53 protein-coding genes (2 of these 53 only partly in view) are annotated in these 55,622 nt (G+C 62.5%); 21 read left to right on the forward strand and 32 right to left on the reverse strand.

The features are described 5' to 3' along the window. Both MRBLMS1_RS10225 and MRBLMS1_RS10230 read left to right on the forward strand, forming a co-directional pair. Window positions 1-932 carry the 3' portion of a DUF1501 domain-containing protein gene (locus MRBLMS1_RS10225; RefSeq protein ID WP_485879329.1) on the forward strand. 259 nt of this gene lie to the left of the window's left edge, so 932 of the gene's 1,191 nt are visible here — the last part of the coding sequence; its start codon lies off the left edge, out of view; the stop codon is at window positions 930-932. Window positions 933-1,174: 242 nt separating this feature from the next. Next, the gene (locus MRBLMS1_RS10230; RefSeq protein WP_485879331.1) at window positions 1,175-2,275 is read left to right on the forward strand and encodes an AI-2E family transporter; all 1,101 of its coding nucleotides are present in this window, start codon (window positions 1,175-1,177) and stop codon (window positions 2,273-2,275) included. A 215-nt stretch (window positions 2,276-2,490) separates the two neighbouring features. Here MRBLMS1_RS10230 and MRBLMS1_RS10235 read toward each other — a convergent pair whose 3' ends face one another. Beyond that, window positions 2,491-2,715 (reverse strand): hypothetical protein, encoded by a 225-nt coding sequence (locus tag MRBLMS1_RS10235; RefSeq protein ID WP_010396348.1) that lies wholly within the window; start codon window positions 2,713-2,715, stop codon window positions 2,491-2,493. 141 nt (window positions 2,716-2,856) lie between these two features. On the opposite strand from MRBLMS1_RS10235, the gene MRBLMS1_RS10240 reads away from it, so the two are divergent. Genes MRBLMS1_RS10240 through MRBLMS1_RS10250 form a run of 3 tightly spaced genes read left to right on the forward strand, consistent with a single transcriptional unit; the run spans window position 2,857 to window position 5,359 of the window. Next, window positions 2,857-3,615 carry a phosphatase PAP2 family protein gene (locus MRBLMS1_RS10240; protein ID WP_436483968.1) on the forward strand — a complete coding sequence of 253 codons (759 nt, stop codon included), beginning with the start codon at window positions 2,857-2,859 and terminating at the stop codon, window positions 3,613-3,615. 12 nt (window positions 3,616-3,627) lie between these two features. Then, complete coding sequence (locus MRBLMS1_RS10245) at window positions 3,628-4,536, forward strand: diacylglycerol/lipid kinase family protein (RefSeq protein ID WP_485880062.1); 909 nt, start codon at window positions 3,628-3,630, stop codon at window positions 4,534-4,536. 4 nt (window positions 4,537-4,540) lie between these two features. Then, a complete protein-coding gene (locus tag MRBLMS1_RS10250; RefSeq protein ID WP_139090903.1) occupies window positions 4,541-5,359 on the forward strand; it encodes a metallophosphoesterase family protein in 819 nt (272 codons plus the stop codon). Between the two features lie 30 nt (window positions 5,360-5,389). Here MRBLMS1_RS10250 and MRBLMS1_RS10255 read toward each other — a convergent pair whose 3' ends face one another. The 4 genes from MRBLMS1_RS10255 to MRBLMS1_RS10270 form a co-directional block, all read right to left on the reverse strand. Next, the gene (locus tag MRBLMS1_RS10255; RefSeq protein ID WP_485879334.1) at window positions 5,390-5,680 is read right to left on the reverse strand and encodes a type II toxin-antitoxin system RelE/ParE family toxin; all 291 of its coding nucleotides are present in this window, start codon (window positions 5,678-5,680) and stop codon (window positions 5,390-5,392) included. Then, on the reverse strand, window positions 5,673-5,918 hold the full coding sequence (locus tag MRBLMS1_RS10260) for a type II toxin-antitoxin system ParD family antitoxin (RefSeq protein WP_485879335.1): 246 nt from the start codon (window positions 5,916-5,918) through the stop codon (window positions 5,673-5,675). Before MRBLMS1_RS10260 ends, MRBLMS1_RS10255 begins: the two co-directional genes overlap by 8 nt. A gap of 96 nt (window positions 5,919-6,014) precedes the next feature. After that, entirely contained in the window at window positions 6,015-7,391 is a 1,377-nt protein-coding gene (gene cls / locus MRBLMS1_RS10265) for a cardiolipin synthase (RefSeq protein ID WP_411268325.1), read from the reverse strand. Window positions 7,392-7,402: 11 nt separating this feature from the next. Continuing rightward, complete coding sequence (locus MRBLMS1_RS10270) at window positions 7,403-9,514, reverse strand: site-specific recombinase (protein ID WP_128140029.1); 2,112 nt, start codon at window positions 9,512-9,514, stop codon at window positions 7,403-7,405. A 318-nt stretch (window positions 9,515-9,832) separates the two neighbouring features. On the opposite strand from MRBLMS1_RS10270, the gene MRBLMS1_RS10275 reads away from it, so the two are divergent. Continuing rightward, window positions 9,833-10,942 (forward strand): porin, encoded by a 1,110-nt coding sequence (locus MRBLMS1_RS10275; RefSeq protein WP_485879337.1) that lies wholly within the window; start codon window positions 9,833-9,835, stop codon window positions 10,940-10,942. Here MRBLMS1_RS10275 and MRBLMS1_RS10280 read toward each other — a convergent pair. The 3 genes from MRBLMS1_RS10280 to MRBLMS1_RS10290 all read right to left on the reverse strand — a co-directional run bounded on the left by MRBLMS1_RS10280 (window position 10,930) and on the right by MRBLMS1_RS10290 (window position 13,476). Then, window positions 10,930-11,508, reverse strand: a complete 579-nt coding sequence (locus MRBLMS1_RS10280; protein WP_485879338.1) for a DUF3617 domain-containing protein — start codon at window positions 11,506-11,508, stop codon at window positions 10,930-10,932. The two genes, MRBLMS1_RS10275 and MRBLMS1_RS10280, sit on opposite strands and share 13 nt — an antisense overlap. Before the next feature lie 67 nt (window positions 11,509-11,575). Further along, complete coding sequence (locus MRBLMS1_RS10285; RefSeq protein WP_485879339.1) at window positions 11,576-13,123, reverse strand: TerC family protein; 1,548 nt, start codon at window positions 13,121-13,123, stop codon at window positions 11,576-11,578. Window positions 13,124-13,206: 83 nt separating this feature from the next. Beyond that, complete coding sequence (locus MRBLMS1_RS10290) at window positions 13,207-13,476, reverse strand: hypothetical protein (RefSeq protein WP_128140025.1); 270 nt, start codon at window positions 13,474-13,476, stop codon at window positions 13,207-13,209. A gap of 285 nt (window positions 13,477-13,761) precedes the next feature. On the opposite strand from MRBLMS1_RS10290, the gene MRBLMS1_RS10295 reads away from it, so the two are divergent. Further along, window positions 13,762-16,608, forward strand: a complete 2,847-nt coding sequence (locus tag MRBLMS1_RS10295; RefSeq protein ID WP_485879341.1) for a M16 family metallopeptidase — start codon at window positions 13,762-13,764, stop codon at window positions 16,606-16,608. A 69-nt stretch (window positions 16,609-16,677) separates the two neighbouring features. Here MRBLMS1_RS10295 and MRBLMS1_RS10300 read toward each other — a convergent pair whose 3' ends face one another. From MRBLMS1_RS10300 to MRBLMS1_RS10315, 4 genes are all read right to left on the reverse strand, one after another. Continuing rightward, complete coding sequence (locus tag MRBLMS1_RS10300; protein WP_128140864.1) at window positions 16,678-17,313, reverse strand: YiaD family glycine zipper/OmpA-like lipoprotein; 636 nt, start codon at window positions 17,311-17,313, stop codon at window positions 16,678-16,680. Window positions 17,314-17,524: 211 nt separating this feature from the next. After that, complete coding sequence (locus MRBLMS1_RS10305; protein ID WP_010396376.1) at window positions 17,525-17,671, reverse strand: lmo0937 family membrane protein; 147 nt, start codon at window positions 17,669-17,671, stop codon at window positions 17,525-17,527. 197 nt (window positions 17,672-17,868) lie between these two features. After that, on the reverse strand, window positions 17,869-18,135 hold the full coding sequence (locus MRBLMS1_RS10310) for a hypothetical protein (protein ID WP_485879343.1): 267 nt from the start codon (window positions 18,133-18,135) through the stop codon (window positions 17,869-17,871). A gap of 165 nt (window positions 18,136-18,300) precedes the next feature. Continuing rightward, window positions 18,301-18,969 (reverse strand): outer membrane lipoprotein, encoded by a 669-nt coding sequence (locus MRBLMS1_RS10315; protein ID WP_485879345.1) that lies wholly within the window; start codon window positions 18,967-18,969, stop codon window positions 18,301-18,303. A gap of 175 nt (window positions 18,970-19,144) precedes the next feature. On the opposite strand from MRBLMS1_RS10315, the gene MRBLMS1_RS10320 reads away from it, so the two are divergent. Continuing rightward, the gene (locus MRBLMS1_RS10320) at window positions 19,145-19,921 is read left to right on the forward strand and encodes a Crp/Fnr family transcriptional regulator (protein WP_223278904.1); all 777 of its coding nucleotides are present in this window, start codon (window positions 19,145-19,147) and stop codon (window positions 19,919-19,921) included. A gap of 84 nt (window positions 19,922-20,005) precedes the next feature. On the opposite strand, the gene MRBLMS1_RS10325 is transcribed toward MRBLMS1_RS10320, so the two are convergent. Next, complete coding sequence (locus tag MRBLMS1_RS10325) at window positions 20,006-20,224, reverse strand: glycine zipper 2TM domain-containing protein (RefSeq protein ID WP_086138583.1); 219 nt, start codon at window positions 20,222-20,224, stop codon at window positions 20,006-20,008. Window positions 20,225-20,393: 169 nt separating this feature from the next. Next, on the reverse strand, window positions 20,394-22,430 hold the full coding sequence (locus MRBLMS1_RS10330) for an AsmA family protein (RefSeq protein WP_485879348.1): 2,037 nt from the start codon (window positions 22,428-22,430) through the stop codon (window positions 20,394-20,396). Between the two features lie 256 nt (window positions 22,431-22,686). Here MRBLMS1_RS10330 and MRBLMS1_RS10335 point away from each other — a divergent pair, with 256 nt between their 5' ends. The 7 genes from MRBLMS1_RS10335 (at window position 22,687) to MRBLMS1_RS10365 (ending at window position 27,055) form a co-directional block, all read left to right on the forward strand. After that, entirely contained in the window at window positions 22,687-23,091 is a 405-nt protein-coding gene (locus MRBLMS1_RS10335; RefSeq protein ID WP_051992010.1) for a DUF4398 domain-containing protein, read from the forward strand. Window positions 23,092-23,117: 26 nt separating this feature from the next. Beyond that, complete coding sequence (locus MRBLMS1_RS10340) at window positions 23,118-24,017, forward strand: OmpA family protein (RefSeq protein WP_034758945.1); 900 nt, start codon at window positions 23,118-23,120, stop codon at window positions 24,015-24,017. A gap of 84 nt (window positions 24,018-24,101) precedes the next feature. Next, on the forward strand, window positions 24,102-24,638 hold the full coding sequence (locus MRBLMS1_RS10345; protein ID WP_070304102.1) for a ferritin-like domain-containing protein: 537 nt from the start codon (window positions 24,102-24,104) through the stop codon (window positions 24,636-24,638). A gap of 58 nt (window positions 24,639-24,696) precedes the next feature. Next, entirely contained in the window at window positions 24,697-24,999 is a 303-nt protein-coding gene (locus tag MRBLMS1_RS10350) for an ElaB/YgaM/YqjD family protein (protein WP_034758939.1), read from the forward strand. 18 nt (window positions 25,000-25,017) lie between these two features. Continuing rightward, the gene (locus MRBLMS1_RS10355) at window positions 25,018-25,404 is read left to right on the forward strand and encodes a phage holin family protein (protein ID WP_070224915.1); all 387 of its coding nucleotides are present in this window, start codon (window positions 25,018-25,020) and stop codon (window positions 25,402-25,404) included. Window positions 25,405-25,425: 21 nt separating this feature from the next. Continuing rightward, window positions 25,426-25,764, forward strand: coding sequence for a hypothetical protein (locus MRBLMS1_RS10360; protein ID WP_034758933.1), 339 nt, complete (start codon window positions 25,426-25,428; stop codon window positions 25,762-25,764). Between the two features lie 136 nt (window positions 25,765-25,900). Then, window positions 25,901-27,055: a patatin-like phospholipase family protein gene (locus MRBLMS1_RS10365; protein WP_139090914.1), complete on the forward strand. Its 1,155-nt coding sequence runs from the start codon at window positions 25,901-25,903 to the stop codon at window positions 27,053-27,055. A gap of 95 nt (window positions 27,056-27,150) precedes the next feature. Here MRBLMS1_RS10365 and MRBLMS1_RS10370 read toward each other — a convergent pair whose 3' ends face one another. From MRBLMS1_RS10370 to MRBLMS1_RS10380, 3 genes are read right to left on the reverse strand one after another with little or no spacing between them, the layout of a single operon-like run. After that, complete coding sequence (locus MRBLMS1_RS10370; protein ID WP_485879352.1) at window positions 27,151-27,453, reverse strand: hypothetical protein; 303 nt, start codon at window positions 27,451-27,453, stop codon at window positions 27,151-27,153. A gap of 44 nt (window positions 27,454-27,497) precedes the next feature. After that, complete coding sequence (locus MRBLMS1_RS10375; protein ID WP_010396415.1) at window positions 27,498-27,650, reverse strand: DUF3309 family protein; 153 nt, start codon at window positions 27,648-27,650, stop codon at window positions 27,498-27,500. A gap of 59 nt (window positions 27,651-27,709) precedes the next feature. After that, window positions 27,710-28,156, reverse strand: a complete 447-nt coding sequence (locus tag MRBLMS1_RS10380; protein ID WP_128140018.1) for an outer membrane lipoprotein — start codon at window positions 28,154-28,156, stop codon at window positions 27,710-27,712. Between the two features lie 269 nt (window positions 28,157-28,425). On the opposite strand from MRBLMS1_RS10380, the gene MRBLMS1_RS10385 reads away from it, so the two are divergent. The 3 genes from MRBLMS1_RS10385 to MRBLMS1_RS10395 all read left to right on the forward strand — a co-directional run bounded on the left by MRBLMS1_RS10385 (window position 28,426) and on the right by MRBLMS1_RS10395 (window position 30,646). Further along, on the forward strand, window positions 28,426-28,980 hold the full coding sequence (locus MRBLMS1_RS10385) for a hypothetical protein (RefSeq protein WP_034758917.1): 555 nt from the start codon (window positions 28,426-28,428) through the stop codon (window positions 28,978-28,980). 82 nt (window positions 28,981-29,062) lie between these two features. Further along, window positions 29,063-29,374 carry a BON domain-containing protein gene (locus MRBLMS1_RS10390; protein ID WP_128140016.1) on the forward strand — a complete coding sequence of 104 codons (312 nt, stop codon included), beginning with the start codon at window positions 29,063-29,065 and terminating at the stop codon, window positions 29,372-29,374. Window positions 29,375-29,446: 72 nt separating this feature from the next. Next, window positions 29,447-30,646 carry an AI-2E family transporter gene (locus MRBLMS1_RS10395; RefSeq protein ID WP_485879355.1) on the forward strand — a complete coding sequence of 400 codons (1,200 nt, stop codon included), beginning with the start codon at window positions 29,447-29,449 and terminating at the stop codon, window positions 30,644-30,646. 58 nt (window positions 30,647-30,704) lie between these two features. On the opposite strand, the gene MRBLMS1_RS10400 is transcribed toward MRBLMS1_RS10395, so the two are convergent. Next, entirely contained in the window at window positions 30,705-31,652 is a 948-nt protein-coding gene (locus MRBLMS1_RS10400; protein ID WP_034758909.1) for a YihY/virulence factor BrkB family protein, read from the reverse strand. A gap of 71 nt (window positions 31,653-31,723) precedes the next feature. Further along, entirely contained in the window at window positions 31,724-32,749 is a 1,026-nt protein-coding gene (locus MRBLMS1_RS10405; protein WP_128140015.1) for an OmpA family protein, read from the reverse strand. A gap of 472 nt (window positions 32,750-33,221) precedes the next feature. Here MRBLMS1_RS10405 and MRBLMS1_RS10410 point away from each other — a divergent pair, with 472 nt between their 5' ends. Beyond that, a complete protein-coding gene (locus MRBLMS1_RS10410; protein ID WP_485879356.1) occupies window positions 33,222-38,966 on the forward strand; it encodes an alpha-2-macroglobulin family protein in 5,745 nt (1,914 codons plus the stop codon). 17 nt (window positions 38,967-38,983) lie between these two features. Further along, entirely contained in the window at window positions 38,984-41,068 is a 2,085-nt protein-coding gene (gene pbpC, locus MRBLMS1_RS10415) for a penicillin-binding protein 1C (RefSeq protein ID WP_485880064.1), read from the forward strand. 30 nt (window positions 41,069-41,098) lie between these two features. Here the strand turns inward: pbpC and MRBLMS1_RS10420 are convergent, their stop codons facing one another. After that, entirely contained in the window at window positions 41,099-42,574 is a 1,476-nt protein-coding gene (locus MRBLMS1_RS10420; protein WP_128140014.1) for an MFS transporter, read from the reverse strand. Window positions 42,575-42,696: 122 nt separating this feature from the next. Here MRBLMS1_RS10420 and MRBLMS1_RS10425 point away from each other — a divergent pair, with 122 nt between their 5' ends. Further along, window positions 42,697-43,368: a TetR/AcrR family transcriptional regulator gene (locus MRBLMS1_RS10425; RefSeq protein WP_485879357.1), complete on the forward strand. Its 672-nt coding sequence runs from the start codon at window positions 42,697-42,699 to the stop codon at window positions 43,366-43,368. Here the strand turns inward: MRBLMS1_RS10425 and MRBLMS1_RS10430 are convergent. The 12 genes from MRBLMS1_RS10430 to MRBLMS1_RS10485 form a co-directional block, all read right to left on the reverse strand. Continuing rightward, entirely contained in the window at window positions 43,319-44,608 is a 1,290-nt protein-coding gene (locus MRBLMS1_RS10430) for an LLM class flavin-dependent oxidoreductase (RefSeq protein WP_485879358.1), read from the reverse strand. The two genes, MRBLMS1_RS10425 and MRBLMS1_RS10430, sit on opposite strands and share 50 nt — an antisense overlap. Continuing rightward, window positions 44,605-45,411: an ABC transporter ATP-binding protein gene (locus MRBLMS1_RS10435; protein ID WP_485879359.1), complete on the reverse strand. Its 807-nt coding sequence runs from the start codon at window positions 45,409-45,411 to the stop codon at window positions 44,605-44,607. The genes MRBLMS1_RS10430 and MRBLMS1_RS10435 overlap by 4 nt, the downstream gene beginning before the upstream one ends. Continuing rightward, window positions 45,408-46,478, reverse strand: coding sequence for a FecCD family ABC transporter permease (locus MRBLMS1_RS10440; RefSeq protein WP_485879360.1), 1,071 nt, complete (start codon window positions 46,476-46,478; stop codon window positions 45,408-45,410). Before MRBLMS1_RS10440 ends, MRBLMS1_RS10435 begins: the two co-directional genes overlap by 4 nt. Beyond that, complete coding sequence (locus MRBLMS1_RS10445) at window positions 46,475-47,632, reverse strand: ABC transporter substrate-binding protein (protein WP_485879361.1); 1,158 nt, start codon at window positions 47,630-47,632, stop codon at window positions 46,475-46,477. Before MRBLMS1_RS10445 ends, MRBLMS1_RS10440 begins: the two co-directional genes overlap by 4 nt. Before the next feature lie 5 nt (window positions 47,633-47,637). Then, window positions 47,638-49,896: a TonB-dependent siderophore receptor gene (locus MRBLMS1_RS10450; protein WP_485879362.1), complete on the reverse strand. Its 2,259-nt coding sequence runs from the start codon at window positions 49,894-49,896 to the stop codon at window positions 47,638-47,640. A 243-nt stretch (window positions 49,897-50,139) separates the two neighbouring features. Beyond that, complete coding sequence (locus tag MRBLMS1_RS10455) at window positions 50,140-51,762, reverse strand: type VI lipase adapter Tla3 domain-containing protein (protein ID WP_485879363.1); 1,623 nt, start codon at window positions 51,760-51,762, stop codon at window positions 50,140-50,142. Window positions 51,763-51,869: 107 nt separating this feature from the next. Next, entirely contained in the window at window positions 51,870-52,694 is an 825-nt protein-coding gene (locus MRBLMS1_RS10460) for an effector protein Tle3 domain-containing protein (RefSeq protein ID WP_485879364.1), read from the reverse strand. Between the two features lie 91 nt (window positions 52,695-52,785). Then, a complete protein-coding gene (locus tag MRBLMS1_RS10465) occupies window positions 52,786-53,466 on the reverse strand; it encodes a hypothetical protein (RefSeq protein ID WP_485879365.1) in 681 nt (226 codons plus the stop codon). 69 nt (window positions 53,467-53,535) lie between these two features. Further along, on the reverse strand, window positions 53,536-53,943 hold the full coding sequence (locus MRBLMS1_RS10470) for a hypothetical protein (protein WP_485879366.1): 408 nt from the start codon (window positions 53,941-53,943) through the stop codon (window positions 53,536-53,538). Window positions 53,944-54,057: 114 nt separating this feature from the next. After that, window positions 54,058-54,570 carry a hypothetical protein gene (locus tag MRBLMS1_RS10475; protein WP_128140003.1) on the reverse strand — a complete coding sequence of 171 codons (513 nt, stop codon included), beginning with the start codon at window positions 54,568-54,570 and terminating at the stop codon, window positions 54,058-54,060. Window positions 54,571-54,597: 27 nt separating this feature from the next. Continuing rightward, the gene (locus MRBLMS1_RS10480) at window positions 54,598-55,092 is read right to left on the reverse strand and encodes a hypothetical protein (protein WP_485879367.1); all 495 of its coding nucleotides are present in this window, start codon (window positions 55,090-55,092) and stop codon (window positions 54,598-54,600) included. 116 nt (window positions 55,093-55,208) lie between these two features. Further along, window positions 55,209-55,622, reverse strand: the end of a protein-coding gene (locus tag MRBLMS1_RS10485) for a sigma-54-dependent transcriptional regulator (protein ID WP_081368342.1). Its footprint extends 933 nt past the window's final position; the window shows 414 of its 1,347 coding nt (coding positions 934-1,347); its start codon lies beyond the right edge, outside the window; the stop codon is at window positions 55,209-55,211.

The following is a 55,622-nucleotide window of genomic DNA, read 5'->3' on the forward strand; positions in this document are numbered from 1 at the left end:
GCGAAACCATCTATCCCATGTTCACTGGCGGCGAGGCGGCCTTCATTCCGTTTGCGGGCACGACGGATCTGACGCGCAGCCATTTCGAGACGCAGGACAGCATCGAACTAGGACAAGAACTGGGCGGGCGCCGCGATTTCCGCTCGGGCTTTTTGAACCGGCTGGCGCAAAGCCTCAATGCCAAGCAAGGCAACCACGCCATTTCCTTCACGGACCAGCTGCCGCTGATCTTCCAGGGCGGCGTGCAAGTGCCGAACATGGCGCTGCGCTCGGTGGGCAAGTCGGGCATTGATGCGCGTCAAAGCCAGGTCATCGCCGCCATGTACAAGGGCACGCCCCTGCAGCAACCGGTCAGCGCGGGCTTTGCCGTGCGCGACGATGTGGCGAAGGAATTGACGGGCGAGATGCAGGCTGCCAACCGCAACGCCATTAGCACCAAGGGCTTTGAACTGGAGGCGCAGCGCATCGCCCGCCTGATGAAGGACAAATACAACCTGGGTTTCGTCGACGTGGGCGGCTGGGATACGCACGTGGGGCAGGGCGGCGCGAATGGCTACCTGGCGGGGCGATTCGATGAGCTGGGACGTGGCCTGGCCGCGTTTTCGCAGGAAATGGGCAGCGAGTGGCGCAATACCGTCGTCGTCGTGGTCAGCGAATTTGGCCGCACCTTCCGCGAAAACGGCAACCGCGGCACGGACCATGGCCACGGCAGCGTGTTCTGGGTGCTGGGCGGCGGCATCAAAGGCAAGCAGGTAGCGGGCGAACAGCTGGCGATTTCGCAGGCGACGCTGTTCCAGAACCGCGACATGCCCGTACTCAATGAGTACCGGGCCGTGCTGGGCGGCTTGCTGCGCCGCACCTTCGGCTTGACCCCGGCGCAGCTCGACCACGTGTTTGCCGGCGTCAAGCCGGTGGAGCTGGGTCTCGTGTGATGCAGCGAACCTCCGTGTTACGCTATGCCTGCGCAACTGGCGCGTAGCCTAGCACCTATCAAAACCTACTGCGCGTCGTAATTTGCGGCCTGCGATGCTCACTGCCTCGGCGGCCCCGTACTTCGTACAGTTGCGCTTCTCAGGCCAACGGGGGCGCCGAGCCTTCCTTCCGCTCGCTACGGTTTTGTTAGGCGCTATAAGCCTGCACACCTTTACAGTGTGCGGGGCACGAATGGAGTAGCATGAGCGATACCCAACGCGATATTGTCAGCGCAGGCTTTTCCCTGGTCCTGATCGCCGTGACGGCGTTCGTCATGCAGCGTTTCTTTTTGCCGCTCGTGTGGGCCGGCATCCTGTGCGTGGCGACCTGGCCCTTGTACCTGCGCGTGCGCGCGGCCCTGGGCCAGCGCCCCATCGTGGCGGCGGGCGTGCTGACCCTGGCGTTCGCCTGCATCTTCATCATACCCGTGCTGTTCGGCGTGGCGCAGGCGGCGCGCGAAGTGCCCGTGCTGGCCAATTTCGTCGTCCATGCAAATACGGACGGCTTGCCCGTGCCGGACTGGGTGGCGCACATTCCCCTGGCCGGCAGCGCCATCGGCGACTGGTGGCAAGCGACCTTGAGCCAGCCCCACGGCCTCGGCCACTTCTTTGCGGGCAGCGCCGTGGGCGGCTTCCATTCCGCGCGCGACATGCTCAAGGTGCTGGGCGCGGACGTGTTCCACCGCCTGGTCGATTTTGGCCTGGCCTTCTTGTGTCTGTTTTTCTTCTACAAGGATGGCGAAGCGCTGACGCGCCAGATCACGGCCGTCGGCAGCCATTTCCTGCGCCCCGAACGGTGGGGCCGCTATGCGCAAAAAATCCCCACGGCCATACGCGCGACCGTCAACGGCCTGGTGCTGGTGGGCCTGGCCGAAGGCGTGCTGATCGGTATCGCCTACGCCATCGCCGGCTTGCCGTCGCCGGCCCTGTGGGCGTTCGCCACGGGCATCCTGGCCATCATTCCGTTCGGCGCGCCGCTCGCTTACCTGTGCGCGGCCGCCTTGCTGGTCTTCCAGGGCAATGTCGGTGCCGCCATCGGCGTAGCCGCGTGGGGCACCGTGGTGCTGTTCGTGGCCGACCATTTCGTGCGCCCCGGCATGATCGGCAACGCCACCCGCTTGCCCTTCCTGGCCGTGCTGTTCGGCATTCTGGGTGGCGTGGAAACCCTGGGCCTCGTGGGCTTGTTCATCGGCCCCGTCGTGATGGTGTTGTTCGTCACGCTATGGTACGAAGCGAATGTCGTTGACAAGGTGCTGCCAGTGCAAACACCTGCCAGCCCGGCCGCGCCGGAACGCGCACAGTAATGAGGGGTTGGCCAGCGTTGCCGCTGGCCAGTACTGGCGCGCTTCCGGCGTGGCCGGACGGAGCTTTCAAGCAAGGTCGTCGAAAGCCCCGGAATACGCCGACAAAAATCGTAGCGAGCGGCAACGAGTTGTGGCTAAGAAGCGCAGCTGTACTTTAGTACAGCGAGCATCGCAGGCCGCAAATCGCGCCGCGCAGTAGATTTTTTACGGTGTATTTAATGCGCCTTGGATAAAATGAGCAACCAACGGCGCATCAGCAGCACTTCAACATAGCCCGGCTCGATGCCCGTACCGCACTCGATCAGGGGATTGACGGTGTAGTAGCGCTTGCGGAAGTCGCGGCAGACGAGGATTTCGCGCTTGCCCATGCGGACGAGGAAAGAGCTTGGGGCGTATTCCAGGCCGAACCGTGAGCCAAAACCGCTATTCAATGTTGCCATGACAATTCCTTTGAGGGAGATGTGTTGAACGAGTCATCAGAATAGCATAACTACTGTATGAATACACAGCTACTGTATGAATAAACAGTATTTTTTTACTGGTGTGGTTTTTTTGATCATCACCGGGAACAGGAAAGAGAGATGAGTTTGCAAGAGAAAAATGACATGGGCATGACCACGGGCTGGACCACGAAACTGCGCCGCTTCGTCGAGGCGCGCCTGTCGCCCGAGGGCGAGCTGGGCCTGCACATGACGGTGGGCGTGGTCCTGATGCTGGTGGCCATCGTCGTCTTCCACGAGATCGCCGAAGCCGTGATGGGCATGGAGCAAATTACCGTGATCGACTTGCAGGTGGCGCAGTGGTTCAACCAGCATGCCGTGCCGTGGATCACCACTTGCCTGCTGGTCATTACGCACATGCATGGCGTGATCGGCGCCATCATCCTGGCCACCTTGCTGGGCTGGTATCTGCACCGCAAGGGTGCAGATTACTGGCTGTTTACCCTCGTCATCACCATGCCGGGCGTCATGTTTTTGAACCTGCTGCTAAAGTACATTTTTGTCCGCGCGCGGCCCAGCTTTGATGAGCCGCTCTTGCAGACGGCCCTGAGCACCTACAGCTTTCCGAGTGGCCATACTGCCACCTCGACAGCCCTGTACGGCTTGCTGGCCGCCTACCTGATTTGCCAGACGGCGCCGGGCGCCTGGGGCAAGCGCATCGCCATCGCGCTGGGCGCTTTCCTGATGGCGGCGCTGGTGGGCTTCAGCCGTATCTACCTGGGCGCGCATTACCTGAGCGATGTGCTGGCAGCCATGGCGGAAAGCTATGGCTGGCTGGCCATCTGCATCGCCGGCGTGTCGACCCTGCGCCGGCGCCGGCATATCCGGCAAACCAAATAAGGGGAAACTGTCCTGAGCAAAATTGCAGTCATCATCAACGGGGGCGCCGGCTGCGGCTATGCGCCTGACTGGGCGCAGCAGCTCGAAGCGAAATTCGCCGCGGTGGGGCTTGACGCTGACATTACCCTGGCGCAAAGCGGCGCCGAGATGATCGCCACGGCTGAACGGGCCCTGCGCGATGGCGCATCCATCGTCGTGGCCGGCGGCGGCGACGGCACCATCAATGCCGTGGCCTCTGTCGTTGTCGGCAGCGGTACGCCGTTTGGCGTCTTGCCGCTGGGTACCTTGAACCATTTTGCCAAGGATTTGAATATCCCGCTCGAGCTCGATGCGGCGATTGCCAACGTGGCGCAGGGCGTGCCGCACCAGGTCGACGTGGGCGAAGTCAATGGCCGTATCTTCCTGAACAATTCCAGCCTGGGCCTGTATCCCGATATCGTGCGCGACCGCGAAAAGCAGCAGCGCCGGCTGGGGCGGGGCAAGTGGCTGGCCTTCAGCTGGGCCCTGGTGGCGGCCTTGCGCCGCTATCCCTTCCTCAGCGTGCAACTGACACTCAACGACGCCGTGCATGCGCGGCGCACGCCATTCGTCTTCATCGGTAATAATGAATACATGATGGAAGGCTTGAATATCGGCGAGCGCGAACGGCTCGATGGCGGCCAGCTGAGCCTGTATGTGGCGCAGCGTCCGGGCCGCCTGGGCTTGTTGAAGCTGGCCTTGCACGCGCTGTTCGGCAAGTTGTCGCAGGCCAAGGATTTTGACGTGCTGACGGCCACCGACCTGGAGGTGGCCACGCACCACCGCCGCCTGCGCGTGGCCACCGATGGCGAAGTGACGATCATGAATACGCCGCTGCAGTACCGCATCCGCAAGGCCGAGCTGGCCGTGCTCGTGCCTGCACCGGCACTTTCTGGGGAGTAAGGCCATGCGTACCATCGTGCATTTGTCCGACTTGCATTTTGGCAGGGTCGATGCGGACTTGCTGGCACCTTTGCGCGCGCTGATCGAACGCCTGGAACCGGACGTGGTCGTGGTCTCGGGCGACCTCACGCAGCGCGCCCGCAGCGCCCAGTTCCAGCAGGCGCGGCAATTTCTGGACAGCTTGCCGGGGCCGCAGATCGTGGTGCCGGGCAACCATGACGTGCCCCTGTACAACGTCGTTTCCCGCTTCCTTACGCCGCTGGTGAAGTACCGGCGCCATGTGACGGACGATTTGTCGCCCGAATATGTGGACGAGGAAATCGCCGTGCTGGGCATCAACACGGCCCGCTCCCTGACGTTCAAGGATGGCCGCATCAGCCACGAGCAGATCGATTTCCTGCGTGAACGCCTGGGCAGTTTGCCACCCGGCTTGACGCGCATCATCGTCACCCACCATCCATTCGACTTGCCGGAGCACTTCGATGAAGACGACCTGGTTGACCGCGCCCCGCAAGCCTTGCAAATGTTTTCCGAATGCGGCGTGGATTTATTGCTGGCGGGACACTTGCATGCCAGCGTGGCGGGCAACACGGCCGAGCGCTACAAGATCGCCGGCTACGCGGCCCTGATGGTGCAGGCGGGCACGGCCACGTCCACGCGGGGCAGGGGAGAGTCGAACTCCTTCAACGTGCTGCGCGTGGAAAACAGTTGTATTCGCGTCGAGCGCTACAGCTGGAATGAAGACAGCGCCGACTTTGAAAAAGTCAGCACGGAAGCGTTCGAGCGCCAGGGCGGCGTGTGGGCCAGTTTGCGGCCGTTGTGAGGCGTCGCGTCGCGTCGGATGGTGATTTCATTAAAGATGGCGTGCCGCATCCATGCGGTCATGCAGAATCCGCACGATGGCAATGCCATAGTTCGTGATGCGAAAATAAATCATGTGCCGTCCGACTTTGCGGCACCGGTAGCCGGGCCGAATCTGCTCGCATGCCGGCGCGGTCTCTGGCGCGCCTGCCAGGTCATCAAAGGCCGCCGTCATGCTGTCAAGATAATGACTGGCCTGCTGTACGCCCCAGCGCCGTACCGTATAAGCCCAGATCGCCTCAAGGTCATGCTCGGCGGCAGGCGTCAGCCGGTATTCAGCCATGCGCCGCCAGCATTCTCTGCTTGAACGCCTTGGCGTCGAAAGGCTGGGGTTCGCCGCTCGCCTCTCCTTCCATCAGCGCCGCGCGGATCGCCTCGAGTTCGGCGCTGCGTTCCTGTTCGCGCCGGATCAGGTCGCGGATGTATTCGCTGTCGTTGGTATAGCGCCCCGCATCAATCTGCGCCTTGATCCAGTCGTCTTGCTGGTCCGTCAAGGTAATGGTCTTGCGCACGGTAGCCATGGTAGTCAACTCCAGAGATGAGCAGCACGACGATTGTCATACTATTGGTGCAATATAGTGCATATCCGTGCAAATATCCAGTTGCCCCATCGGTGCTTACAGCCAGTAATTCATGAAACGCGCCGCCCACTCCTTCATGCGGTCGGAGAGCGGCCGTGTTTCCCATTTCGCCTTAGTAATTTCTTCCGAGTCGCGCAAGTCTTCCTGGAAGGCGTTTTCCATTTCGCGGCCGAAACTGTCGCCGAGCACGATCACGTTCAGTTCGCTGTTATGCAGGAAGCTGCGCATGTCGATGTTGGTCGAGCCGACGGTCGACCAGGCGCCGTCGATGACGGCCGTCTTGGCGTGCAGGACGGCCAGTTTCAAATGAAAAATGCGGATGCCGCCGGCCAGCAGCTCGTCGTACAGCGAGTGTCCCGCATGGAACACGAGGCCGCTGTCGGACACGCCGGGCAGCACCACGGTCACGTCCACGCCCCGTTTGGCCGCCGCGATCAGGGCATCGACCGTTTGCTGGTCGGGCACGAAATAGGCGGACGTGATGTGGATCGATTTCTTGGCTTCCTGGATGGCCAGGATATACGCCTTGTAGATTTCAAAGCCGCCCTCGGGCTCGCTGGCCACGACGCGCACCAGCTTGTCGCCCACTTCCGATAAAGTCGGGAAGTAGTTGGCGTCAGGCAGGTCGGCCTGGTCTTGCTGTGCCCAAGTGCGGATGAACAGCCACTGGAAGGCGGCCACGGCCGGGCCTTCCACTTTCACATGGGTATCGCGCCAGCCCACGTCCTTCTTGTCCGTGGGTTTCGATTTCGAGCGGAACAGCGAGCTTTTCGCATAGGTATCGCTGATATTGATGCCGCCCGTAAACGCCATCTTGCCATCGACGATCAGCACCTTGCGGTGGTCGCGGTTGTTGATCTTCCAGTCGTCGCCCTTGAGCTTGGCGGGGTTGACGGGGTTGAAGGCCACCAGGTGGATGCCGGCCGCGCGCATGCGGTCAAAAAACGCTTGCGGCACGCCGATGGTGCCCACGCTGTCGTAGATGATGTTGACCGTCACGCCCGCTTTCTGCTTTTCGATCAGCATGTCGGCAAATTTCAGGCCCAGCGGATCCTGGTCGAAGATATACGTTTCCAGGTTGATGCTGTTCTTCGCGTCGCTGATGGCCTGGAACATGGCGGCCATGGTTTGCGGGCCGTCAAACAGCAGGGTCACCTTGTTGCCCTTGATCAAAGGCACGCCCGTGGCCGCTTCTTCCAGCGCGGCCTGGGTCTTCAAGTCCATGCCGGACTTGGCCCAGCGCTTGTTGAGCAGGGCGGCGCGGCTGTTGACGTTCAGCACGGCCCCCTTGCCCGTGATCACCTTGGGCTTGGCCACCGGTTCCAATGTGGTATTGAGGTTCTTGACATCGGGCAGCGAGGCGCATGCAGCCAGGGTCCAGCACAGCAGTAGGGCGGTGAGGCAGGGTTGCATGCGCCTAGCGGTCATTTTTGAGCCTTGTTTGTCAGTGACAGGTTTGCCGATTCATCGGCCAGTGCCAGCGGTGGCGGGTTTTTCGAGCCGAAGAAAAAGACGATGGGCGAGCGCAGGAAGCGCTTGCCCAGAATCTTCAATAATTGCATGCCGTGCTTGAAGCGCACCTGGCGCGAACGCAGGGCCACCCACAGGGCCAGGCCGAAGCTGACCAGCAGGTTGGCCGTGCCGATGGCGAAGATACCCGACAGCGACTTGACGGCCAGTTGCCAGCTCATGTTGTGGTCGAGGCCCACCAGGGCCGTGGCGAAGTTGGCGGCCGAGAAGGTGATGTGGCGGATATCGATCGGCAAGCCGATCAAAAAGCCCAGGGTGCCGATGGAGCCCAGCAAGATACCGAAATAGAAATTACCCATCAGCCCGCCCAGGTTGTTTTCCAGGTACAGGCCCAGCCGTTGCAAGCGCTCCTGGCCGATCACCCGTCCCAGGCCGCGCAATTGCGCGATGCGCTGGGCCCAGCGCGTGTACAGGGCCTGGTTGTCATAGTAGCCGGAAATCAGGCCTGCGACGAACAGGCACACGCCGGCGATCATCGCGTAGAAGATGGCGGGGCTGCCGATGGGGTCGATATCGTGCAGCAAGTGCATGGCCTTCTCGGGCGTGACCAGGTTGTGCCCCGTGATCGCCTTGTAGCCGAGCGCGATCAGCCAGGCCGTGGGAATGGCGGTGGCCAGGTTGCCCAGCACGGCCATGTTTTGCGTGCGGAAGACCTTGTTGATCAGTTCGGCCATGCTGTCGAGGTCGATATTCCGGCCATCCTTGCTGTGCAGGCCGGCGGCGATGCGCGAGGCCGTCATGGCCGGCTGCTTGGTGGCGACCGTGAAGTGCAGCAAGTGGATGAACATGAAGCCGATCGAGTAATTCATGCTGAACATGAACGCTTCGACCAGCGGCGCCGAGCGCAAATACGACATCAATATCTTGAACAGGGCCATGAAGCCGATGATGATGCCGGCGCCCGCGGACGAGAGGAACATGGCACCCATTTCGCGGCGGTTTTCCGCGATGTAGTGCTCGCCCGTGCGGCTCGCGTTTTCCGTCACATTGCGCGCCAGCAAGTTGATATTGTCGGAAAACAGGTCGCTGACCTTGTACTTGTGGTTATGCGCGCGTATCAGTTCCAGCGCCAGCCCGACGGCGCCCGCGCGGCGGCGGCTGACGGGTTGCGGGTGCAGCAAGTCTTGCGTGGCGTCGACCGTGATGGCGGCGATGTCCACGTTGTTCGATGCGGGCAGTTCGCCGCTCGTGTCGACGAGAAACAGCAGCTTGCGCAGGCGCTCGATGCTTTGCGCCAAGGCTACCAATAAATACGTGAGGGGAATGCTGGTGCCCTGGTACAGCGCTTTCTTGCGGATCTTGGCGATGACGGCGTCGCACTGGTCCAGCATCACCAGCAAATGGCGCGCGTCCTCGATGTGCTCGATGTCGCCTTGCAGCAGGCTTGTATAGGCGTCCAGGTAGGCGTTCACTTCCGTGTTCTGCACCATGAACGGCGACTGGAACACTTCGATTTCATTGTGGAAACGCGTCAATTCCGGTTCCAGCCCCATGGCGCAGACGCGGTAGGACAGGGTGCGGATGGCGTCGAGCATGCCCGGCAGCATGATGTTGCCATCGCCGACGGCCAGTTCGATGTCGTCGCTGGTCAATACGTCGAACAGTTCCAGCCAGTCCGTGGCCGGCACGTTGCTGATCCACAAATAATCGGTCTTCAGGTACAGCACCTGGTCGAGCGCGTCGTTCAGGTACTCATCGCCCAGGGCGGGCGGCAGCATGCGGTAGGCGATGCGGCGTTTCAATTCCGTGAAAAAACCGCTGTTCGACAGCACGCCGATATCGGTGTACAGGCTGGCGTGGCGGCGCGCGGCCAGCACGCGCAGCACGTATTCGTGCAGGGCGCGCGCTTGCGCGGGGTTACCTTTGAGTAGCTGGCGCAGGGTGCGCACGTTGGCAATCGCGGTAGCGCTGTCGTGGGAGCGCTTGGGACGCAGTGAGTTGAATAATTCCACCAGCAAGTCGATATTGCTGGAGTTGGGGTCAATGCGTTCGAGGATAGCTAGCATGCAGAAAAAACGGGCGAGCCGCTGTCGGTAAAACCAGTAGTGTACCGCCTGCGTCAGATCGAGCAACGTTCGCCACCGAACATTGCTTTACGGCAGGGCCTGCAATTCACATCATTTTGCCGCAAATTGCCACAATCATGGTCAATCTTGCGTGTTGTCAGTGTACGACGCATTTCCTGGGGCTAAGCTGAAGTTTCTGTTGTACAACGCACGGATGGCTGGACAAAAAGCGGGGATAAGGTAACACTGAGATCAGACACACAGCGCATGTCCTGATCAATACCGGGAAGTTTCATTCACGTTACCGAGATATTTATCATGAAGACCTCGTATTTTGCGCTTGCTGTGATAGGGATGGGGCCTTTCGCGCTGGGCGCGACGGCCCAGGCTGCCGATGGCGCAGGCAGTGCCGCATCCAGTAACGTTGCCGTGTACGGCGTGCTCGACGCGGGCATCGTGGCCGAACGCGGCTGCGCCGCCAATTGCGCCGGCGCAAAGGTGTCCGGCGGCGTCGCGTCCGGCTCGCGCCTGGGCGTGGAGGGCCGCGAAGCGCTGGGCAATGACGTCACGGCCGTGTTCACCCTGGAAGCGGGCATTCAGAACGACACGGGCCAGTCGGAAGAGGGCCGATTGTTCGGCCGCCAGGCTTACGTGGGCCTCGACAGCCGCCTGGGCGCGCTGACCCTGGGGCGCCAGTACAATCTGCAATACCTGACCCTGACCGACGTGGCCGACCCGTTCAAGGGCGGCATGGCCGGCAGCGCCAGCAATCTGGCCGGCTACAGCGTGAAACGCTACGACAATACCGTCAAATACGTGACACCGGCCTTGCGCGGCGTGACCGCCAGCGCCATCTACAGTTTCGGCGAGTCGCCGTACAGCAGCGCCAACAACCGCGCCTATGGCGCCACCCTCGGCTATTCGTCCGGTGCCGTGAATGTCAGCGTGTCGCATCAGCGCAAGAACAACTTCATCCTCGCCTCCGGTACCTTGCCCGCCATCGACATGTCGGCCCGCAACACCCTGATCGCGGCCAATATCGACCTGAAAGTGGCCACCGCCTTTGCCGCCGTGGGCGTGAACAAGGGCTATGGCAGTTCGCCGTGGGACCCGAACAATGCCTACAGCTCGCTGGCCCTGTCGATGTCGTCGTCGGACAGCCGCGACACCTTGCTGGGCGTGTCCGTACCCGTGGGCGGCTTCAAGCTGCTGGCCTCGTACGTGCGCAAGGATGACCGCGACCTGGCCAACCGCGATGCCAAACAGGTGGCCGTCGGCCTCACGTATTCGCTGTCAAAACGCAGCGATTTCTACGCGTCCTACGCGAAGATCCACAACAAGAATGGCGCCCGCTACACGGTGGGCAATGCCAGCGATGCGGGCCGTGGCGACGCCGCCTTCAACATGGGCTTCCGTCACGGTTTCTGACCAGCAGCGGTTGAAGGGGCAGGGCAGCTAGCTCCCAGCCACTTGCCGTTGCTCGTCACATTCACCTGTTCGGGCGTGCCGCGCGCGCTGGTCGTCACCGCCAGCTGCATGTTGAACGCCTGGTCGCCGCTGAACAGCACCTTGCCTTCGCCGCTCGACTTTGGATTCGCGCATGTAAACGACACCTGCATGCCGCCCGCGATGTCTTTGTTCTTCGAGGTGCAATCGCCGGGCTGGCCCGTGGGAATCTGCTTGCGCGCGGCCATTTCCGGCGTCACGCACGCCGTCACGCGCACGGCGCCGTCAGCGCCCACGGTGGGCATGGCCATGCCGCGGCTGGCCGCCATGCTTTCCAGCTGCTTGCGTTGGTCGGGAGGAAGGTTGCCCAGTTGCTGCAGCACCATGGACATGGCGTTGTCGGTGGCGGCGTCCGGCGACGCCATCTTGCTGTCGACTTGCCACAGGCCCGGCTTGATGGTGGTGGATGGCGAGGCGGCCTGGGCACTGGCCTGGCTGCCCAAGGCGGCGCAAGCCAGCAGGCTCAAGCGTAGCAAAGAATGTTTCATGTTGGCGTCTCCAAAAAAGGCAGCCCCCAGCATACGGCATGGCAAGCGGGGCACGCTTGCCATTGTGTTACAAACTGTGATCGGGCTCGATGCGGCGTACGTCCACGCAGGCGATGCGGCGCTCGTCCGCTTCGACGATTTCGTAGCGCAAGTCGTCGAGTTCCAGTACTTCGCCCACGGCCGGCATGTTCTCGAAATGCGCCAGCAGGAAGCCTGCCAGCGAGTTGTACTCGCCGTCTTCGCTGACCAGGGTTTCCGTTTCGAACACTTGCTCCAGGTAATGCAGGTCCGTCGCGCCGTCGATGCGCCAGTGGCCGGGGCCCAGCACTTCCACGTCGGGCTGCTCGTCCTCGTCGGGGAATTCGCCGGCGATGGCTTCCAGGATGTCGATTGGCGTGAGCACGCCTTGCACGGTGCCGAACTCGTCGACCACCAGCACCAGCTGGCCGCGCGAGCGCTTCAGGGTTTCCATGGCTTTCAGCACGCCGGCCGCTTCCGGCACGACGACGGCTTCGCGCATGCTGGCCGGGTCGATCTTGCCGTGCGACACCAAATCTTCGATCAGGTCCTTGCTGCGCGCGATGCCGATCACATTGTCGAGGTCATCATTGCAGACAGGAATCATGCTGTGCGGCGTTTCGCGCAGCAGTTGCAGCATCTTGTCGCTGCTGTCGTTCAGGTTGACCCACGACACGTCGCCGCGCGGCGTCATGACGGAGCGGATCGAGCGCTCGGCCAGGGTCAGCACGCCGCTGACCATGTTGCGCTCTTCCACGCCGAAGGCGGAGACGTCGGGCAATTCCTTGACTTCGTGCTCTTCGACGGTTTCGCGGCCCTTGCGTCCGCCCAGCAGGCTCAGCACGGCTTGCGCCGTGCGGTCGCGCAGCGGGGCGTTCGATTGCAGCTTGAGGAAGTTGCGGCGCGCCAGCTGGTTGAAGAACTCGATGACGATCGAGAAACCGATGGCGGCGTACAGATAGCCTTTCGGAATGTGGAAGCCCAGGCCTTCGGCCACCAGCGACAGACCGATCATCAGCAGGAAGCTCAGGCACAGCACGACGACGGTGGGGTGGGCGTTGACGAAGCGCGTCAGCACCTTCGAGGCCAGCATCATGACGACGATGGAAATGACGACGGCCGCCATCATGACATACAGGTTTTCCACCATGCCGACGGCCGTGATGACGGCGTCGAGCGAAAAGACGGCGTCGAGCACGACGATCTGCGCCACCACGAGGCCGAAGCCCGCGTAGACTTTCGGGCCCGTCTGGGCATGCGTGACGCCTTCGAGGCGCTCGTGCAGCTCGCTGGTGGCCTTGAACAGCAGGAACAGGCCGCCGAGGAGCAGGATCAGGTCGCGCCCCGAGAACGAGAACGTCAATATGGAAAACAATGGCGTCGTCAGTGTGACCAGCCAGGAAATCAGCGAGAGCAGGCCCAGGCGCATGACGAGGGCCAGGGTCAGGCCCAGCACCCGGGCTTTGTCGCGCTGGTGCGGCGGCAGCTTCTCGGCCAGGATGGCGATGAAAATCAGGTTGTCGATACCCAGTACGATTTCCAGTACGACCAGCGTCAGCAGGCCGACCCAGATTGTCGGGTCAAATAACCATTCCATGTGTGTAACCTTGTAAAGTCAGTAAGTATCAAGCTTGCCTGGCGGCTTGTGCCCCGGGCGTGATGGGTGCTGCAGTGTTCGTCTCAGTGGCGGACGCGCGGCGGCCGGGTGGCCAGCCGCACGTCCGCTTCGGAAAGTGCGCCCGGTCCCGCTTGCCAAATGATGGCGTAAAACGGCACGGCCTGGCGCGAGCTCGGGTACAGCGTGATGGGATCGTTGTCGCATTCGTCGGCAGTGCAGCTGTCGCCGGGCAATCCGGCATGGGCGCTGGGGGCAATGCAATCTGCGGCAGGCGTGGCGGCAACGCCGGCCACATCAAGGTGCTGGAATGGGGAAGGGCTGGCGTAGGCCATGCTGGCGAACGCCTGGGGTAACGCGATGAAAACAAAAAGGCAGAGCAGGACGAGAGCTCGTCTCATATACAGGCAGATAGTTCTGGAACCGTGGAGTATAACACGCGCACATAACAGCTCGATGACAGGCACTTGCGTAACTGACAAGCATGACGTAAATTGCGAGAGCAATGATTTCCCTGGGCAGCGAAGACGCAGCGCGGGTCCATGGCAATTCTTGCGTTCGTATTCCATTGCGCCCGCTTGTGCGCTTGTCTAATAACGTAGTGTTACCAGGACTCTGCCTTGAAACCCATTACTGCCCTCCTGCTTGCCGCCGGCATCCTGTCGCCGTCGTTCATCCTGGCCGCCACCCCCGTTGAAGCGGCGCCGACTCAGAAAACCGGCAAGGCCGCGCCGAACCGCGCCGCCGCCGTCAAGGTCACGTCCGTCGAAGGCATTACCGAATACCGGCTGGCCAATGGCTTGCGCGTGCTGCTGTTCCCCGATGCCAGCAAGCCGACCCTGACCACCAACATCGTCTACCTGGTCGGTTCGCGCCATGAAAACTATGGCGAAACGGGCATGGCCCACTTGCTCGAGCACTTGCTGTTCAAGCCCAGCGCAAACTTCGGCATCAAGAAGGGCACGAAAACCCCGGTCGAGATCCTGAACTCGACGGGGGCCGATTTCAACGGCACCACCTGGTACGACCGTACCAATTACTACGCCACTTTCCCCGCCAACGACGACAACCTGCGCCAGATGCTGGCCATGGAAGCGGACCGCATGGTCAACGCGGCCATCGACCAGAACGACCTGTGGAATCCGACGACGCAGAAGGGCGAAATGACCGTCGTGCGCAACGAGTTCGAGATGGGCGAGAGCGACCCGATCGGCGTGACGAGCGAGCGCATCCAGGCCATCGCCTACGACTGGCACAACTACGGCAAGTCGACCATCGGCGCCCGTTCCGACATCGAGCAGGTGAACATTCCCCGCTTGCGTGCGTTTTACCATAAATATTATCAACCCGATAACGCCGTGCTGATGGTGGCGGGCCGCTTCGATGAAGCGAAGGTCTTGAAGCAGATCAATGAACTGTTCGGCAAGATTCCGAAACCGACGCGCGTGATCGAACCGACCTACACGGCCGAACCGGTGCAAGATGGCGAGCGTGCCGTGACGGTGCGCCGCAGCGGCGGCACGCAGTTCGTCGGCGCCGGCTACCACGTGGCGCCGTCCGGCAACCCGGACGCCGTCGCCATCGAGGTGCTCGGTCACGTGCTGACGGACGCACCGGCCGGCCGCCTGCACAAGGCGCTGGTGGAAACCAAGCTGGCCAGCAAGATCGAATACAACTCGGTAAGCAACCTGGAGCCGGGCTACAACCTGTTTGGCGCGCTGGTGCCTGTCGATGGCAACCTCGACGCGGCGCAAGCGGCCATGCTGAAAGTGCTGGAAGACTTGAAATCGCAGCCGGTCACGGATGCGGAAGTGGCGCGCGTGAAACAGCAGCTGAACAAGCAGGTCGAACTGATCACGTCGAACACGGCGCGCATGACGATCGCCCTGACGGAGTCCCTGGCGGCTGGCGACTGGCGCTTGTTCTTCCTGCAGCGCGACCAGCTCGACAAGCTGACGACGGCGCAGGTGCAGGCGGCGGCCGAGAAATACCTGAAGAGCTCGAACCGCACCCTGGGCCGTTTCATTCCCACCGATGCGCCGGACCGCACGGTCGTGCCGGCCTACGCCGACGTGGCGCCGCAACTGGCTGGCTACACGGGCCGCGCTGTCGTGGCGCAGGGCGAAGCATTCGACCCGAGTCCCGACAATATCGAAGCGCGCACCACGCGCTTCACCTTGCCGAACGGCCTGAAGGGCGCCTTGCTGCCGAAGAAAACCAAGGGCAGCACCGTCAGCGTCGTGTTGAAATTGCAGATCGGCAGCGAAGAGAACTTGCGCGGCAAGGCGCAAGTGGGTGTCTACACGGCCAATCTGTTGTCGCGCGGCACGGATAAACTGTCGCGCCAGGAAGTGAAGGACAAGTTCGACCAGCTGGGCACGCAAGTGGCGATTTCGGGCGGCGCCGAGGGCGTGACCGCCATGCTGATGGGCAAGCGCGAGAACTTGCCGGCCGCCATGGACTTGCTGGCGCAAGTGCTGCAAAAGCCGGCCTTGAGCGAAACGGAATTCCTGGAATTGCAGCGCGAGCGCGTCGGCCGCGCGGAGCAGGAATTGCCTGAACCGCAGCCGCTGGCCGTGAACGCCTTCCGCCGCCTGCTCGACGCCACGCCGGAAGGCCATGTGCGCCACGTGGCGACCTTGCCAGCGGAACTGGCGCAATGGAAAGCCATCAAGGTTGCCGATGTAAAAGCCTTCCATGGCGCCTACTATGGCGCGTCGAACGCCACCTTTGCCGCCGTGGGCGACTTCGATCCGGCTGCGCTGAAGGCGCAAGTGGCCAGCCTGTACGGCAGCTGGAAGGCGCAGCAGCCATATGTGCGCATTCTTGATGCCGTCAAGCCTGTCAGCGGCGAGAAAGTCACGCTGGAAACGCCGGACAAGGCCAACAGCGTGCTGTTCGCCATCCAGCCGATTCCCCTCAAGGATGACGCCGCCAGCTATCCGGCCTTGCTGATGGCCAATCACATGCTCGGTGGCGGCGCCTTGCGCAGCCGCCTGGCCGACCGCATCCGCCAGAAGGAAGGCTTGTCGTACGGCGTCGGTTCGCAAGTGAGCATTCCGTCGCGCGAACCGGCCGGTTACTGGATGGCGTATGCCATCAGCGCGCCGCAAAACACGGTCAAGGTGGAAGCGGCCCTGCGCGAGGAAATCGCCAAGGCACTGGCCGACGGCTTCACGCAAGAGGAACTGGCCGAAGCGAAGAAAGGCTGGCTGCAATCGCAGGAAGTGGGCCGCACGCAGGACAGCGGCCTGGCGCGCGAACTGGCCGGCTACCTTGCCGAAGACCGCACCATGGCCTACGACAAGGACCTGGAAGCGAAGGTGGCTGCCTTGACCCTGGCGCAAGTGAACCAGGGCCTGCGCGAATACCTGAAGCCATCGGCTGTTTCGGTCGTGACGGCCGGCGACTTTGCCAAGGTGGCGAAAGAGGGTGAAAGCGGCGCCAAGGCAACGACGTCGAAATAAGCTGTTTCAATTAAAAAAACCCGCCGGCAAGTTACCTTGCCGGCGGGTTTTTTATTGAAGCATGTCAACTTAGCGCGGAGCCAACTCCGCGACGTAAATTTCCACGCGGCGGTTGCGTGCGCGTCCCGATGCATCCGCATTCGAGGCGATCGGCTCGCGGGCGCCGCGGCCTTCCGTGACGACGCGGGTCGGCGAGACGCCGCGCATGGCCAGGTAGTCGCGCGTGTGGGCGGCGCGTTCCACCGACAGCGGCTCGTTGATGGAGTCGCTGCCCGTGCTGTCCGTATGGCCGATGATGCTGACCGTCGTGTTCGGGTTTTCATTCAGCGTGGCGGCGAAGCGGTCGAGGATGGGGCGGAAGTTGCCCTTGATGTCGGCGCGGTTGGTGTCGAAGGAAATGTCGCTCGGGATTTCCATTTTCAGGCGGTTATCGGCCGTTTGCGAGACTTGCACACCAGTACCCTGTGTCGCTTGTTCCATCGCGCGCTTCTGGTTTTCCATGCGGTTCGACCAGATATTGCCGATGACGGCGCCCGCTGCCGCGCCGATCAGGGCGCCGCCGGCCGTGCGGCCGCTGCTGCCGCCACCGGTCGTGCCGCCGATCAAGGCGCCCAGGCCTGCGCCGACGCCGGCGCCCGTGGCCGTGCCACGCTGCGTTGCGGACATGTCCGCGCAGCCGCTGGCGGCCAATGCGATCACCAGCATGCCGATCAGGGATTTGGCGCCAGGGCCTTTTTTGAATGTTTCTTTCATGGATTTTCTCCTTGTTTTGTTATTGGGACATACCCAGGAATTACCTGCACACGTTACTGCAAAATGCCGCGGCGTGCCAGTGCGCACGCACTGTATGCAAAGGCGGCAAAAAGGCGGCGCCCGTTTGCACGCGCGCCGCCCTGTCCAGCCAGTGCGCCAGCCTCTATAAACCGCGCCCGCTGATCAAACGCAGCAGCACCATGATCACGGCGACCACCAGCAGAATGTGAATGAAGCCGCCAATGGTATAGGAAGTTACCAGGCCCAGCAGCCAAAGAATAATGAGTACGACGGCGATTGTATACAGCATGATGTGTCCTCCGAGAGTAATGTGTGGATGACGGCGTCTGCCTTGGCCTTGCGCTGTCATCGGTTTTTTGTCATTGCGCGGCGACTGGGTCGCTGAACGCTGATGCCATGACTTATTGTCTACTTTGTTTCTGAAATTTTCTGTACGGTGCCGTACACAAGCCTGATTTACCCAACTTATTCCTTATTTTAGCCAGCTTATTTGGCCAAATTCCGCTCGCGCAGCGGCGGCCGTTCCTGTTCGCCATCCATGCCCGGTATCCAGGCCAGCATGCCTGCCAGGCCGATGGCGCCGGCCAGGCAGCTGACCATGCCGCCCGTCAGCAACAGCATCACGCCAAACACGGGCGCGCTCGCTTGCACGGGCGCCAGGTCCAGCGCGCAGAAGCCCAGCGCGGTGGCCAATACGCCGCCGCCAATAAAGCCGAGCCAGATCCGGCGACTGCCTGTCTTGTCGTTTTCCATCGCATCTCCTTGAAGACATCCGTTGAACTTTCTTGAATGCATCATCTCGCGGGACGGCAAACTCATCTGTACGCCAACGAACATTATCAAAAAGAAAACGCCCGGACGGGCCGGGCGTGTGTCGAATTTGCAACTAATCGCAGCAGCGGCGCCGCCGCGGTTCGCTTAGCCGATGGCGCGCAAGCCGCCGTTGACGATGCGCACGCGGTCGCCCTGGCGCCAGTTCGGCGCGGCGCTCTGGTGCACGGTGCGCGTCTTGCCGTTATCGAGGCGCACGACGATGTTGTAGCTGCGCGTGGCGCGCACGCTGCCTTCGATCTGGTTACCGGCCACGGCGCCGCCAACAGCGCCCAGCACGGTGGCCAGTTGCTTGCCATGACCGCCGCCTACCTGGTTGCCCAGCAAGCCGCCGACGACGGCTCCACCGGCCGCGCCCACGCCGCTGCCTTCGGCGCGCGTATTGACTTCATGGATGGCTTCGATCACGCCGCAATTGCTGCACACTTGCGGCGCCGGGGCTGCCGCGTATTGTTGCTGTGGTTGCGGCTGGGGCTGCGGCTGGCGCACGGGTTGCTGCTGTTGCTGTTGCTGTTGCTGCTGCTGTGGCGGCAGGGCGGCCAGCGGCTGCGCGCCGGCAGGCTGCAGGTTCGCTGGCGGCTGGTTGGCCTGCAGGCTGGCCATCTGCTCGGCCGAGGTGCTCGCTGCCAGCGGCTGGCTATCGCCCTGGGATGAAGGCAGCCAGCCCATCAGGGCCGCCGTGCCGACGCCGCAAAACAGCAGGACGGCGACGGCGGCGGCAAGCACCAGCGGATGGAGGGATTTGGTGGTGGTCATGGAAGGCTCCTTGTTTTTTAAAATAATGAAATGGGTAGTGCGTGTTATCCGTGCATGCGGCCAGTGTGCTGTACCGCTTGCCCCGCTTCCGTGCGTCACCGTACATACAGGGACGGTACTGCACCGTAGGCTAGGTAAAAATTATGTCGAGTTGTAACGACACCAAGGAAAAGCAATGCCACTAACGAACGCCAGCACGACCCTGTCCCGCGATACAGGCCGATCCGGCCTGGGGTCGCCCGCGGGCGCGCCTGACGCCGGCAACCGCTTGCTGGCCAGCCTGCCCGAGCACGACTTGCGGCACCTGACGGCGCTGTTCGATACCGTCACCGTCGAGGTGGGCGAGGTGCTGTACGAACCTGGCCAGCCTATCGGTCACATCTATTTCCCCGGCGACTGCCTGATCTCGCTGCTGGCCGTGGCGGAAGGCCGCATGACCCTGGAAGTGGGCTCCGTCGGCCGCGAAGGCGTCCTGGGCGCTTCCGTCGCGCTCGGTCATGAACTGGCGCAAGTGCGTGCAGTCGTGCAACGTTCCGGCACGGCCAGCCGCATCGCGCGGGCCGATTTCTGCGCCGAGTTCGCCCAGCTCGAGTCCCTGCAGCGTTTGCTGTACCGCTACACGGACACCCTGCTGGCGCAAGCCATCCAGATTGCCGTGTGCAGCCGCTTCCACGTGCTCGAAGCGCGCCTGGCCCGTTCGCTGCTGATCACGCGCGACCGCCTGCAGTCCGAAAAATTCCACCTCACGCATGAATTCCTCGCCCATACCCTCGGTGTGCGGCGGGTCGGCGTGACCAAGGCGGCCAGCGCGCTGCAACAGCAAAAACTCATCACTTACAGCCGCGGCAATATCGAGATCCTCGATTCGGCTGGCCTGGAAGCCGTTTCCTGCCGCTGCTACGAGCTGGTCAAGGACAGCGGCACCATCGGCATGGCCAACGTCTTCGTCTGAGTTCCCGGCTTTCCTTCCTGTTGCCACAGACGCAAAAAAGCGGGGTGGGCGCCTGGGCACCCACCCCGCTTTCTTGATCAACGATTACTTCGGCTTGACCTGATTACCGATCACGCCGCCGACAGCGGCGCCGCCGACTGCGCCGACAGCGCTGCCGCCCGTCAGCACGGAACCGGCGACGGCGCCGACACCGGCGCCGATGGCCGTATTTTTATCCTGGGCGGACATGTTGGCGCAAGCCGTCAGGCTCAGCAGCAGGGCGGCAACGGAAGTGGTAGCGGCGATTTTTTTAATGATTTGCATGATAGTTCTCCTATGAATTCGGACCTCGTGGCGCCGGCATGGTATGGGCCGGATGACTTCGTGACGCCGTGTGTTTCAGGCACGATCACAGAATAGAATTGTGGCAAGGCAGGGTCTGTTCGGCAACGCACATAGGCGTGTAACAATTGTAAAGGCACCCACCCCGCGTTCAGCGCACCTTGCGTACGGCTTTCCCCGGCTTGGGCGCCACGGGCTTGACGCGCGCCTGGGCCAGCAGTGCCGCGCATTCGCTATCCTCGACGGGGCCGGCATTGACCAGCGGCAGCAGCGCCGCCACGGGCGCCACCACGGCCAGCGCGAGGGCGCCACCGGCGCGCAGGGCCAGCACGCCCTTGTCGACGCTCACGTCGGGCTTGCTGAAAGTCCCATGCACATACAGGGGCGAGCGCAGCGAAAAGACGCGCAAGCCTTTGCTGTCCGGGCGCAGGGTCAGGTCCAGCCGTTCATCGGCCAGGTTCACCGTGCCATCGATATTCAGGACGGCGTCATCCGTGTCGACGATGAACTGGCGCGTGCGCATCAGTCCCTTGGTGACGGCGAAATCGGCGGCCATGCAGTTCAGCTTGACCTGCTTGTCGCCAGACAGTTTTGCCAGCACGACGCTGCCGATATTCAAGCCCATTTCTTCCAGCAGCAACTTGCTGATGCTGCCCCGGTTGATCAGCGCGCGCACTTCGCCGTTCGAACTGCCCAGCAGGGTGGCGACGGAATTGCCCGTGGCCGACAGCGAAGCGTCGCCATTGATTTCGCCCACGCTGGCCTGCAGGGCGGGCAGGCGGGGGAACAGCTGCTGGATGTGCAGATGGCGCGCGCTGGCCTTGAGTTCGGCGGCGATGCCGTTGGCGATGACCTTGCCACTGCCGTCGAGCTTGATCTGCGACGTCAGGGTGCCGCCCGCCACGTTGAAGTTGAGCGGCGTCAGGGACAGCACGCCATCCGTCAATACCACATGCGTGTCGAGCTTGCTGATCGGCAGCTCGGCGTCGCGCGTGATCTTGTCCGCCGTGTAGCGCACGTCGGCGTCCAGGCTGGTCCAGCGCTCCGTCTTGAACGTTTCCACCGGCAAGACGCGGCCAGCCGGCTGCGTCGACGGCACGCCCCGTTCCTTCTTGCTGGCGCTGGAATCGGCGCCCACCAGCGGACCGAGGTCGGAAAATTGCAGCAGGCGCGAGTGGACTTCGCCCGTCAGGCGCTTGCGCGGCATGCTGGCGGAAAAAGCCAGCTTGCCACTGATGTCGCTCGACCCTACCTTGCCGCTGAACTTGTCGTATACCCACTCGCCGCCGCGCGGCGCCAGGGTGCCCGTCAAATGGCCTTCCGTGCTGAAGTGCGGCGTTTCCGGCAGCAGCACGCCCGTCAATGGATACAGGCGGGCCATGCTGGGTCCGGACAGCTTCAGGCGCACGTCGAGCGCGGCCAGATTCGTCGGGCGCGTCAGCGTGCCTTCGATGGCCATGCTGTTGCCGCCCGCGCGCATGTCGGCCTGGATGGGGAAGGGCGTGCCTTGCTGCTGCAGCGACAGTACGCCGCCCGCCTTGCCGCCGCCCTTGACGGTTTCGCCACGGTATTTGCCCGACAGCGTCCAGGCGATGCCGTAGCGCGCGTCGCCCGCGATGGTGTCGACATCGGCGCGCATCGCCGTTTTGCTGACGCCATCGTCCAGGGTCACGGTGCCCTTGCTGAAGACCACGCTTTGCAATTCCAGCTGCCACGGCGACGGCTGTTCCTGCTTGTCGAAGGTCCAGTTGTTCTTGCCGTCCTTGTTGCGCAGCAAGCGCACCTGCGGCGTGTCGAAGCGCAATTGCGGGATGATGATTTTCTTGTCCAGCAGGGCCAGCGGATTGAGCGAGAACGCCAGCTGGCTGACGGTGGCAAGCTGCGCCTCGTCGTCCCTTCCTGCCATGGCACTCGGGTTGCCCAGACGCACATCCTTGGCCTGCAGGTGCGGCCACGGCAAATAGTCGCGCCAGCTTTGTTTTCCTCCAGCCGTCGGTTGCTGCCACGTCAGCGCCAGGTCGCCCTCGATGGCAAACGGCCGCGCCAGCGCTTCGCTGACGCGCGCGTTGAGCCAGGGTTTGGCGCGGTTCCAGTCCATGTTCAGCAGGACGATGGAAGCCGTGACGGGCACGGCGATGAGTACGGCGGTGCTGGCGAGGGCTATTTTCTGACGGCGGGAGAGCGGCATGAGCGGATTCTTTCTGTACAAGTAGTCATGATGCTACAGGAATCGTCCTGAAGCCGGGGCCGTTTCAGGTTTTACTGGCGGGCACGTGCGCTAGCGCACGTTGCCCATGCAAGTATTGTCGATTTCCTACCCTATGTGCGGCACCGAACGGATATGCGGGGAGCCGGAGCCTATAACGTCTACATCAAACGCCGTTCCTGATTCCAGATGCACCGACGTATGAACCTTACTGCTTACATTCTCCAGGAGAAGAAAAATGACAAACCGAGATTTCAAGATGTCCCCGTTGGCCGCCTTGGCCGCCTGCGCCACCGCCGTTGTCCTGATGACGGGCTGTTCCAGCCTGAAAACGCCAGCCACAGCCGACGTCGCCGTGTCGCGCGCCGCCGTCGATAACGCGGCCAGCGCCGGCGCCGCCGACCTGGCGCCTGATGAAATGCGTTCGGCCCGCGAAAAAATGCGCATGGCCAACCAGGCGCTGAAAGACCGCGACTACAAGACGGCGCGCGACCTGGCCGACCAGGCGCAAGCCGATGCCAAGCTGGCGCAAAGCAAGGCCAACTCGGCCAAGGCCACCAGCGCCGCCGACGAGATCAACGAGAACATCCGCGTCATGCGCGAAGAGCTCGACCGCGCCAATCAGCAAGCCCCAAAACAATAACTAATAACAATAACTAGGACCCCATCATGAAAAAAGCTACTTACACCACCATTCCCGGCCTGCTGGCCATGGCCGCCTTTGTCGCCGCCTGCAGCTCCGCACCGACCACCACCAGCCTGCTCGACCAGACGCGTGGCGACTACATGGCGGCGCAATCGAACCCGATCGTGTCGACCTATGCGCCACGCGAATTCCGTGAAGCGAGCGCTGCCCTGGAAGCGGCAAACGCGGCCGCCACGCGCCAGGAAGATAGCGAAAAAGTCGACAAGCTGGCCTACCTGGCCAAGCAAAAGATAGCCACGGCACAAGAAGTCGCCAAGCAGAAAGCCGCTGAAGCCGATATCGCCAACGCCGGCAAGCAGCGCGATCAATTGCGCCTCGATGCGCGCACGCAGCAGGCTGACCAGGCCACGGCCCGCGCCCAGTCGGCGCAGGCGGATGCGGAAGCGGCCAAGGCCCAGGCGCAAGCGGCCGAAGCATCGGCCCGTGATGCGCAAGCCCGCGCCGCCGGACTCGAGGCGCAGCTGGCCGATCTGGCGGCCAAGAAAACCGAGCGCGGCATGGTGATCACCCTGGGCGACGTGCTGTTTGGCACGGACAAGGCGAATCTGACGGCCGATGGCGCGAATACGGCGCGCAAGCTGGCTGACGTGCTGAAAAACAACCCGCAGCGCACCGTGCTGATCGAAGGCTTCACGGATAGCACGGGCGGCTCCGCGCACAACCTGGAATTGTCGCAACGCCGCGCCGAATCCGTGCGCAATGCGCTGCTGGAGCAAGGCATCAGCCGCGACCGCATCGCCACGAAAGGCTATGGCGCCGCCTATCCGGCCGCCGGCAATGACACGGCGGCAAACCGCCAACTGAATCGCCGGGTGGAAATCGTCTTGTCCGAGGACAACACGGCGATTCCCGCCCGCCGTTAAACGCCTTGGGGCGTTGTAAGCCAAAGGCAGCACCGGCCGCAACCTGGCCGGTGGATACCCACGCAAGTATTGAAAGGAAGCATCATGACACCAACATCTGTTGAGATTCCAGCTGGCATCGATACGGCGGCCATCCGCGCTGCCGCGAAAAACCTGGACGACGGCGCCGTGACGGCCGGCTACCAGGCCGACCGCGAGGAGTTGATCACTCTGTTGAATGGCGCGCTGGCCACCGAGCTGGTGTGTATCGCGCGCTACAAGCGCCACTACTACACCGTAAGCGGACGCGACAATGGCAGCATCAAGGCCGAGTTTCTCGAGCATGCGCAGCAGGAGCAGGAACATGCGGACTGGCTGGCCGAACGCATCGTGCAATTGAATGGCAAGCCAGATTTTAATCCTGCAACATTGCTTGCGCGTAGCCATGCCGAGTATGATGACTCCGAAGACGTGCAGAGCATGGTGCGTGCCAATCTGATCGCGGAACGGGTAGCGATCGAGTCGTATCGCCAGATGATTGTAAAAATCGGCGACAAAGACCCGACCACACGCCATTTGTTGATCAAAATCATGGCTGTTGAAGAAGAGCACGCCGATGATATGCGCGATCTAATGGAATAGTGTTTTTGAGTAAAGTAGGTATAGTAACTACATTCATCCACAGCTAAGGAGCTAAACCATGTTGGAAAATAATATCACCACCGTTAATAACGATGTCAAAACCCTCGTCAAGGATGCGCAAGCCCTGTTCAGCGCCGCTGCCGCCCTGACCGGCGAAAAAGCCGATGAAGTGCGCATCAAGGGCATGAAAACCCTGGACGCCGCCCTGGCCAAAGCACATGAAGCGCAAGCGTCGGCCATCGTTGCCACCAAGCAGATGGCTGCCCAGGCAGACGGCTATGTCAAGGAAAACCCATGGCGTACGGTGGCCGTTGCCGCTGGCGTCGGCGTGCTGGTCGGCTTCATCCTGGGCCGCAAGTAATCCACTGTCAGGAGCGATATGGACAAGTCTGCTTCGTCTCACCAGGGGCCGGGATTGATCGGCTCGGTCGCCGGCCTGGCCAAGAACGCCGTCGGACTGATGTTGTCGCGGCTGGAACTGGCCACCATCGAACTGTCGGAAGTGCGCAATCACATGCTGCAGCTGGTTGTCATTTTCGCGCTGGCGACGGTGGCGGGCTTGTTTGCCATCGCTTACGGCAGCGTGCTGATCGTTTTCCTCGCCTGGGATAGCCTGGGCTGGAAGATCCTGGCGATCATGACGGTCGTGTTCGTACTGCTGGCCATCGCGCTGGTCATGTATGCGCGCGCCATGCTGCGTCAAGGAAAGCTGTCGATGCCGGCCACCATGGCGGAATTGAAGGCCGACCGCGACATGCTGATGTAAGCTGCCTCACGAGGAGAATTCATGTCGGAAACCGACAAACTGGCGGCGCAAGCCGCCCGCAAGCGCCTGCTGATCGCCCAGGGCGAAATGTACCGCGTGGGCATCGTGCATGCGCGCGCCAACGTGGGCTATGCATTGCGTCCCGAGTCGATGCTGCAGGGCGTGGTCGAGACGGCGGTCGGCTTTGCCGGTCACCGCGTCGAGTCCCTGCTGGCGCCGGGCGGCATGCGTTTGCAAGGCGCCATGCCCTACGTGCTGACGGCGCTATCGTTTATCGGACGCAAGAAGCTGGTCAAGCCGGCCCTGGTCCTCGTGGCCGTGGCCGCCGTTGCCGCCAGCTGGCTGCGCCGCAAGCGCTGAACGCCAGCCGTGTTGCACAGGAACGCCGTCATTGACGGCGTTTTTTTTGCCTGCACTCAAGGTCCGGCGCGCATACACGCAATCCCTTACAATGATTCACGCCGTATTTCGCGCGGCGGACAGAGGGGCCATCTTGATGACGCATTCGAAGACACCGATCAATCAGTTAAATCCCTCGCGCCTGCGCATCGTGCTGGTGCTGCAGGGTGGCGGCGCACTGGGCGCCTACCAGGCCGGCGTCTATCACGCGCTGCACGAACATGGCCTGGCGCCCGACTGGGTGGTGGGCACCTCGATCGGCGCCATCAATGCCGCCATTCTGGCCGGCAACAAGCACGAAGACCGGCTCGTGCGTCTGAAACAGTTCTGGCAGCGCGTGGCGCACCGCGACAGCATCGACATGAATTTGGTCTCCGACCAGCAGCGCCGCTCGAACATCTGGCTGGCCACGCTCGATACGGTGCTGCGCGGCGTGCCCGGCTTTTTCAAGCCGCGCACCTTCAGCCTGTTTCCGGCCGGAATCGCCGTCAAGCCGGAAGAGGCCAGTTTTTATGACACCAGCGAACTGGCCAGCACCCTTGAGGAACTGGTCGATTTCGATTATCTGAACGAGCCTGGCGGCATGCGCCTGACCGTCAACGCCCTGCGCGTCAAATGCGGCAGCCTCACCAGTTTCGACAGCCAGCAGCAGGCCCTGACGGCCGATCACATCCGCGCCAGCGGCGCCTTGCCGCCCGGCTTTGCCGGCGTGCGCGTCGATGGCGATTTATACTGGGATGGCGGCCTGTACTCGAATACGCCGCTGGAAACCGTGCTCGACGACACGCCCCACGTCGATACCTTGGTCTTCATGGTGGACCTGTGGAGCTCGGAAGGGCCGGAACCGACCACCCTCGATGAAGTGCAGACGCGGCAAAAGGATGTCACCTTCGCGTCGCGCTCGAAGCGGCATATCGCCGATTATGTCAATACGCACACCTTGCAGCGCAAATTGCGCGAATTGTATGCCGGCCTGCCCGACACCAAGCACAACCGCCAGCAGACGGAAGAACTGGTGGCGCTCGGTTGCGACAGCACCATGCACATCGTGCGCCTGCCGTATGCGGGGCGCGACTGGCACATGGCGGCCAAGGATATCAATTTTTCCAAGGGTTCGATCGAGTGGCGCTGGGAGCAGGGCTACCAGGATGGCTTGCGCGCGATCAAGGCGGCCGGCTGGCTGGCTTTTGTCACGGAAGATACGCCGCTCGTGGTGCACGAACTGCCACCCTACGAACGCGACGCTGCCTAGTGACGCCTGTCAAAACCTGCTGCGCGTCGGTTTTGCCAGGCGTTGCAAGAGTATTAGAGCAAGAGTACAGAGCAAGAGTACGCCGCATTGCTGCATCAATGCGGATGTGCCGCCTCGCGCAGTTTTTCCGCGTTCGCCATGTCTTGCCGGTAGGTGTCTTGTGCATCCTTCAGGCAGGTGGCGCGCGCGGCGGACGGTTCCAAACGGCAGGCTTTTTTGGCCTCGGCCAGGGCGGCGGCGATTTCCTTGCGCAGGGTGCGCAGCTGGGCTTGCGCCGTGCTGTCTTCCTGGTACCAGCGTTGCGGGTCGCCTGGCTGCGGCGTGGCTGTCTGGGCCAATGCCAGCGGCGCCAGGCTGCAGGCGAACAGGGTGGCCAATAGTATGTTGTGGATAGTCATGATATTTCCTCCTTGAAATAAAAAAGGCGCCGTAGCGCCTTTTTTTACAACCTGCCTGTCAGTAATAGCAGGATCAGTATCACTACGACCAGGCCGGCGATGCCGCTGGGGCCGTAACCCCAGTTGCGGCTATGCGGCCAGGTGGGCAGGACGCCGACCAGGGCCAGGATCAAGATGATCAGAATGATGGTGCCCATGGTATCTCCTTGTTGGTGCGTGGTCCGGCGCAGGCTTGCTGGCAAGCCTGGCCAGCGGATTAATAGCGGTAGACGCGGCCGTCAACGATGCGCACGCGGTTGCCCGGGCGCAAATCATTGGCGTTGTCTTGCACCACGGTACGGTATTCGCCGTTGTCGAGACGCACGCTGATCTGGTAAGCCTGGGCCTGCTGCTTGCGGCCTTCGACCTGGTTGCCCACGACGCCGCCGGCGACGGCGCCCGCCACGGTGGCGGCCGTGCGTCCGCTGCCCGAACCGATGGTATTGCCCAGCAGGGCGCCGGCGATGCCGCCGACCACGGCGCCGGCGCCGCTGGTTTGGCCGCCACCCTGCACGATCTGGATGGAGTCGACGGTGCCGTACATGGCGGATTCAGGCTGGTTGGCGGGGTAATACTGTTGTGATTGGGACGGGCCGGTGGCGCAACCGCTGAGTACGGCTGTGGCGGCGAGCATCAGTGCGGCCAAGGTGGCGTTGGTTTTCATTTTATTCTCCTGACGAGGTGAGGGTGTAGTGCCATCTTAGTCATGCCCCCGTCCCGGGTCTGTACGCTGCCGCACGTACATATTTGCTGCCAAAAATGGTATTTTTTACCGTGGCGATTCATCAAAACGTTGTTATTTCTCTCTGTCTCCCTTTTGCTTTCAAAATAAATTACTTGTGTACGGCAGCGTACAGAAGAGCGGCGACTATCCACGTAAAACGGTAGTCATGCCAAGCAGATATGTTTGGCACCACCAGGGAGAAATACAATATGAACAAGAATAAGCTTTTCACCGCCATCGTCGTCAGCCTGGCATGCGCCGCCTGGGGCGGCCAGGCAGTGGCCGCCACGCCGGAAGCAAAAGCAGCCTACAAGGCGGCCAATGAACAGGCTGCCCTGAACTACAAGCTCGCGCATGCCGAGTGCGAAAAAATCACGGGCAATCCGAAGGATGTCTGCATCGCCGAAGCAAAGGCCGTGCGTACCTACGATGAAGCCGTGGCCCAGGCGCAATACACGAATACCCTGCGCGCCTACACCAAGGCGCGCATCAAGATTGCCGATGCCAATTACGATGTCGACCTGGCGCGCTGCAATGCGGTGACGGGCAACGACAAGGATGTCTGCGTCAAGCTGGCCAAGTCCACCAAGGTGGCGGCCCTGGCCGACGCCAAGGCGGACAAGAAAGTCATCGAAGCGCGCAGCGATGCGCGTGAAGCAAAAAGAAAAGCCGAGTACAAGGTCGCGACAGAAAAATGCGATGCATTAGCCGGCGCAGCCAAGGATGACTGTATCAAGGCTGCAAAAACCCAGTTTGGCTACTGAGCTCCATCCGGCGCGCAGTCACCACACTGGTATAAGAAGCTCATTGTGAGCACATTGATTGACCACTCCTAAGGAAAAAACCATGAAATTCACTAAATCTATCGCTACTGGCCTTTTCGTCGCTTCCCTGTTCGCCGTTGCAGGCTGCGCTTCGACCCCAACCAAGGAAGGCACGGGCGAGTACATCGACGACGCGGCCATCACCACCAAAGTGAAGGCCAGCATCTTCAACGAGCCTACCCTGAAATCGACGGAAATCAACGTGGAAACCTTCAAGGGCGTGGTTCAGCTGAGCGGCTTCGTTGCCCAGCCTGGCGATGCCGCCAAAGCGGGTGAAGTTGCCCGTGGCGTCAAGGGCGTGAAGTCGGTGAAAAACGACATCCGCGTCAAGTAATGGCCTGACCCGCCGCAGCGGCCAGCCCTACGGCTGGTGCTGCGGCCCACCACCGACCGTCGCGGGAATCGCATGCATATCCAGCCTTCAGATACCCCGCCCGAGCCGGTGGCGGCTGCTTCCACCGAGCCTGCCGGGCCACTTCCCGGCACGCCCGTGGAGCACCTGGACGCATCCTTGCGTTTGCCGCTGCATGTCAATGCGCGTGGCATGGCGCTGGGCATCATCGCCACCGTCAGCTTCATTTATGCGCTGCAGTGGGCACAGAAATTCCTCATTCCCGTCATCTTCGGCATTTTCATTGCCTACACCCTCAATCCCGTCGTCGCCTGGCTGGAAAAGCTGCGCCTGCCGCGCGCCATCGGCACCACGGTCGTCACGGCTCTGATCCTGTTCGGCTCCATCGTCGTGGTCGAGCGCGTGCAGGGCGAATTCGAATCCATCGTTGAAGAGTTGCCAGCCGCCACGCATAAACTGTCGCGCCTGATCGCCGCCAATACGGGTGGCAAGAACAGCACCTTCCAGAAGATGCAGGCCGTGGCCAATGAGATCGAGCAAGTGGCCGCCGGCGCCGAAGCGCGCCGCAACAACCGCCGCGCCGCGGCAGCGTCCGAAGGTCCCAATTTCAAGATCATGGACTGGGTCTGGGCCGGCTCGCTGGGTCTGGTGGGCTTTGTCAGCCAGGCCACCATGGTCATCTTCCTCGTGTTTTTCCTGCTGTTGTCGGGCGACACCTTCAAGCGCAAGCTCGTCAAGCTGACGGGACCGTCGCTGAGCCGCAAGAAGGTCACCGTGCACATCCTGGAAGACATCAATACCTCGATCCAGAACTATATGTTCATGTTGCTCGTCACGAATGGCTTGCTGGCCGTCCTGATGTGGATCGCCCTGCGCGTGATCGGCCTGGAAAACGCGGGCGCCTGGGCCATCGTGGCCGGCTTGCTGCACATCATGCCGTATTTCGGCCCCTTGCTCATCACCATTGCCACGGGCCTCGTCGCCTTCCTGCAGTTCGAATCGCTGGAAATGGTCTTGCTGGTAACGGGCACGTCGATGGCCATCGCCACCTTGGTCGGCACTTTTGTCACCACCTGGATGACGGGGCGCATCGCCCGCATGAATCCTACGGCCGTGTTCATCAGCCTGCTGTTCTGGGGCTGGCTGTGGGGCGTCTGGGGCTTGCTGCTGGGCGTGCCCATCATCGTCATTGTGAAGGTCGTGGCCGAGCGCGTGCAGGGCATGGAAGTGGTGGCGGAATTGCTGGGCGAGTAGTGGCTCCAGAATGGAAAACGGCGCCCGCGGGCGCCGTTGTTGCATGCAGACTGATCGCTTACGACTGGTGGCGTTTCAATATCTTCACTTGCAGGTCGCCGTCTTCCGTCTTTGGCATATCCTTCATGCTGCCCAGCTGCAGGGCGAACTGGCGCGTGAATTCGGCGCCCAGAAAGAAGATTTGCGCCGAGTAATACACCCACAGCAGCAGCGCCACCAGCGAACCGGCCGCGCCATAGCTGCTGGCCACGCCGCTGTTGCCGATATATACGCCAATCGCATATTTTCCCAATGAAAACATGAAAGCCGTGCCGATGGCGCCGATCAGCACGTCGCGCCAGGACAGACGCACGCGCGGCAGCATTTTATAGATGACGGCAAACAGGCTGGCGATGACGGCAAAGCCGATCAGGTTCGACAGGATGGTAAACAGCACGGCCGTGTCTTTCCACACGCCTTCCCAGAAGTTGGCGAGGATGGCCATGGCGGCGTTGACCACCAGCGACACCATCAGCAGGAAGGCCAGCACCAGTACCAGGCCGAACGACAGCAGGCGCGTGCGCAGCATGTCCCAGGCGCCCGCTTCCTTCAAGGGCGGCACTTGCCAGATTTCGTCGAGGCTGGCTTTCAGCTCGGCAAACACGCTGGTGGCGCCAAACAGCAGCAGGGCGCTGGCGATGAGGGTGGCGATGCGGCCCTGTTCATGGTTTTTCGCGCCGGCCAGCACGAGCTGAATGGCTTCGGCGCCCTGCGTTCCCAGCAAGCCCTGCAGTTGCCCCATCAGCTCGCCGCGCGCGGCGGCCGGGCCATAGAAAAAGCCGGCGATGGCGATCACCAGCACGAGGATGGGGGCGATGGAAAACAGGGTGTAATAGGCGAGGGCGGCGCCCTTGCTCGAGGCGCGGTGTTCCAGCCATTCGGTGACGGAGCAGACGAGGACACTGCGCATCTGCTTGCTGAACGGCGCCAGGCTGGCCAGTTTGGGATAGCGGGTAGAGAAATTCATGGTGGCTTTCAATGCAAAAAGGGGCGCGAGCCCCTTTTTTTTAATTCACAAGTGGCGTACCACTGTTCAGCTTATTGCACGCGGCGTTCGATGGTGATTTGCTCCACTTCAACGCGGCGGTTTGGTTCCAGGCACTTGATCAGGTCGGCACGTTTCTTGTTGTCGCAGGTGACGACAGGATTCGTGGAGCCCTTGCCTTCGGCCGTCAGGCGGTTGGCGGCAACACCGTGGGCGACCAGGTATTCCTTGACTGCATCAGCGCGCTGCTGCGACAGTTTCAGGTTGTACTTGGGCGAACCGATGCGGTCGGCATAACCACTGATGACGACGTTGTTGACGTCCGGCGCTGCGGTCAGCACGCGGGCGATTTCGTCGAGCTTGGTCTGTGTCGGACCCAGCTTGGCGCTGTCGAACGCGAACAGTTCCGTTGCCGACATCGTCACTTTTTCAAAGCGTGCTGGCGGCGGTGGCGGCGGTGGTGGCGGCACGACGACGACTTCTTCACGCACTGGCGGTGGTGGCGGTGGTGGCGGCGGTGCAGGCGGTTTGTCGAACGCGAAGTTCAGACCCACGGTGACGTAGTAGTTGTTAGACTTGCTGCTCGGGTCGAAGGTATTGCCGCGCAGGAAGCCGTGCACATTGCGCACGTCAGCCTGGAACGACAATTGATCGTTGATCGTGGACTGGAAACCCAGGCCCACGCTGGCGTATGGCGAGCTCTTGCTGCGTTCACCGAAGGCGAAGCTGGTGTCTTTATCGCGTTGCATACCGGCACCGACCAGCAGGAAGGGACGGAAGGCTTTGCGCGAGAACATGTACAGGCCGTCTACGCCCAGCGTATTTTGCTGGTAGCGCTGGCCGCCATCCTTGGAACGGGCATACGTGGTGCCCAGCTGGATATCCCAATCCTGGGAAACAGGCTTACCGAAACGCAAGCCTGCGCCATAGCCGGTTTTATCCGTGGCAAAGTCGGAATCTGGCTTGAGTGCGTTGATGCTAGGTTGAATATACCAGGAGGGATTGATTTCCTGGGCCTGTGCGCCGAGGGCAGAGCACAGGACTGCGGCGGCAACGGCGATTTTTTTTAGATTATTCACAAGTAACTCCCAACGTTGATAAGAGATTTTCTCTACGGCATCAAAACGACATCTTGCTACACGTGCTATTGCTAGAGATAGACCACACTTCCAGGTGCGCTTTCTTGCGATAAATGCACTGCTGTTGGACTAGAGAATACGGTTGCAGGTTCGCGTGGTCGGTGCGCTGGCGCACAAAGCATTGCGGTATATCAATGGTGTTGCGGATTCACGACAAGGGCTTTGGTGTTGAAAAAAACTAATTTGCTAGGTGAAACTTTTACAAGCACGGCCACTTCCTGGCGCCGCGGCAAGAGGCAATCGTACGGCTTGTCACCTGCATGCCACTGTATATTAGCAATAATGATGAGCTTGATAACTAATATTACATTGATGTTGTATTCCTGCCGCGTTCTGTTGCTTTTCCGGGCTTCCGCCAAGCAACTTTTGCGCGCCGCAGCCAGCTCCGCCACTTTTCATCAAGGAGTCACCCGTGCCTGACCTGCCCCGTGTTTTTTCTTCCCCGCTGCCTGGCAAACTGGGCACCTTGTGCCTGCTGCTGTCGCTGGGCCTGGCGGCGCCGGCCTGGGCCGATAGCGGCGTGTCCGTGTTTTCACCGAGCGGCACGGTCAAGGCCGTGCGCCAGGTACGGGCCCAGTTCGCCACGCCGATGGTGCCGTTCGGCGACATGGGCTTGCCCGCGCCGTTCGCCATCGATTGCGGCAAGGCCGAGCCTGCCGTCGTGGCGGGCGCGGGGCGCTGGGCCGACGAGCGCAACTGGAACTTCGATTTCGAGCGCGACTTGCCGGCCGGCGTGGCCTGCAGCTTCACCTTGAAGCCGGGGCTGAAGGACCTGGCGGGCCAGGCTTTGCAGGGGACGACGTCCTACCGCTTCACCACGGGCGGCCCGGCCATCGTCGAGGCCGTACCGTATGACGGCCAGCCCTACATCGATGAAAACCAGATATTCGTGCTGGGCCTGGACGCCACGCCGAACGAGGCCAGCGTGGCCGCCAATGCGTATTGCCGCGCCGATGGCATCAATGAAAAGATTCCCGTGCGCGTGTTCAAAGGCAAGGAACTGGAGCAGGTATTGACCCTGCGCAAGAGTTTCCTCGACCGCTATCTGACCGTGTACTTCAAACAGCGGGGCGTCGTATGGAAAGTGGGCATGCCCGTGGCCAGCAAGGGCGCGCCGCCGTTGCCCGTCACCGTGCTGCAATGCAAGCGCAGCTTCCCCGCCAACGCCAAGGTGTCGCTCGTGTGGGGCGAAGGCATCGCCAGCGCCAGCGGCATCGCCACGGAGAAGGCGCAAACCTTGCAGTTCAAGACGCGTCCCGATTTCACGGCCAAGTTCAGCTGCGAGCGCAGCAACCCGAAGGAGCAATGCATACCCTTCCTGCCCATGCGCGTGCAGTTTTCCGCGCCCGTGAAAGCATCGCTGGTGCGGGCCATGACCCTGAAAGGCGGCGGCAAGACGTATGCGCCGACGATTTCAAAAGAGGAGGAAAAGGCGGAATTCCTGTACAGCGCCGCCTTCAACGGCCCCTTCCCCGTGCAATCGAGTTTTGTCTTGAGCCTGCCGCCGAAGCTGACGGATGACGCGGGCCGCGCCTTGCTCAATCGCGCGCGCTTCCCCATGACGGTGCGCACGGGCGAACAGCCGCCGCTGCTCAAATTCCCGGCCCCGTTCGGCATCATCGAAGCGAAGGGCGACGGCTTGCTGCCCGTGACGGTGCGCAATATCGAACCCGTGCTGTCGGGCAAGGAAATCGCCCAGCTATCCGCAGCCGCCACGGGCGCCACCTTGCGCGTGCCCGACAATGACGACAAGTTCATCATCGAGTGGATGCAGCGCCTGGCCGGCAACGGCGACGGGGGCGAATACTGGCAGCCCTACGCGCAATATGCGGGCAACATGAGCAAATCCGTGCTGGCGGGCGCCTCCGGCACGCGTCCCGTCAGCCTGCCGCGCCCCGATGGCAAGAAAACCTTTGAAGTGATCGGCATTCCGCTGCAAAAACCGGGCTTTTACGTGGTCGAACTGGCCAGCCCCATCCTCGGCAAAGTGTTGTTGGGCAAACCGACGACGGCCTATATCCGCACGGCCGCGCTGGTGACGAATCTGGCGGCCCACTTCAAGCATGGCGCGCAATCGTCGCTCGTGTGGGTGACGTCGCTCGACAAGGGCGCGCCTGTTGCGAAAGCGCAAGTGGCCGTGCGCGACTGCGCCGGCAAGCTGCTGTGGCAAGGCGCCACGGGCGCGGACGGCGTGGCGCACATCCCCGGCGAGCTGGCCAATTCCAGCTGCAAGAACAATGGCCGCTACTTTATCAGCGCGCGCAGCGGCGGCGACATGACGTTCACCCTGTCGGACTGGGTGGGCGGCATCGAAGCGTGGCGTTTCAATTTGCCCACGGACGACACGCGCGCCGACAACACCCTGCTGGCGACGGTATTTGACCGCACCTTGCTGCGCGCCGGAGAAACCGTGCACATGAAGCATTTCATACGCAAGCACACGGGCGAGGGCATGAGCCTGGTCGACAAGAACAACGGCCCCGGCAGCGCCACCTCCGTTGTCATCAGGCACCAGGGCAGCGACCAGAACTATCAATTGCCGCTGCGCTGGTCGGCCAGCGGCACGGCGGAAAACGACTGGCTCATTCCCGCCGACGCCAAACAAGGCGAATACAGCGTGACGATGGCGGGCCGTCCTTCCGGCAGTTTCCGCGTGGAGGCATTCCGCGTACCGACCATGAAAGCCGTGCTGCAGGGACCGAAAGCGCCCGCCGTGCAAGCCAGGCAGTTGGCCCTCGATGCGCAAATCACGTATCTGGCCGGCGGCGCGGCCACCAACGCGCCCGTCAAGCTGCGCACGGTGCTGCAAGACAAGAGCGTGACGTTTGCCGATTATCCCGAGTACAGCTTCAGCAATGGCGACGTGAAGGAAGGTCTTGTCAAGCAGGGCACCGGCTACGACGACGATGAAGGCGAGTGGCAGGACGAAGGCAATGGCGGGCGTGCCGACGCCGGTGCGGCGGCCGCGCGCACGCAAAGCTTGACCCTGGACAAGGCGGGCGGCGCGCGCATCGTCATCGACCAGTTGCCGCAGCTGTCCACGCCGCGCGACCTGGTGGCGGAAATGGCCTTCCAGGATGCGAATGGCGAGACGGCTTCCGTTGCCACGCGCGTCCCGCTGTGGCCGTCAAACTATCTGATCGGCATCAAGCCCGATGCCTGGGCCCTGAGCAAGGATGCCTTCAAGTTTACCGTGGCCGTGCTCGGCACCAATGGCAAGCCCGTGGCGAATGCCCCGGTCGCCGTCGATTTCTTCCAGCGCAACAGCTATTCGCACCGCCGGCGGCTGATCGGCGGTTTCTATGCATATGAAAACAGCAGCGAAGTGGTCAAGCTGGGCCCTGCATGCGCGGGCAAGACGGATGGCAAGGGCTTGCTGATGTGCGACGTGAAGGCGCCCGCCAGCGGCAACCTGATTTTGCGCGCCAGCACGCAGGACAGTGCCGGCAACGCGGCTGTCGCCAACCGCGAAACGTGGGTGGCCGGCAGCGGCGACTGGTGGTTCAACGCCAGCGACAATGACCGCATCGACGTGCTGCCTGAAAAGAAACGCTATGAACCGGGCCAGGAAGCAAGCTTGCAGGTGCGCATGCCGTTCCGTTCGGGCACGGCGCTGATCACGGTCGAGCGCGAAGGCATTCTCGATACCTATGTGCGCCAGCTCAATGGCCGGGAACCGGTGGTGAATATCCCGGTCAAACCGAACTACGCACCGAATGTGTATGTGTCCGTGTTTGTCGTGCGGGGCAGGGTCGATGGCGTGCAGCCGACGGCCCTGGTGGACTTGGGCAAGCCGGCCTACAAGATGGGCATTGCACCGCTGAACGTGGGGTGGCAGGCGCATGAACTGAACGTCATGGTCGTGTCCGACAAGGAGGTGTACAAGACGCGTGACAAGGCGGAAGTGTCCGTGCGCGTGCGCCGCGCCGACGGTAAACCGTTGCCGGCCGGCGCCGAAGTGGCGCTGGCGGCCGTCGATACGGGGCTGCTGGAACTGATGCCCAACGATAGCTGGAAATTGCTCGATACCATGATGGCGCAGCGCAGCCTGCAGGTGGAAACGGCGACGGCGCAGATGCAGGTGATCGGCAAGCGCCACTTCGGCCGCAAGGCCTTCCCGGCCGGCGGTGGCGGCGGCAAGGGCGCCAGCCGCGAGCTGTTCGACACCCTGCTGTTCTGGAAGGGCACCGTCAAGCTCGACGCCAAGGGCGAAGCCACGGTGCAAGTGCCGCTCAACGATTCGCTGACGGCGTTTCGCATCGTCGCCATCGCCAGTGCCGGCAAGGAACTGTTTGGCACGGGCAGCACGGACATCCGCAGCTCGCAAGACTTGATCCTGATGTCGGGCTTGCCGACCCTCGTGCGCGAAGGCGATCAGTTGCGCGCCGGCTTCACCGTGCGCAACACCTCGGCCGCCTCGCTGAATGTGGAATTGAACGCCAGCGCGGGCGGCAAGGCCTTGCCGCGCCAGAGCTTGACCTTGGCGGCGGGCGAAGCGCGCGAAACGGGCTGGGATTACCAGGTGCCGCTCGGCGCGCAAACGGTCGTGTGGGAGGTGGCTGCGAAAGCAGGCAACCATACCGATAAACTGAAAATCACGCAAAAGGTGGGCCAGGCCACGCCCGTGCGCACGTACCAGGCCACCTTGCAGCAAGTCGACAAGCCCATCAATATGTCCGTGCAAATGCCGGCCGGCGCCTTGCCGGGCCGGGGCGGCATCCAGACCAGCTTTGTCGCCAAGCTCGGCGGCGAACTGCCTGGCGTGCGCGAGTACATGGCCGCGTATCCGTACACCTGCTTCGAGCAAAACACGTCGAAGGCCATCGCCCTGCAAGACCAGGAAGCGTGGAACAAGCTGGCCGCCAGCCTGCCCGCCTACCTGGACGGCGATGGCATGCTGAAATACTTCCCCATCATGGAACAAGGCAGCGACAGCTTGACGGCCTACGTGTTGTCGGCAACGAAAGAAGCGGGCTATGCGATTCCCGAACAGACGAAAAACCGCATGGAAGCAGCCTTGACGGCCTTCGTGCAGGGCCGCATCGTGCGCCGTTCCGCGCTGGATACGACCGACCTGGCCGTGCGCAAGCTCGCCGCACTGGAAGCGTTGTCGCGTTCGAACAAGGTGCCGCCCGATGCGCTGGAAAGCATCAGCATCAACCCGAACCTGTGGCCGACTTCCGCCGTCATCGACTGGAACCTGTTGCTGCAACGCACGCCAAGCCTGGCGCGCCGCGATGCGCTGCTGGCCGAGGCGCAGCAGATTTTGCGTTCGCGCCTGAATTTTCAGGGCACAACCATGGGCTTTTCCACCGAGCGCAAGGATAACTGGTGGTGGCTGATGGTCTCGGGCGATGTCAATGCCAACCGGCTGCTGCTGGCCGTGATGGACAACCCGGCGTGGAAAGACGACATCGGCCGCCTCGTGCGTGGCAGCATGGGCCGCCAGAAGAAGGGCCGCTGGGATACGACGGTAGCCAACGCCTGGGGCACCTTGGCCATCAACAAGTTCTCGGCCAAGTTCGAATCCACGCCCGTGACGGGCGCCAGCGCCGTCAAGCTGGGCGGCGATACGCAAGCGCTCGTGTGGAACGGTGCGGCGAAAGTGGGCCCCGTGCTGCAGGCGTGGCCGAAGGGCACGGATACCCTGGGCCTGGCGCACAGCGGCACGGGCAAACCGTGGGCCACCGTGCAAAGCCTGGCGGCGATCCCGCTCAAGGCGCCTGTGTCCAGCGGTTACACGATCAAGAAAACCATGACGCCGGTGGAACAGAAGACGGCGGGCGCATGGTCGCGCGGCGACGTCTACCGCGTGCGCCTGGAGTTGTCGGCGCAGGCGGACATGAGCTGGGTCGTGGTCGACGACCCGATCCCCGCCAGCGCCACGGTGCTGGGCAACGGCCTGGGCCGTGATTCGCAGCTGATGACGGCCGGCGAAAAATCCACGGGCTGGGTCTGGCCCACGTTCGAGGAACGCGCTTTCGACGCCTTCCGCGCGTATTACGCGTTTGTGCCGAAGGGTAACTGGAGCGTGGAATACACGGTGCGCCTGAACAATGCTGGCGACTTCAGCCTGCCAGCCACGCGCATCGAGGCCATGTATTCGCCCGAGATGTTTGGCGAGTCGCCGAATGCGAATGTGAAGGTGGGGCAGTGAAAGGCAAGGTTTTACTGATGGGCTGCCTGCTGGCTGGCCCGGTCTTCGCCGAAGCGGTCCTGACGCCGGCCCAGGTGCAGGCCGCCTACCGCAGTTCGGAAGCGCAGTTGCTCGACCGTAGCGGCGCGCCGCTGCAATCGTTGCGCGTGGACATGAAGGTGCGGCGCTTGCCATGGGTGCCGCTGACCGATATCTCGCCGGCCGTGCAGCAAGCCGTGCTGCTGGCGGAAGACCAGCGTTTCATGCAGCATGGCGGCGTGGATGTGTCCGCGCTGGCCACGGCCGCCTGGGATAACCTGTTTTCCAAGAAAGCCCGTGGCGCCTCGACCATCACCATGCAGCTGGCAGGCCAGCTCGATGCGGACTTGCAGGCGTCCTCGGGCGGACGCAGCCTGCGCCAGAAGTGGGACCAGATGCGCGCCGCGCAAGCCATCGAGGATAGCTGGAGCAAGGCGCAGATTTTTGAAGCGTATTTGAACCTCGTGTCGTTCCGCGGCGAGCTGCAGGGCATCGCGTCCGCCTCGTACAGCCTGTTCGGCAAGGCGCCGTCCGGCCTGAACCAGACGGATGCCATCATTTTGGCCAGCCTCGTGCGCGCGCCGAACGCGCCGCCGGCCACCGTCACGCGGCGCGCTTGCGCGCTGGCGAAAGAGTGGCGCATGGATAGCAGCTGCCAGCTGATCGGCCAGCGCGTGCAGACGGCCCTGCAGCGCAATGCGCTGGCCGCGGAGCTGGCGCCGGCGCCGCAAGTGGCGCAGCAGTTGCTGAAGCAGCCCGGTGCGCAGGTCGCCAGCACGCTCGATGGTCCTTTGCAGCGCTTCGCGCAGGAAAACCTGCGCCAGCAACTGGCGTCCTTGCGCGAGCGCAATGTCAACGATGGCGCGATCATCGTGCTCGATAACCGCAGCGGCGACATTCTCGCCTATGTCGGCAATGCGGGCGGCAGCCATGTCGATGGCGTGGCGGCCCTGCGACAGGCCGGTTCCACATTAAAACCATTTCTATATGAACTGGCGATCGAGCGCCGGCTGATGACGGCCGCGTCCGTCATGGACGACTCGCCGCTCGACGTCGCCACGGCGTCCGGCATGTATGCGCCGCAAAACTACGACCGCAATTTCAAGGGTTACGTCAGCGCCCGCACCAGCCTGGCCAGCTCCCTGAACATTCCCGCCGTGCGCACGGTGCTGCTGACGGGGCAGGACGGCTTTTACAACCGTCTCAAGGAAGTGGGCCTGTCGAGCCTGACGGAACCGGCCGAGTACTACGGCCCGTCGCTGGCGCTGGGCTCGTCCGAAGTGACCTTGCTGGAACTGGCCAACGCCTACCGCGCGCTGGCCAACGGCGGCTTGTACAGCACGGCCAGCCTGCAGCCGGGGCAGTCCGGCAAGGACCGGCGCCGTGTGATGGAGCCGGGCGCCGCCTTCATCGTCGGCGATATCCTGGCCGACCGCGCCGCGCGCAGCATGACGTTTGGCTTGCGCAACGAGCTGGGGACAAATTTCTGGAGCGCCGTCAAGACGGGCACGAGCAAGGACATGCGCGACAACTGGTGCATGGGCTACTCGGCGCGCTACACGGTGGGTGTATGGGTGGGTAACTTCGATGGCAAGCCCATGTGGGACGTGTCGGGCGTGACGGGCGCCGCGCCCGTGTGGCGCGACGTCATGGATTACCTGCACAAGAACGTGCCCAGCCATGCCCCGAAAGCGCCGCCCGGCGTATTGCAGCAGATGGTGGCCTACCAGCCCGCGCTCGAAGCGCCGCGCCGCGAATGGTTTATCGCCGGCACGGAAAGCCCCGTCATCGCCGTCTTGGGCGACACCGTGAAGCCGCCTGCCATCGTGTATCCGGCCGAAGACAGCATCCTCGCCATCGATCCCGACATTCCGCCCGCCTTGCAGCGCGTGTTCTTCCAGGCCCAGGGCAGCCACGCCTTGCGCTGGGTGCTCGACGGCAAGGATATGGGCGCGGCGCTTGACAGCATCAGCTGGCGCCCCGTGCCGGGCAAGCATGCGCTGGCGCTTGTCGACGATGCGGGCAAGACGGTGGCGCAGGTGGCGTTCCAGGTGCGGGGAAATGCGCTGGCGTCGCTGCAGTGAGCGGTCCTGGGGGACACGGATGAAGCACAGTCATTCCTCCGCAGAACCCAGCGTCAGCAGCAAGGCCATGGCAAGAAGGCAGGCCAGGCCGGCGCACAGCATGGCCAGGTGGAATCCACTTTCCATGGCGGTGGTGTACAGCTGCAGGAAGCCGGCAGGCGCGTCCGGCATCCGATGCTGGGTCACGGCCCGGCGCGCCACTTCGGTGGCATTGGCAACGCCTTGACTGGCGGCGCTATCGGCCAGCACGTGCATTGCCCTGTTGCTCAATAGCGTACCGAGCAAAGCGATGCCGACGCTCATTCCCGTCTGGCGCAAGGCATTCATCGTCGCTGACGCCATGCCTGCGCGCTCTGCCGGCGCCGTGCCCATGACGACCAGGCCGGTGGCGGGCACGGCAAGTCCTGCACCCAGTCCCAGCAGGCCAAACAGGGAGCCGACGATCCAGTACGGCGTGTCCGCGCTGAAGACAGCCATGGCCGACATGGCAATCGCGGTCAGTCCATAGCCGGCTATCATCAGATGGCGCACCGGGATGCTGGCGCTGAGCCGCCCGAACAGTACCGAAATACAGCCTGTCATGAGGAACTGGGGCATCATGCGCCATCCGGTTTCCACCGGTGACCAGCCCTGGATTTGCTGCAGGAAAATGGAAAAGAAAAACAGGCTGCTGTAATACGCAAAGCCAAGAATGAAGGACGCAAGGTTGGCTATCGCGAAGGTGCGCTGCCGGAACAGCGCCAGCGGCAGCAAGGGACGCGCGGTGCGCGTTTCCACCAGCGCAAACAGGAGCAGGCAGACCAGCGCCAGCAGCAAGGCCGTCAACGGGACGGTGCCTGTAAAGCCATGCTCGCCGGCTTCGATCAGGCCGTACGTCAGGGCGCCCAGGCTGATCACGCTCAGGACCTGGCCGAGCGGATCGAGTGCCGCTTGTTCTGGATGCTTGCGCTCGGGAATGCCCCACAGGCCCAGTGCCAGTGCGATCAGGCCCAGCGGAAGGTTGATCAGGAAAATGGCTTGCCAGCCGGCGCCATGCAGCAGCAAGCCGCCGAGCAGCGGTCCCAGGATCAGCGCCAGTGCCGTGAAGGCGGACCAGCCGCCGATGGCATGGGCGCGCTCTTTCGGCTCCGGAAATGCATGCGCCAGGATGGGCATGGCGCCGGGGATCAGCAAGGCGCCGGCCACGCCCTGGACTGCCCGGCCGGCAAGCAGGGGGCCGAGTGCGCTGGCCATGCCGCAGATGGCCGAGCCTATGGTGAACAGGAAGACGCCAGCGAGCCAGGCGAGCTTGTGGCCATAGCGGTCGCCCAGCGGTCCGGCAGACAGCATGAATGCCGACAGGCAGATGGCGTAGGCGTTGACAACCCATTGCAGTCCCGCGATATCCGTTTGCAGTGCGGTTTGTAGTGTAGGCAAGGCAACGTTGACGATGCTGATGTCCAGCGTGGCGAGAAATGTGCCGAGGTAGGCCGCAGCCAGCGCGGCACGGCGACGGGAACGTGACATGGTAATTCCTTTGCTTGTGGCAGGATGAGCGGCGATCATGATTGATGCTGCATGTGAATATTCGAAGACTGCGGCTTCGCCTTCCAGTAAACTGTCCGGCTTAGCCTAATTTGCGAAATGCCATGATGAAAGTGAAAACACCTCCGGCAGACATGCCGTCCAGGCCCGCGCTGCGTCCGCGCACCAAGCCAGCGGAAGTGCGGCTCGACGAGCTGATGGCGGCGGCCGAACGCCTGTTCCTGGCACAAGGCGTGGAAGCGACCACGATCAATGAGATTGTCGAGGCGGCACAGGTTGCCAAGGGCACCTTCTATCATTACTTCACGTCCAAGAACGACATGCTCGATGCGCTTGGCAAGCGCTATACCGGGCAATTTCTGGCATCGGTCGAAGCGGCGCTTGACTGCTGCGCGGCGGATGACTGGGCCGGGCGGCTGCGCGCCTGGATACATGCCAATGTCGATACCTACGTCAAGACCTACCGCACGCACGACATCGTGTATACAAACCACCATCATCACAATCGCTCCAACCAGGCTAAAAATGCCATCCTTGACCAGTTGCTGGCGATCATCGAAGGCGGCCGGGCCGCCGGTGTCTGGTCTCCCGAGCAGCCAAGAGTCGTTGCATTGCTGATCTATTCGGGCGTGCATGGCGCCACCGATGACGTCATTGCCGCGCAAACCGGCGACTGCCTGCCCTTTGCACGTAGCCTGTCGGATGCCTGTCTGCGCATGCTGACGGTCACAAGCCAAGATTGTCCCGGAACGTCGCCCCGCGGTACTCCTGCCTGAGCAGGCCGCGCGCCTGCAGCAGGGGAACTACTTGCTCGGCGAACTCGGTGACGCCGCCCGGCAAGTGGGAGAACATGACGTTGAAGCCGTCAGCCGCCCCTGTGTCGAGCCACAGCTCCATTTGCTCGGCCACCATGCTTGCCGTCCCGACCATTTCCAGTCCCTGGTAGCCGCAGATGCGCCGCGCCAGGGCGGCAATGCTCAGCTGCTCGCGCCGGGCCAGTTGCACCACTCTGTCGCGTCCGCTCTTGCTGGCATTGCTGTCTGGAATAGGAGGTAACTGGCCCGCCGGATCGTAGCCGGAGATATCGTGTCCCAATGCAATCGACAGGGTCGCCAGGCTGCTGGGCGCATCGACCAGCAGATCCAGGGCGGCCCGCTTTTCCTGTGCCTGTGCCAGGCTGTCGCCGAGCACCACGAACACGGCGGGAATGATCTTGAGGCGCTGCGTGCGGTGTGCCGCCGCGGCACGCGATTGCATGTCGGCATGGAATAACCGCGCCGAGATCAGGTCGGTCTGATAGGTGAAGACCAGTTCGGCGGTCTCGGCAGCAATCTGGCGCCCGGCCTCGGAGGCTCCCGCCTGGACGATCACTGGCCGGCCCTGAGGCGGGCGGGCAATGTTCAGCGGACCCTTGACGGCAAAATGCGCGCCCTGGTGATTCAGGATATGCAGCTTGGCGGCATCGAAATACACGCCATTTTCCACGTCATGCGTGAAGGCATCGTGCTCCCAGCTGTCCCACAGGCCATCCATCACATCCACGAATTCACGCGCGCGCCGGTATCGCTCAGCATGCTCCATGTGTTGTTCGGCACCGAAATTGGCGGCTTCGTTCGGATTGCTGGACGTCACCAGATTCCAGCCGGCGCGGCCAGTGCTGATCAGGTCGAGCGACGCCAGGCGGCGCGCCAGCATATAGGGTTCGTTGTAGGTGGTGCTGGCCGTGCCGATCAGACCGAGGTGTTCGGTTACCGCTGCCAGGGCTGGCAGCAGCGTGAGCGGATCGAGCGTGACCGCACTGTGGCCACGCGCCAGGACTTCCAGTGGCGCCGCGCGCATGGCCAGCGTATCGGGCAGGAACAGTCCGTCGAACCTGGCTTGCTCAAGCATGCGGGCAAACCATGCCATGTGCGCAAAGCTGGAATGGAATCCGGGTTCCGCGCCCGGGTAGCGCCAGGCACCGGCGTGGATGCTGGGCATGCCCAGCAGGATGAGTTGTTTGTCGGCTTGTTTCATGGCGTGGTGATACTCCTGTGGGCAGTTTGTCGGATGGACTGGTCGACGACCAGAAAGGGATAGCCTTGCGAACAGTTCTCCAGCCGCGCCTGCACGCCATACACGCGCTGCAGCAAGGCTGGCGTCAGGACGTCGGCCGGCGCGCCGCTGGCATCGACCTGTCCCTGGTGAAGGACGACAACGTGGTCGGCAAAGCGCAAGGCGTGGTTGAGGTCGTGGATGGCCATGACGATGCACATGCCGCGCTCTTGCGCCAGGCGCCGCAGCAGGTGCAGTACTTCATGCTGATGTTGCAGATCGAGCGCGCTGGTGGGTTCATCGAGCAGCAGCACGCGCGGTGTGCGGACCAGCGCCTGGGCGATCGACACCAGCTGGCGCTGTCCCCCGCTGAGCGCGGCCAGTTCGCGCCCGGCGAGCGCATCGATTTCGAGGGTGCGCAGCAAGCCGGTGACGGCATCGAGCTCATCGCTGCTGACGGACCAGCCGCTGCGCTGTTTGCTGGCCAGAAGCACGGCTTCGAATACCCGCAGCGTCGAGCCCATGGAAATGTCTTGCGGCACATACGCCGGCAGGTTCGGATGGTGGGCGGGCCAGCTTTCCAGCGGCATGCCGAGTACCTCGATGTGGCCGGTGCCGCACAGTTCGCCAGCGATACGGCGCAGCAAGGTGGACTTTCCGGCAGCGTTAGAACCGAGCAATGCGGTGATGCTGCCGGCGGCCAGCGGGCCAAAGCTCACATCCTTCAATATGCTGCGGTGGCCGAAGCGGACGCACACGCGCGTGACTTCCAGCAGGTTTTTCATCGTGGCCTCGCGCGCAGGATCAGTGCGAAAAACAGCGGCACGCCGACCAGCGACGTGACGATGCCGATAGGGAGGGTCTGTCCCGTCACCAGGGTTTTGCTCAAGACCGATGCTGCCGACAGCATCAGCGCGCCGCATAGCGCCGAAGTGGGCAGCAGGAAACGCTGGTCTTCACCCACCAGCATGCGTGCGATATGCGGTCCGACCAGGCCGACGAAGCCGATGGTGCCGACAAAGGAGACGCAGACGGAAGCGAGCAGGCTGCCCAGCAAAATGCCTTGCAGCCGCAGCCGGGCAACGGGGATGCCAAGGCTGGCGGCCCGCGCTTCGCCCAGCCGCAAGGCGGTCAGCGCCCAGGCCTGGCGGGCAAAGGCCAGCGAGACGGCGGCCAGGACGGCGCTCATGATGCCAAGCTTGAGCCAGCTGGCACGCGACAGGCTGCCCATGGTCCAGAACACGACGGCAGAGAGTGCCTGGTCCGGTGCAACATACTGCAGCGCCTCCAGCAGTGCCGTGAACGTAAACACCAGGGTGGTGCCCAGCAATACAATCATTTCGGTCGTAATGCCGCGTTTCTGGCTCAGGCGATGGATGAACAAGGCCGCCGCCATCGACACCAGGAAGGCGTTGACGGGAACGGCGAAGGCCACCGCCGATGCCGGCAGCACGCTCACACCCAGGATCAGTCCCAGCGCCGCGCCAAAGCTGGCCGCTGCCGACAGCCCCAGCGTGAACGGACTGGCGAGGGGATTGTTCAATACCGTTTGCATCTCCAGGCCGGCCACGGCGAGGCTGGCGCCAACGACCAGTGCCGACAACGCCACCGGCAAGCGGATGTCCCACAGAATGACTTTGACAGCAAGCGCGGCATCCGCTTGCCAGAAGGCGGACAACACGGTGAGCGGGCTGTAGTGCGCCTGGCCGAAGCACAGGTCGAGCATGAAACAGGCGAGGGTCAGGGTCCCGATTGCGCCAAGCAGGATACGGCGCCGCTGCGTCAGTTGGGCGTACAGCTGCCGGCCCTGGAGCAGTGCGCTGGACGACGTGACGGGGTGGGGTTTGTTCATGTCGCTGATCCATCAAGGCTGAGCCAGTAGCCGGGTTGATACGGAACTGGCAGAAATCGCGCATGCAGTTCGCGAAAGGTCGCCTCCGGGTCCAGTGTGGCAAACAGATCCGGGTGCAGCCATTTGGCGATGCGCTGCAGCGCGATGAAGTAGCAGGGGTTGTCGTAGAACGGATGCCAGATCGCATGCACCTGCCGCGCCTTGACGGCGGACAAGGCGCGGTAGGCGGGGCGGCGCATCAGCCGCTGCAGGCGGGCCTGGCCTTGCAGCGGATCGGCGCCGGGGCCGAGGTTGACCCAGTCGCCGGCAGGCGAGTAGAGGGACCAGTTAGCGCCGGTAACCAGGACGACGTCAGGATCGGAAGCGATTACCTGCTCTGGATGCAGGGTGCCGAATGCGCCGTGCAGAAAGCGCGTGCCCAGGTTGATGCCGCCAGCGGCTGCGACGAGTTCGCCGAAGTTGCCGTTGCCATACGTCAGGCAGCAGTCGTCATACAGGCCGGCGGCGCGTTCGACCATCACGCTCGGCCTTGCACGGATGCCGCGTAGCGGGCCGGTCACCCGTTCTATCTGCTGCCGCCGAAACCGCAGGAAGGCCGCCGCTCTTGCGGGCTGTTCGAGAAGCTGTCCCATCACCTCGATGCTGGCTGCGGTATTGCCGAACATGCGGGTGCGAAAATCGACGAAAACCACGGGAATGCCGACCTGCGCCAGCCGCGCCATCAGGCCGGACGATTCTGCCGCCGTGCGCGAACTCAGATTGAGCACGACCACGTCCGGCTCCATCGAGATCGCCAGTTCGCTGCCGATGGAATCGAGCGTCGTGCTGGGGAAAGCGGGAATCGTCGAGATCTCGGGAAAACGGCGTAAATAGGCTTGATAGCCATCGAGATCGGCCGCGCGGAAGTTGTTGCCCCAGCCGACGACATTGGCAAACGGCCGGCCGGGCTGCAGCAGCGCCACCACGTAGGCCAGCGGACCGTCGCCGAGCAGGATGCGTTTGACCGGCCGGACTATGCGCACCGTGCGCTCTGCAATATCCCTGAGCAGCAACGGTGGCCGTTGCCCCGCGTGCAAACCTGGGCTGGCAAGCAGCAAGGCGCCAGCCAGGCCGCAGCGCAGCAGTGAGCGCCGCGAGATAGCGTCGTCAGTCATGGCGCTCACCATCGATAGCCGAGTGTGGCGACCGCCGTGCGGTCCTGGCCAATGAAGCAGTACAGCCGCGACGTGCAGCTTGCCACATATTGCTTGTTGCCGAGATTGCTGACGTTGAGTGCAAGCGTCGCTCCCCGCAATGGGGCGGAAAGGACGCCAAGGTCATATTGCAGTGCGAGGTCGGCCAATGTCACACCAGGCACCTTGAAAGTATTGGCCGGGTCGCCCCAGGTGGCGCCGAGATGACGCACCCCGATGCCGCCGCGCAGGCCACGCAGGGGGCCGCTGCCGACCAGATAGTCCAGCCACGCCGAAGCGCTGTGCTTTGGCGTCTGGACCAGGCTTTTGCCTTGATAGCGCGCGTCCCTGAGCAGCGTATTGTCGAGGTAAGTGTGGCTGGCGATCAGGTTGAGATTGCGGATGATTTCAGTGGTCGCCTGGAAATCGGCACCGCGCGTACGCACTTCGCCCGCCTGCGTGTTAAAGCCGAGATGATCGGCATCGCTGGTCTTGACGTTGGTCTGCTTGAGCTGGAAGAGCGCCGCGCTGATCTGGGTAGCGGAATTGGCAGGGTGATATTTGATGCCCATTTCAGATTGCCTGGTTTCCACCGGCTCGAAGGCCGTGCCCTTGTAATCGCTGCCGAGCAAGGGATCGAACGAGGTGGCATGGCTGATGTAAGGGGCGATACCCGTATCGAACTGGTAGCTGAGTCCCGTCCGGCTGCTCCATTTCCCGTCATCCTGCCGGGTGTTTTTGATGACCGGCGAATAGCTTTGCGTCTGCTCGTCGGTCCGGGAACGGTCGTGCCGGGCGCTCAAGGTGAGGCGCCAATGGCCGTATGCCATTTGGTCCTGCGCATACATGCCGACACGCTCGAATTGCTGCGTGACCTTGTACGGCGACTGTGTGCGGCTGGCGGTGAAATCCGGCGTGATATCCGGACGGTAGTTGGTAGCGTAAGGATCGAACAGCACGGGGCCATCGCTGTCATAGGCATTGCGCACCGTTCCCCGTGCGTGATCGATACCCAGCAATACCGTGTGCAGGGTGGGCCCCAGCACGATGTTTCCGCTCACGTGGGTGTCCACCGAGAACGTATTCGAACTGCCGGGCGCCTGTTCATAAGTGCCCTTGAGCAGCATCTTGCCGGCGACATCCACATAGCCGTATACGGCGCTGCGCTGCAAAGGGGCATTGATGTACATGTAGCGCAGCTTGCTGGTGAATGTCCAGCCATTGCCGAACGTGTGCTCGAACAGCGAGCTGAGCGAATCTTGGCTGCGGGAACTGCCGGCGAAGTTGATATCGGTGTAATTCCTGTTGTGATTGACCTGCGGGTAGGCACTGTTCCCGAGTCCCAATGCGGCCGCTGGCAAGCTGTTGTAATTGCCGATATCCGGCTCCCGCACATGCGTCGCCATGACCGTCCACGATGTGGCGTTGCCGGGGCGCCAGCTCAGGGAGGGCGCGAGATACAGGCGCCGGTGGCGCATGTCCTCGACCTGCGCGTTGGTGTCCAGCCCGGTAGCGGTGAGGCGGTAGGACAGGGCGCCGTTGACGGGCCCCGTCGTGTCGATGCCGGCCTGTTTGCGTCCGAAGTTTCCGATCTGCACGCTTACTTCGTGCGCGGCGACGCCCTGCGGCTTGCGGCTGACCTGATTGATAATGCCGCCGCCCGTTCCTTGTCCATATACCGAAGAGGATGGCCCGCGCAAGACTTCCACCCGTTCCAGAGTGTAGGGATCCACCTGCGGCGTCCAGCTGCCGGTATTGCTGATGATGCGCAATCCATCGAGATAATAATCAGCATCGATGCCGCGAATTCTGGTCAGATCCAGATGGCCGCCGAAGCCACCGTATTTCTCGCCGCTTGCGCCAGACGTATAGCGCAATGCCTGGCTGGTACTCAGCGGTTGCTGTATGTCCATCTGCTGGCGGGTGACCACCGACACCGATTGCGGCGTTTCCAATATGGCTGTTTGCGTCTTGCTGCCTGTGCTCGACTGTTCGGCAACATAGCCGCGCGTCACGCCATTCGCATCAGGCTTCGCATAGTCTGCGGTGACGGTGATAGCCGGCAGCGTCGGGATATCCGGCAAACGATCCGCGCCCGGGACTTCTTGCGCGACGTGGGCAATGACATCATTGGCATGGGCTGCGCCGTGGCCCATGCATAGCAGAGCCGCAGTGAGCGTGGTGCAACGGCGGGCAAGGAGGCGACTTTTGTTGGTGCTGGAAAGGGGACGTCGGTCGAGATCCATGGTCAATTTTGGTGTGGAGCTGAGTGTAGGAAAACCGATTATATTTGTCGACTGACCGTCGGTCAATAGTAAATGAAAATCATTCCTATTTGTGAGCCGGCTATCTGGAGGGGAGCAGGCCGGTTGCGTATTGCAGTAAATGCACTGAAATTGCGCACGGCCGCAGCAGGGTTCGACTATGTTCCAGGTGTCCTGTGGCATGGTCATCCATGCATGCCAGCAGGATTTGTCAGACTTTAGCGGTCAGTTCGCCGGATAATTCGCCGGGTCGATGGCTGGCGTGACGTGGTGCCGCAACACATCGCCGCCATGCGGATGCTTTTGCGTGCGGCGCTTTTCATCCGACGGCGGGCTGACCAGCACGATGGTTGCTTCTTCCTGATTGCGCAGGTTCACCACAGCGCTGACGCCGCCATCGCGGTAGCTGCCCATCACGCCGATGGCCATCTGCACGAACAGGGTGGCCGCGCCCGTATTGCCCAGGCGCTGGTCCGTGTCTATCCATTGCGCCGTGTTGCCGCTGTCGAGTTCCGTGCCGCCATTTTCCGCATGTTTCAGCACGGTCTTGTGCAATGCGAGCAGCTGCGCCTGATTGCCACCGGTGGCGGCGACCAGGCGCGCCGGCGCGGCGGGACGCTCGGCTTCCGGCAAGCTGCGCAAGGCTTGCTGCCAGCCCGTCTGCAACGCTTGCTCGCGCTGATCGCGCCGTGTGAGCGGCTTGCCATCCTTGTCGACCATCCTGACGAATGTGGGCCGGTGGATGAAGCCGAAGGTCGGCAGGCGGTCCAGCTGCGCCAGCTGCTCCTTGTTGAACGGCACGGGAAACCAGGGCGTGGGTTGCCAGTCTTTGGGTGGTTGGTAGGTCTTGTGCTGGAGCCTGGCGACCATGCTGAAGCTGCCCGTGCCGCGGATGTCGGGGCGCTGCGCGAATTGCGCGGCGACGGGGAGCCATTCGGCGATGCTGGGCTGGCGCCGGGTGGTGGCTGTCGGATCGGTTTCCAGGCGTGCTTGCGGCACGGTTCCCATCAAATCGTAGTACGCCAGATACAGCCGCCGCGCTACGCCGTAGGTATTCAAGTCATCGACGCTGTCCTCGGGCGGGGCATCGTCATACGCAAACTTCCGCACAGCATCGATGCGATCACGGCGGGCCAGGACGAACAGGGCGGAGGCGTCGGGCATTTCGGGGATGTAGCGGCCGTCTCTTGTGAGCGGTGGCGAGTTGTCTGGGCTGTACAGATCGCGCGTGGGCATGCTGTCTTCTGAATTGAGCACGATGTAAGGCACGTCGGGATGGGCATCAAAAAAGGCGAATATGTCTTCCAGTATGCGGTCTGGGTGTTCGCTGAGGCGGCGCGGGCCGGAGGCAAACAAGTGCCAGTGCATACCGGATGACGTGGCGCCACCGGCCAGGCCTATGGCTGGCGAATCTGGGCGATCCAGCATGCGCGAATTAAAGATCGGTGGTTCCGCGTTAAAGACGGGAACACCGAAATACATGGGAGTATCCCTCGCCCCATTTTCCAGAGTGTCACCACCGCGGCCACCTGCTATCCCAGCTCTTTGCATGGCATCCCAGGTGTATTTTTCCTTGTCCTGTTCGCGGATGCTGGCATAGGCATTTCCCTTTTGCAGCGCTTCCCACAGCTTGCCCTGGCGATACTTGTCCAGGGTGACGCCGAGGCCGATAACTTCCAGCACATATTCCCGTTTCTCCTGTTCACTGGGTATCGCGTGCTGTACTTGCAGCTTTGCGACGGCCGCAGGCTTGGACGAATGCAGCCAGCGAGAACCGAGCAATGTGGCCGCTACAATGGGTGGAATCAGCAAGAGCCATTGCAGGTGCTTCCATATTTTGCTGCTCATCGTGGACTCCAATAAGAAAAGTGATGGGCTGATCAACAGAGACCCGAGCAGTGCCAACACGATGAGGGCTGCACCGAGTCGATATCGCAAGCGTGGAAATGAGCTTTTCATTTTGGGATATCGTCGCTTGGCTTGTGAACGACCGGTGTGACGACCGATTCGGTACGCCTGCCATTCACTGTTTCACAAACGACGGTAGACGGCAGGCCTGCTTGCAATGCGGGCACAAAGGCCGATAACTCTCCCGAACTGTAATAATGGGCATTACCTTCAATGATTTGCTTGCGTTGTAGAGGTTCTGCCGTCCAATAGATTGTAAATTTTTTCATGAAATCCTCCCATCTCAGGATGGACTCTCTTATAGGATTTTTTTTGTCGTTTTGCAGCCGCCAATCCGCCACCGCACACAAGTACCGATAAAAATTCGGATCGCTGCTGGCCTTCCCGCCACCGATGGCCACGTCATATGCCGTCACGTTGCGATGATTTTCCGCATTGCCGATAATGGCCCCGTGGAACGATTTGGGGCTGACCTCGTTCTGCCAGCGCTTGCGCGCCTCGTTCGGGGTTTCTTCGCGGTTCACAAGCAGCTTGCCGCCGCCACCCGGATGGCGCGAGACGCGGTCGATTTTGCATTGGTCGCCCGCTTCCTTGCCCAGGTTCAAGGCCTTTTCCACCTGATCGCGCTGGCCCGAGCCGAACATGCCGGCGCCGTATTCGGGGATGCGGTGCTGCAAGGGGCGTGGGTCGAGTCCCTGGCAGAGTCCCTTTTCCACGGCGCCAAAGCTGGTGCCGACGTCGTTCACGCCATGGATGACGATGACGTTGCCGGGCAGCTCGGGGCGGATGCGCACGATGGCGTCGTTGAGGCGGCCGCAATGGAGCAGGGCGCTACTCTTGCCGCTGGTGTAGGGAAGTTTGGGATACGCCATCGCCGCTCCATGCTGACCAGACAGGACAGTGTAGAGGGGCGGGACGGCGGATCAATTGCGTTTACGCAAGAATTGCGGAAAGAGAACCGCCTTATGGCGCGCTGATGATCTTCGTCAGCGCAATCCGGTACGCCGGCTGCACGTCGCCATTCTTGTCCAGCTTGTCCGTCATGATCACGCCATAGCCTTGCGCGTACCACACGTATTCGCCGCTTTTGCCTTTGCTTTTGCCGCCCACATCATGCAGTTCGAACTTGCAGGCGTCGGGGAAGCGGCGGCCGCCCAGTTCCAGGCGTTCCCAGCCCAAGAAGGTGATGGAGAAATTGCGCTCGTCCGTGCGCGTGGAGGTGGTGATCTTGTCGGACAGGCCCGCCAGCGGGTAGTGGGTGCTCGTTTGCGTGTCCGAGAACTGCACGCGCACTTCCTGGCCAGGGCGCATGTTGGCGGGGATGGCGGACTGCGGCGTGTAGACGTTCTTGCTGCGCACGGTGCCGTCTTCATTGTAGTGGACGTTGCCCGTCAGGAATACCTGGCCATCGCGGATATCCTGGTAGGACGTTGCCAGCAGCACGCCGCCGTTGAGGATCAGTTGCGTGCCCTTTTGTTTCTTGCCCTCGAACAGTTCCTCGACGTTGACTTGCGCATCGCCATTGTTCTTGCTGAACTTGATGCCCGTCGTCAGTTCCATGCACTCGCCCACCGTGGGCGCCGCCTGTACGCTCGCGGCCGCCAATGCGCCCGCCGCCATCATTCCACACCATGCTGCTTTCATTGTCTTCCTGGCTATCTTGTAAAGGCGTGATGATAGCGTGCTTGGAAGCAACCTGGCGCAGCGCAGACACTATTTCACGGGGGCGATGGGGATGCTGGGCACCGCAGGCGTGGACGCTGGCGGCTCGGTGGGCGTGCCGCTGTGCGGTTTGTCCCCGGTATGAACCGTTGGCGCACCACTATGTGGTTTGTCCCCGGCATTCGCCGTGGCCTTGCCACTATGTGGTTTGTCCCCGGCATTAGCCGGGGGCTTTCCGTGCCGCGTGCGCTTGTCCGTGCGGGTTTTGCTGGCCTTGCCGTCGTGGACCAGCTTGCCTTTGTTGTCGAGCTTGTCGGAGGCATCCGATTGCTGGCCCGGGTCTCTGGCATTGTTGGTGTGGTTGCCCGTCTGGTTCAGATTCGTCGTCGACTGGGCTTGTACCCAGGCGCCGCCAACGGTCATCAGGGTGGCGGCCAGCAAGAGAGCGGGAGTTTTCATGGTGCGTATCCTGTGTAAAAGTTGGGAGTTGCTGTCGAGACTGGATTGTCACATGCGTGCCGTCGTATCCAAGTAGGAATATGCCGCATGCGCGTGTGAGCATATTGCCAGTGTTCACGCATGTTGGCCCGCACGCAAGCGCAGGCGCCGCGCGCTCAGGCCATCGCGCACGGACCATGCCAGCGAGATGGCGCCCATGGCGGCCAGCCACTGGCCGGGTCCGCCGGGCGGCAGGGCCTGCATGGCGGCCGGCAGGGCAAGCCAGCCGGGCAGCGCCTGCAGCAGCAAGGTGGCGATCACGCCCAGGTTGATGAACAGCAAGACGTGCAGGATGCGTTCAGGCACGGGCAAGCGGCGCGTGTCGCCTTCGACCACGGTGTCACGCAGCGAGACCAGTATCTCCGCCAGCAGCAGTGCCACGGGCCACCAGGCCAGCCAGCCATGCCAGCTGAACAGGCCCAGCGAGGGAAACAGCAGGCCGAAGATGACTTCGCGCGCGCTGTGCAGGCGCTGCTCGGCGGCTGCGCCCGGGCGCGACGGCAGCCGCACGAGCAGCTCGTGGTTGAGGATGACGTCGACCCCGCCCAGCAGGCCGTGCAGCAGCAGCGCGGCCTGCAGCGCCGTCATGGCTATCCCGTGCCGCGTTGCCGGCGCTTAGCGGCCGGGCTGGCGCGGCGGCACCACGCCCGTGTTGCCCGTGGTGCCGGAATTGCCGGTGTTACCCGACGTGCCAGAGTTGCCGGTATTGCCGGAAGTCCCCGATGTCCCCGATGTCCCTGACGTGCCCGAAGTTCCCGACGTGCCTGTGCCGCCCGTATTGCCGTTCATGTTTTGCGTGCCGCTGCGCGCGGCGTTGCCTGCGGACTGGCCGGCGCTGCCCGGGGTACCGCCGCCCGAGTTGGTGCCGCTGGTGGACTGTCCGGTCGTATCGTTGTTGCGCGATTTGCCCGATTTCTGCTTCTGCTTCTTGTCATGCTTGCGCGGCGTCGTGTCATCCTGTCGCGTATTTTGCTGCCTATCTTGCTGGGCCGCCGTGCCCGTGTTGCCAGTGTTGCCTGTTGTATTGCTATTGCCCGTCGATTGGGCCTGAGCCAGGGCGGCTGCGCCGCCCAGCAGCAGGGTGGCCAGCATCAATGCAGATGGTTTCATGGGAACTCCTTCTCGTGGCTTGAAGTGGAGTACCGATTCTGGCATGCGCGGGCAGGGCGGCAAGTAGGAGCGCGCCGCCCGCGGCTGTGGGTGCATGGCTGGCCGTGGCGCAGGCGTCAGCGAAATTGCTCGGTCGAAATGTCGAAACGCTTGAGCTTGTCGTACAGGGTTTTCTTGGGAATATTCAGGCTGGCCGCCGCATCGATGACGTTGCCATTGTGGCGGCGCAAGGCTTCCTCGATGATGGAAATCTCGAACGTGTCGACTTGCTCGGCCAGCGACGCTTCGCGGCAGCCGGCCGGGCTCAGGGTGTCGTCGAGCAGGCCCAGCACGAAGCGGTCGGCCACGTTGTGCAGTTCGCGCACGTTGCCGGCCCAGCGCTGCGCCATCAGGGACGCGATCAGTTCACCGCTGACGAGGGCGGCCGGCTGGCCGTAGCGCAGGGCCGCCTGCAGTACGAAGAATTCGAACAGCAGCGGGATATCCTCGCGCCGGTTGCGCAGGGCGGGCAGGGTCAGGCTGGCCACGTT

Origin of the sequence: Massilia sp. LMS1-1-1.1, from assembly GCF_040815535.1 — a bacterium.
GTDB classification, from domain to species: Bacteria; Pseudomonadota; Gammaproteobacteria; order Burkholderiales; family Burkholderiaceae_D; genus Janthinobacterium; species Janthinobacterium aestuarii.

Coding starts and splice junctions, on each gene's coding strand:
- MRBLMS1_RS10340 (WP_034758945.1), top strand. CDS start 23,118: ATGAAAAAAGCTACTTACACCACCATTCCCGGCCTGCTGGCCATGGCC.
- MRBLMS1_RS10480 (WP_485879367.1), bottom strand. CDS start 55,092: ATGAAACCATCTGCATTGATGCTGGCCACCCTGCTGCTGGGCGGCGCA.
- MRBLMS1_RS10475 (WP_128140003.1), bottom strand. CDS start 54,570: ATGACGGCGCTGCAGGCCGCGCTGCTGCTGCACGGCCTGCTGGGCGGG.
- MRBLMS1_RS10285 (WP_485879339.1), bottom strand. CDS start 13,123: ATGGAATGGTTATTTGACCCGACAATCTGGGTCGGCCTGCTGACGCTG.
- MRBLMS1_RS10350 (WP_034758939.1), top strand. CDS start 24,697: ATGTTGGAAAATAATATCACCACCGTTAATAACGATGTCAAAACCCTC.
- MRBLMS1_RS10460 (WP_485879364.1), bottom strand. CDS start 52,694: ATGGCGTATCCCAAACTTCCCTACACCAGCGGCAAGAGTAGCGCCCTG.
- MRBLMS1_RS10270 (WP_128140029.1), bottom strand. CDS start 9,514: ATGCTAGCTATCCTCGAACGCATTGACCCCAACTCCAGCAATATCGAC.
- pbpC (WP_485880064.1), top strand. CDS start 38,984: ATGGGCTGCCTGCTGGCTGGCCCGGTCTTCGCCGAAGCGGTCCTGACG.
- MRBLMS1_RS10325 (WP_086138583.1), bottom strand. CDS start 20,224: ATGCAAATCATTAAAAAAATCGCCGCTACCACTTCCGTTGCCGCCCTG.
- MRBLMS1_RS10290 (WP_128140025.1), bottom strand. CDS start 13,476: ATGGCCTACGCCAGCCCTTCCCCATTCCAGCACCTTGATGTGGCCGGC.
- MRBLMS1_RS10385 (WP_034758917.1), top strand. CDS start 28,426: ATGAACAAGAATAAGCTTTTCACCGCCATCGTCGTCAGCCTGGCATGC.
- MRBLMS1_RS10330 (WP_485879348.1), bottom strand. CDS start 22,430: ATGCCGCTCTCCCGCCGTCAGAAAATAGCCCTCGCCAGCACCGCCGTA.
- MRBLMS1_RS10310 (WP_485879343.1), bottom strand. CDS start 18,135: ATGGAAAACGACAAGACAGGCAGTCGCCGGATCTGGCTCGGCTTTATT.
- MRBLMS1_RS10300 (WP_128140864.1), bottom strand. CDS start 17,313: ATGCTGGTGATCGCATTGGCCGCCAGCGGCTGCGCGGACATGTCCGCA.
- MRBLMS1_RS10425 (WP_485879357.1), top strand. CDS start 42,697: ATGATGAAAGTGAAAACACCTCCGGCAGACATGCCGTCCAGGCCCGCG.
- MRBLMS1_RS10260 (WP_485879335.1), bottom strand. CDS start 5,918: ATGGCTACCGTGCGCAAGACCATTACCTTGACGGACCAGCAAGACGAC.
- MRBLMS1_RS10375 (WP_010396415.1), bottom strand. CDS start 27,650: ATGGGCACCATCATTCTGATCATCTTGATCCTGGCCCTGGTCGGCGTC.
- MRBLMS1_RS10280 (WP_485879338.1), bottom strand. CDS start 11,508: ATGAAACATTCTTTGCTACGCTTGAGCCTGCTGGCTTGCGCCGCCTTG.
- MRBLMS1_RS10320 (WP_223278904.1), top strand. CDS start 19,145: ATGCCACTAACGAACGCCAGCACGACCCTGTCCCGCGATACAGGCCGA.
- MRBLMS1_RS10440 (WP_485879360.1), bottom strand. CDS start 46,478: ATGAACAAACCCCACCCCGTCACGTCGTCCAGCGCACTGCTCCAGGGC.
- MRBLMS1_RS10240 (WP_436483968.1), top strand. CDS start 2,857: ATGAGTTTGCAAGAGAAAAATGACATGGGCATGACCACGGGCTGGACC.
- MRBLMS1_RS10470 (WP_485879366.1), bottom strand. CDS start 53,943: ATGAAAACTCCCGCTCTCTTGCTGGCCGCCACCCTGATGACCGTTGGC.
- MRBLMS1_RS10275 (WP_485879337.1), top strand. CDS start 9,833: ATGAAGACCTCGTATTTTGCGCTTGCTGTGATAGGGATGGGGCCTTTC.
- MRBLMS1_RS10315 (WP_485879345.1), bottom strand. CDS start 18,969: ATGACCACCACCAAATCCCTCCATCCGCTGGTGCTTGCCGCCGCCGTC.
- MRBLMS1_RS10235 (WP_010396348.1), bottom strand. CDS start 2,715: ATGGCAACATTGAATAGCGGTTTTGGCTCACGGTTCGGCCTGGAATAC.
- MRBLMS1_RS10400 (WP_034758909.1), bottom strand. CDS start 31,652: ATGAATTTCTCTACCCGCTATCCCAAACTGGCCAGCCTGGCGCCGTTC.
- MRBLMS1_RS10435 (WP_485879359.1), bottom strand. CDS start 45,411: ATGAAAAACCTGCTGGAAGTCACGCGCGTGTGCGTCCGCTTCGGCCAC.
- MRBLMS1_RS10465 (WP_485879365.1), bottom strand. CDS start 53,466: ATGAAAGCAGCATGGTGTGGAATGATGGCGGCGGGCGCATTGGCGGCC.
- MRBLMS1_RS10420 (WP_128140014.1), bottom strand. CDS start 42,574: ATGTCACGTTCCCGTCGCCGTGCCGCGCTGGCTGCGGCCTACCTCGGC.
- MRBLMS1_RS10430 (WP_485879358.1), bottom strand. CDS start 44,608: ATGAAACAAGCCGACAAACAACTCATCCTGCTGGGCATGCCCAGCATC.
- MRBLMS1_RS10255 (WP_485879334.1), bottom strand. CDS start 5,680: ATGGCTGAATACCGGCTGACGCCTGCCGCCGAGCATGACCTTGAGGCG.
- MRBLMS1_RS10345 (WP_070304102.1), top strand. CDS start 24,102: ATGACACCAACATCTGTTGAGATTCCAGCTGGCATCGATACGGCGGCC.
- MRBLMS1_RS10445 (WP_485879361.1), bottom strand. CDS start 47,632: ATGACTGACGACGCTATCTCGCGGCGCTCACTGCTGCGCTGCGGCCTG.
- MRBLMS1_RS10455 (WP_485879363.1), bottom strand. CDS start 51,762: ATGAGCAGCAAAATATGGAAGCACCTGCAATGGCTCTTGCTGATTCCA.
- MRBLMS1_RS10370 (WP_485879352.1), bottom strand. CDS start 27,453: ATGACTATCCACAACATACTATTGGCCACCCTGTTCGCCTGCAGCCTG.
- MRBLMS1_RS10380 (WP_128140018.1), bottom strand. CDS start 28,156: ATGAAAACCAACGCCACCTTGGCCGCACTGATGCTCGCCGCCACAGCC.
- MRBLMS1_RS10450 (WP_485879362.1), bottom strand. CDS start 49,896: ATGGATCTCGACCGACGTCCCCTTTCCAGCACCAACAAAAGTCGCCTC.
- MRBLMS1_RS10335 (WP_051992010.1), top strand. CDS start 22,687: ATGACAAACCGAGATTTCAAGATGTCCCCGTTGGCCGCCTTGGCCGCC.
- MRBLMS1_RS10250 (WP_139090903.1), top strand. CDS start 4,541: ATGCGTACCATCGTGCATTTGTCCGACTTGCATTTTGGCAGGGTCGAT.
- MRBLMS1_RS10390 (WP_128140016.1), top strand. CDS start 29,063: ATGAAATTCACTAAATCTATCGCTACTGGCCTTTTCGTCGCTTCCCTG.
- MRBLMS1_RS10395 (WP_485879355.1), top strand. CDS start 29,447: ATGCATATCCAGCCTTCAGATACCCCGCCCGAGCCGGTGGCGGCTGCT.
- MRBLMS1_RS10355 (WP_070224915.1), top strand. CDS start 25,018: ATGGACAAGTCTGCTTCGTCTCACCAGGGGCCGGGATTGATCGGCTCG.
- MRBLMS1_RS10305 (WP_010396376.1), bottom strand. CDS start 17,671: ATGCTGTATACAATCGCCGTCGTACTCATTATTCTTTGGCTGCTGGGC.
- MRBLMS1_RS10360 (WP_034758933.1), top strand. CDS start 25,426: ATGTCGGAAACCGACAAACTGGCGGCGCAAGCCGCCCGCAAGCGCCTG.
- MRBLMS1_RS10365 (WP_139090914.1), top strand. CDS start 25,901: ATGACGCATTCGAAGACACCGATCAATCAGTTAAATCCCTCGCGCCTG.
- MRBLMS1_RS10230 (WP_485879331.1), top strand. CDS start 1,175: ATGAGCGATACCCAACGCGATATTGTCAGCGCAGGCTTTTCCCTGGTC.
- cls (WP_411268325.1), bottom strand. CDS start 7,391: ATGCAACCCTGCCTCACCGCCCTACTGCTGTGCTGGACCCTGGCTGCA.